This is a genomic window from Janibacter corallicola NBRC 107790 (assembly GCF_001570965.1).
Lineage (GTDB): Bacteria > Actinomycetota > Actinomycetes > Actinomycetales > Dermatophilaceae > Janibacter > Janibacter corallicola.
This window is the reverse complement of record NZ_BCSR01000012.1, coordinates 1-55,826: the sequence shown is the minus strand read 5'-3', so window position 1 is coordinate 55,826 and position 55,826 is coordinate 1. Positions and strand designations below refer to the sequence as shown.

The window sequence follows — 55,826 nt, the reverse complement described above, 5'->3', positions numbered from 1 at the left end:
GCGCAGGGCCGCGAGATGGGAAGCGAGCCACCGCTGCGCTACGTGACCGGCTCGCTGCACGTGGACTACGTCGCGCCCACCCCGATGGGCGTGGAGCTGACGCTGCGCGGGGTCATCGAGGAGGTCACCGAACGCAAGGTCGTCGTCTCCGAGACCGTCGAGGCGAACGGCACGGTCGTCGCGAAGGGCAAGGTCGTCGCGGTGCTCATGCCGGAGGGGATGGGCCGGGGCTGAGCCGGCGGCTCAGCCGATGACGTCCGCGGCCCGCGCCGGCCCGGCGTAGGCGCGGGCGAGCGAGTCGATGGTCTCGTGGGCGTTGAGCCCGCTGGGGTTGGGCACGACCCACAGCCCGGCGCCCTCGAAGGCCTCCGGCTGCTCGCCGACGGCGGCTCCGCGCGCCCCGAAGGCCTTGCGGTAGGCCGTGATCCCGGCGACGGCGACCACCGCCGGAGCCGCGGTGCGCACGGTCTCGCGCAGCCGTTCACCGCCCTCGCGCAGCTCCGCGGCGGTGAGCTCGTCGGCCCGTGCGGTCGCCCGGCGCACGATGTTGGTGATCCCGATCCCGCGCTCGCGAACGTGTTCGCGGTCGGCGTCGCTCATCCCCGCGGAGGGGTCGACGCGCTGCCGGAGGACCCCTGCCTGCAGCAGTGCCGGGTAGAAGCGGTTGCCCGGATGGGCGAAGTGGGTCTGCGTCGCCGCGGTCCACAGGCCGGGGTTGATCCCGACGAAGAGCAGGCGCAGGTCCTGCCCCGGGCAGGGCAGGAGGTCGGGCACCTCCGTGTCGCGGAAGGTCTGCAGCTCGGCACGGGTGAAGCTGCGGCGCGAGGGCATGAGATCGACGCTACACAGGGGCTACCCGGGATGGGACGCCGGCAGCGGCGTGGCCATCCAGTAGGCGTAGGTCCGCAGGCCCTCCGTGGTCCGGATCCGTTCCTCGGTCCGGCGCGCCGCCCCCAGGACGAAGGGGACCGGCCACCGGAAGAGCGGACCGTCGTGGGCGAAGGAGTGGTACTCGCCGAGCTCGCCGCAGGGGTCGGCGCCGGGCGGCAGGCTCGTGACGAAGCCCCGGTCGAGAGGGACGCCGACCGCCTCCGGCCCGAGCAGCGAGGCGTCGACGACGACCGTGGTGGCGCGGATGCCCGAGGCGAGGACGTGCTCGATGCACTCCGTGGAGGTCAGCTCCCCGAGCGGCGTGAGCACCTCGATCCCCAGCGGCCGGGCCTGCTCCCGCCGGTGCTCGAGGACGCCGGAGGCGGCGAGGTCCCCGAAGGCGAAGGCGTCGATGCCCTCCCTTCGCATCTCCGCCGCGGCCGCGGCCATCGCCTCGGTGTAGCCGGTGAGTCCGGGGCCGGGGATCGCCACCGTGTGCAGCGGCAGACCGATGCTCTCGGCCTGCGCCCGCAGCAGGGCCGTCGGGATGTCGTGGACGGTCGAGGCATTCCGGCCGCGCTCGACCGTCGTGACGAGCCGGTCGACGAGCACGTCCTCGTCATCGAGGAGTGCGATGAGCGCGAGGGCGGAGTCCTTGCCGCCGCTCCAGTGGAAGGCGACCCGCTGCACGGCCGGGATCACGCCTCCAGCTTGGCCACGATCCGTTGCACGGTCAGCCAGGTGCGGGTGGTGATGTCCTTGCCGTGGGTGCGCTCCAGCCAGCTCATGAAGTCCGGGGTGCTGCCCGGCTCGCTGTTGTCGATGACGGTCAGCACGGCGCGGGCGTCCCGGTCGTGCCCGACGATGCGCATGCGCGGATCGGAGAGCTCGGGCAGCTGCGGCTCCGGCGTCCCCTCCTTGAGGAAGGTCACCGTCAGGTAGCTGCCGCGGCCGTGGACGAGCCCGGGGAAGGGGTCGCTCGCCAGCAGGGCACGCAGCTCGGCGTGCTCGCGGATGATCGTGCCGCCGCCGATGCCGAGCCGCTCGGTCAGGGCCGACTGGATGCGGCGCTCGAGCGCGGGCACGTCCCCGTCGTCGCTGCGGAAGAGGATGTTGCCGCTGGCCAGCACCGAGGTGACGTGCTCGAGGCCGAGCTCCTCGAAGACCCCGCGGAGGCGGTCGTTCCTCGTGTTCGGGTTGCTCGGCGCGATCCCGCGCAGCAGCGCGGCGTAGCGGTTCATGCCCGTCGACCCTACCCGGGCAGCGCCGGTCGTCGCCTCGGCGCGGCGATGAGCAGGAGGCTCGCCAGGACCACGACGATGCCGGTGGCGGAGGCGACGGAGAGGCGCTCGTCGAGGACGAGGACACCGAGCAGGGTGGCGGTCACCGGTTCGGCGAGGGAGAGGGTGGCGACCGTGCCCGCGGAGAGCCGGGCCAGGCCGTGCTGGAAGAGCACGTAGGACAGGCCGGTGGCGACGACCCCGAGCCAGAGCACCATGAGCAGGCCGGTCGGCTCGGTGAGCCACGTGAGGTCGGCGCCCACCAGCGTCGGCAGCAGCAGGAGCGCGCCGGTGACGAAGAGCCCGGCCATGACCAGGGTGCCGCGCGCGCCACGCAGCAGCAGGGTGCGCGCGGCGACGGTGTAGCCCGCGTAGGACAGTCCGGCGCCGACTGCCGCCGCGATGCCCACGGCGTCGACCGGGGCGTCTGCGCCGGAGCCCGCGACGAGCAGGACGACTCCCGCCACGGCCGCGCTGGTGGCCACGGCCCAGCGGCCGGTCGGTCTCTCCGAGAGGAGCAGGCCGAGCAGGCCGGTCGCCAGCGGGGCGGTCCCGAGCGCGATGACGGTGCCGACCGCCACCCCGGAGCGGGCCACCCCCTCGAAGAAGCACGCCTGGTAGGACGCGACGCAGCCGCCGCCGAGCAGGACGACGACGGGGGCGGGGACGCATGCCGGACGGGCAGACGGTGGGGCGGCGCCGCGCCGGGCAGTCGCCAGGGCGAGCAGGACCAGGGTGATCGCGCCGACCACGATGCGCAGCGTGCCCACCGAGACGGGGTCGGTGCCGGCCGGCCCGAGGGCCTGCGAGGTCCCGGTGGTGCCCCAGAGTGCGGCCGCCGCGACGGCCGCGAGGCCCGCCGAGGCGGCGACGAGGGTGCGGGTCACGGGTCGAGGAGGGCGAGCCCCGGGCCGTGCAGCGACTCGAGCGCGTGCCGTCGGCCGGTGAGCACCATGAGCAGGGCCAGAGCGCTGCCGCGCAGCTCGGGGCCGTCACCGAGGCGCAGGTCGGCGTCCTCGCAGACGAGGGTGACCCGCTCGGCCAGCGAGCGCCCGCCGCCGAGGGAGTCCTTGGTCCGGGCCTGGTAGCGGATCGCGGGGACCACCGCAGCGGTCGGGTAGTCGCGGCTGATGCCGACGGCGCCGCGGATGTCCTCCCCGTGGGCGACCTCCTCGACGAGTCGGCTCTCCAACGGGGCGAGCCACGTCGGGGGGCCGGTCCGCCGGTCGGTGACCGCCCGCAGCCGCTCCAGGGTCTGCGCCGGGGAGTCGCCGCGGCCCGCTGCGACGCCGGCGTCGTTCTGCCGGTCGAAGTCCCCCTTCGCGCGCGCCATCGCCACCACGAGCCCGAAGGGGGTGACCCTCGCGTTGGTCACGAGGTGCCCGGCGACGTCGTGGACGGTCCACCCCTGCGCCAGCGAGGGTGTCTCCCACTGCTCCGCGGGCAGGGTGGCGAGGTCGGCGACGAGTGCGCGGCGCTCGGTGCGGACGAGGTCCCAGACGTCGTCGCTCATCGGTCGCCCGCCAGCTCTGGCCGAGTGCCGTCTTCGTCCACGGCGTCGGGCCCGCGGTAGCCGCCCGGGAGCAGGTCGCCGACGGTGACGCTCCGCGGTCCCTGCCCCGTCGGGACGATGACCCGGCAGCGGGGGTGGTAGTCAGCGAGCACCTGCCGGTCCCGGCCGCACGGCGTGAGCACCCCACGACCACCGCTCCCCACGGCGACGATCGTGACGACCTCCCGGGCGCCCTGGGCGCGTGCGGTCCCGAGCGCGACGAGCTCGGCGCAGGGGCCGCCGGTGAAGTGGTAGAGGTTCACCCCGGTGAAAGTCCGGTGGTCACCGGCCATGACGGCCGCGCCCACCGTGTGCACCCCCCTCGCCGGACTCCGGCGGGTCCGCGTCAGTGGCGGCGTCGATGGTGCGGGTGGCGAGGTCGATCAGGGCGAGATCGTCCTCGCTGGGTGCACGCGCCGAAGGGAAGTCCATGCAGAGCAGTCTGGCGCACGCCGTCAATGCTTCACCGACCCCGGCTCCTCCTCGCTGATCGTCGGCGTCTCGATCTGGATGGTCGAGTGGTGGATCGCCACGTCGAAGTGCTCGGCGACGCACTCCTTGACCTGTGCGAGCACCTCGGCCGCGTGACCGTCGGCGAAGCACTCCTCCTCGACGACGACGTGAGCGGTGAGGGTCGGCAGCCCGGTCGCCACCGTCGAGGCGTGCAGGTCGTGGACCTCCCGGACGTGCTCGACGGAGAGCATGTGCTCGTGGACGGCCGCCAGGTCCAGGCCCTTCGGGGTGAACTCCATGAGCACGCTGGAGGTCTCCCGCAGCAGCTTGATCGCGCGGGGGAGGATGAGAGCCGCGATGAAGAGTCCGGCGATCGCGTCCGCCCGCAGGTACCCGGTGGTGGCCATGACGATCGCGGCGACGATCACCCCGACCGAGCCGAGGGCGTCGTTGAGCACCTCGAGGAAGGCGGCACGCATGTTGAAGTTCGCCGACCTGCCCGAGGCGAGGACCGCGATGGCGGTGAGGTTGGCGACGAGGCCGATGACGCCGAAGACGAGCAGTTCCTGCGCCGGCACCTCGGGTGGGGCGAAGAGGCGGCGGATCCCCTCGACCGCGGTGTAGGCGCCGACGAGGAGCAGGATAGCGGCCTGCCCGAGAGCGGCCATCACCTCGATTCGGCGGAAGCCCCAGGTCCGTCGGGACGAAGGGGGCCGCAGCATGAGCGTGCCGGCGACCAGGGCGACGAGCAGACCGGAGGCGTCGGTGAGGGCGTGGGCGGTGTCGGTCAGCAGCGCGAGGCTGCCGGTGAGCCAGGCGCCGGTCGCCTGGGCGAGCACGATGAGCGCGGTGATGCCGAAGGCGATGGCCAGCTTGCGGCGGAAGTCCCCGGGGCGTCCTGCGTCCTCGGCGCTCGGGGTGTGGTCGTGTCCTGCACCCATGGGTCCATTGTCCCCGATCGCCCCTTTGGGCGGGGGTGGGGCCCGCATGCCGGGCCCGGGCCGCGTGGCGCAAGAACACGATGACGCCTTGTGTGGGCCAGGTCACTGCTTCAATGGTCCGCGCAGCGGCACCGGAGGCCCCGGCGGCGTCCAGCTGCCATGGCACACGGATCGACGCCTACATCGACCGGCGACATGTCGGCGGATGGAACACGAAGGACGTCGGCTACTACAACGACTCCGCCGAGCCGAGATCCCCGAGGAACATGAACGGCACCGGCGTCTCCTGGGGCGGAGCCCTCCGGGCGAGGTGTCCCGCGTCGGCCGGGTCAGGCTGCGCGGGCGAGGTTGGCCAGCGACCTCGTCATGCCTTTGCCGTTCGCCGTGGCCGCCGTACGGCGCAGGACCGCCCCGATCGGGCTCGCCCCGTAGACGAAGCTGTGGGTGACCTCCGTGCTGCCGTCCGGGCGCTCCGCGAACTCCCAGCGCCAGCCGTGTCCCAAGGGGTGGCGCCACTCGACGACCTCGCCGGGCGTCGCGGCGGTGACCGTGCTCCTGAGGCGGTACGGGACGCCGAACAACTTCATCCGCACGGTGAAGTGCTCGCCCGTGGTCAGCGGCGCCTGCCCCGAGACCACCTCGCCGACGGTGCCGCCCCCGTCGACCTCGTGGTGGCGGCGCGGGTCCGCCAGCACCCCGTAGAGCTCGGTCGCCGGGCGTTCGATCACGGCACGACGCACGATCGCGCCGGTCTCGTCATGGCAGGTCACGTCTGGGTCGGTCATGATGCTCCCGGTCGCAAGGGGGTTGGCTCATTTATCGTATGGCCTCGAGAACGACCCACGATTAGCATGGGTGCCATGTACTCAGGCATCGCCTCGATGAGGCTGCGGACCGGCCGCTGACGGCGGCCGAGCCCTTCATCCCTTCGCTCTGTACGCCGTCCCGCGCACTCGCCGGGCGGCCCCCTTTGGCGTGCCCGGCTCCCCACGAGCCGAAGAGAGCACATGTACAGCACCACCCATGCACGCGCTGCCCTGATTCGCGGGAACCCCGCTGGCGGCAGCGCCCACATCCGCGCCCAAGGCGTCTCGGTCACGCTCGGCGGGCACCCCGTCCTCACGGACGTGGACGTCACCGTCTCCGCGACCTCCCGCTTGGCGATCGTCGGTGAGAACGGCCGCGGCAAGACCACCCTCCTGCACGTCCTCGCGGGCCTGCTGGAACCCGACTCCGGCACGGTCGTCCGGTCCGGGTCGATCGCGCTCGCCGAGCAGGCCCTCGACGTCGGTCGTGGCGAGACCGTCGGGTCCCTCGTCGAGCTCGCGATCGCGGACTCGCGTCGGGCCCTGGCCGACCTCGACGCGGAGACCGAGGCGCTGGCGCAGGAGCACCCCGGTGCCGCCGATGCCTACGCCGACGCGCTGGAGCGGGCCTCCGCGCTCGACGCGTGGGACGCCGACCGACGCGTCGACGTGGCTCTCGCGGGGCTGCGCGCGTGCACCGACCGCGACCGCGAGCTGTCGACCCTCTCGGTGGGGCAGCGCTACCGGGTGCGCCTGGCCTGCGTGCTCGGTGCCCGACCCGACCTGATGCTCCTCGACGAGCCCACGAACCACCTCGACGCGGCGGGCCTGGACTTCCTCACCGCGAGGCTGCGCGAGCACCCCGGCGGGTTCGTCGTCGTCACCCACGACCGGGCGCTGCTGCGGGATGTCGCTCGGTCCTTCCTCGACCTCGACCCGAGCGAGGACGGGCGGCCGCGGCTGTACGCCGGCGGCTACGACGGATGGGTCGAGGGGCGCCGGGCGGACCGGGCACGCTGGGAGCAGGACTTCGCCCACCAGCGGACCGAGCACGAGCGGCTCGTGCAGGCGGCCGCGGATGCGCGCTCGCGGCTGCGCACCGGCTGGCGCCCGGACAAGGGGACCGGCAAGCACCAGCGGGCCACCCGTGCCGGTGGGGTCGTCCAGGCCGTCAACCGACGCCAGGAGAAGCTCGAGGTGCACGCCGTCACGGTGCCCGAGCCACCGCTCGAGCTGAGCTGGCCGACGGTGGGAACCCGGTCCGGGAGGCCCGTCGTCACCTGCTCCGACGTGACGGTGGCCGGGCGGCTCCCGCAGGACGTCTCGCTGGAGCTGTCCGGGGGAGACCGGCTGCTGCTCACCGGGCCGAACGGGTCCGGCAAGTCGACCCTGCTGGCCGTCCTCGCCGGGATGCTCGAGCCGACGACCGGCCATCGGGTGCAGCACACCGGGGCCCGGATCGCCGTGCTCTCGCAGGAGGTGCCGGACTGGCCGACGGGGGTGAGCGCGCACGGGCTCTTCGAGCGGCACGTGGGCGCGCGCGAGGCCGCCGGCGTGCGCGGGCGGACCTCGCTGTCGTCGTTGGGTCTGCTCGACCGGCGGGCCCTCGCCGCACCGGTCGAGCGGATGTCCCAGGGGCAGCAGCGACGTCTGCACCTCGCGCTGTGCCTCGCGGACGAGCCGGACCTGCTCGTCCTCGACGAGCCGACCAACCACCTCTCGCCCCGGCTCGTCGACGAGATGACGGAGGCACTGCGGACGACCCACTCGGCGGTCGTCGTGGCCACGCACGACCGGCAACTGCTGCGGGACCTGCGGGAGTGGCCGCGGCTGGAGCTGTCGGTCGGGTGAGCAGCGCCAGACGGACTGCAGGTCGGCCCGGGCAGAACGCCGGGCCCCGTGTGCCGGGTCTCACGCGGTCGACGAGCCGACCTGCAGTCCGTGTGGACCACCGGCCGTACCGTGGGTGCATGGGGTGGACGGTGACGACTCACGACTGGTCGCACGAGGTGGACACCGACCACCTGCTCCGGGCCAGGGAGCTGTCGGAGTCCTTGGGTGATGCCTTGCCGGTGCACCTCGTCCTCGAGGTGGTCGCCTATGCGGACGACGAAGCGGCAGCCACCGGCCGGCGGGGACACGTCACCGTGACGGTGGACGGACCGGACGTGGAGGTCGTCGATGACGGACGCGGTACCGACACGCGACGCGATGAGGCCGGCCGCCCCGTGCGCAAACCCGTCATGGCCACTCGTGACGTCCGGTTCTTCGACGCGGAAGACCCGCCTGTGCTGCCGGACGGGCTCCCGCGCCGGGGGATGAGTACCGTCGCCGCGGTCTCGCCGGTCCTCGTGCACGAGAACCGGCGACGTGAGGGGGCCTGGCGGCAGTCGTACCGGCACGGCTGCCCGGACTCCGAGCTGCGCGAGGTGCCGTGGTCGGGGCACTCGGGTACCTCCGTGACGCTGCGGCTGCCGACATCGGTCTCCCTCGACGTGGAGCGTCTGGAGGTGCTGGTCCGCGAGTTCACCGAGGTGAACGTGGTGGTCGAGGAGGCACTGTCGGGAGGCAACGCGTCTGCCGGAGTCGTCCGGGTCGGTGACACGATGCGCAAGCCCTGGCTGCGGACCACCCCACGTACCGCGGACTTCACCCACGAGCTGCGACGTCGGGGCATCGACGTGCCGGAGCTCCGCGGGCGCGACGATCGCGGACGGCAGGTCCTCGACTTCGTGCCCGGCGACCTCGCCATGGACCGTACGCCCCTCGACACCACGACCGTGCGCCGGGCGGGTACTCTGATCCGCCGGATCCACGACGCGAGCGAGGGTCTGGAGGTGCCTGCCGACTGGGAGGTGCTCATCCCGGCGGACGGGCCGGACCTGGTGTGCCACAACGACCTCGCGCCGTGGAACCTCGTCATCGACGGAGACCGGCTGGTCTTCATCGACTGGGGCGGGGCGGGCCCGAGCACGCGGCTGTGGGACCTTGCCTACGCGGCGCTCGCCTTCGGCCACCTCTTCCCCGGGGCCGACGTCGAGGACTCTGCCGCCCGGCTGTCGGCCTTCGTCGACGGGTACGCGGCGGACGAGGAGCTGCGGGTCTCGCTGCCCGAGGCCATGGGTGATCGGGCCGCCGCGATGCACGAGCTGCTGCGCAGTTCGCACGCCCGTGGTCGGGAGCCGTGGGGCTCCATGTACATCGACGGGCACGGCGAGCACTGGGCGCGAACGACCCGGCTCATCCGTGAGCACGAACAGCGGTGGGCGCTCGCCCTCCGGCGAGGTGCGCGCTGACCGGACGCGGTGTGGCCAGCCAGTAGGTGTAGGTCCGCGACCCACTCGTCGTGCCGATCTCCTCAGAGATCCGCCGCGGCGCGGACAGCGTGAAGTCGACAGGGCTGGCGAAGGGGCCGCCTGCGAACGAGAAGGAGTGGAACTCGCCCTGCTCGTCGCACGGGTCGACGCCCTCGGCGCATATCGAGCGATGCCTCCGTGACGGTCTCGACGTACCCGTCGAGCCCCAGCCCTGGACGGTCAGCGTCTGCAGGGCCGGCCGATGCTCTCCGCCTCCGTCAGGAGGAGCTCGACCGGGATCTCGTGCACCGTGGACGCGCCGGTTGCACGGCGGTCACGAGGCTATCGACCTGCACGGCGTCGTCACGACGCAGCTCGAGCAGAGCGAGTGCGGACCGGTTGCCGCCGCTCCAGTGGAGGGCCACCTTCCGGGGAGTCCCTGTCATGTCCGCCAGTCTCCCGGGTGCCCAACCTGGATCCGCATCTCCCTAGGGAGGTGCGACGAACGGTTCAGGAGGCGAACTTCCCCCAGGGGGCGGCCGGGAACAAACTCCCTTCGTCCATAGTTGAGCCAAGTGAACTCAACTTTTGGGCTTCGGATTTGCGCAGGTCGTGACCGGTCCGTAAGTTGAGTGACAGCAACTCAACCTGCCCGGGGGCAACCACCCCGGCACCCGAATCACGAAGGAGCGCCTCACATGGCACGTGCCGTTGGCATCGACCTCGGAACCACCAACTCTGCCGTCGCCGTCCTCGAGGGTGGCGAGCCCACCATCATCGCGAATGCCGAGGGTGGTCGCACCACCCCGTCCGTCGTCGCCTTCTCCAAGGGCGGCGAGGTGCTCGCCGGTGAGGTCGCCAAGCGGCAGGCCGTCACCAACGCCGACCGCACCATCCGCTCGGTCAAGCGCCACATGGGCACCGACTGGACGTCCGACGACATCGACGGCAAGCAGTACACCGCGCAGGAGATCTCCGCGCGCACCCTGCAGAAGCTCAAGCGCGACGCCGAGGCCTACCTCGGTGAGGACGTCACCGACGCGGTCATCACCGTGCCGGCCTACTTCGACGACCACGAGCGTCAGGCCACCAAGGAGGCCGGCGAGATCGCGGGCATGAACGTCCTGCGCATCGTCAACGAGCCGACCGCCGCCGCCCTGGCCTACGGCCTCGACAAGGGCAAGGAGGACGAGCTCATCCTCGTCTTCGACCTCGGTGGTGGAACCTTCGACGTCTCCCTCCTCGAGGTCGGCAAGGACCCGGAGGACGGCTTCTCCACCATCCAGGTGCGCGCCACCTCCGGTGACAACCAGCTCGGTGGTGACGACTGGGACGAGCGTGTCGTCCAGCACCTGCTCACCCAGGTCAAGAACAACACCGGCGTCGACCTGAGCAACGACCGGATCGCGATGCAGCGTCTGCGGGACGCGGCCGAGCAGGCGAAGAAGGAGCTCTCCTCCGCCACGACGACCTCGATCAACCTGCAGTACCTGTCCATGGGCGAGAACGGCCCGATCCACCTCGACGAGACCCTCTCCCGGGCCAACTTCGAGAAGATGACCAAGGACCTGCTGGACCGCACCAAGCAGCCCTTCGAGAACGTCATCAAGGACGCGGGCGTCTCCCTGGCCGACATCGACCACGTGGTCCTCGTCGGTGGCTCGACCCGCATGCCCGCGGTCAGCGACCTGGTCAAGGAGATGACCAACAAGGACGCGAACAAGGGCGTGAACCCGGACGAGGTCGTCGCCCTCGGTGCCGCCCTGCAGGCCGGTGTCCTCAAGGGTGAGCGCAAGGACGTCCTGCTCATCGACGTCACCCCGCTCTCGCTCGGCATCGAGACCAAGGGCGGCCTCTTCACCAAGCTCATCGAGCGCAACACGGCCATCCCGACGAAGCGTTCGGAGGTCTTCTCCACCGCCGAGGACAACCAGCCCTCGGTGCTGATCCAGGTCTTCCAGGGTGAGCGCGAGATCGCCCAGCAGAACAAGAACCTGGGCACCTTCGAGCTCTCTGGCATCGCGCCCGCACCGCGTGGCGTGCCGCAGATCGAGGTCACCTTCGACATCGACGCCAACGGCATCGTCAACGTCTCCGCCAAGGACCGCGGCACCGGCCAGGAGCAGAAGATCACCATCTCCGGCGGCTCCGCGCTGTCGAAGGAGGAGATCGACCGCATGGTCAAGGACGCCGAGGCCCACGCTGAGGATGACAAGAAGCGTCGCGAGGAGACCGAGGTCCGCAACAACGGCGAGAACCTCGTCTACTCCACCGAGAAGTTTCTCTCCGAGTCCGGCGAGAAGCTGACCGACGAGCAGCGCAAGCCGGTCGACGACGCCCTCGCGGACCTCAAGGAGGCCCTCAAGCCGGAGGCCGAGACCAGCGCCGAGGACCTGAACACGAAGATCGACACCCTCAACGAGGAGTCCCAGAAGATGGGCGCGGCCCTCTACGCCGCACAGGCGGAGCAGGGCGAGGCCGGCGGCGCCGGTGCCGATGAGGCGGCCGGTGACCAGTCCGGGGCCCAGGACGAGGACGTCGTGGACGCCGAGGTCGTCGACGACGAGGAGAACAAGTGACCGACCAGAACCAGCCCGTGGACCCCGAGGTGACGGCCGAGGAGGCCGCTCCCGAGGTCGAGGAGCAGGTCGACGTCGCGCCCACCGGCGAAGGGGAGGCCACCTCCCCTTCGCCGGAGGGCGAGGCAGAGGTCCACCCGGACACCGCCCTCGCCGAGGAGCGCCTCGCGGACCTGCAGCGGTTGCAGGCGGAGTACGTCAACTACAAGCGGCGCGTGGACCGCGACCGTGCGGACATCCAGATCCGCGCCGCCCACGACGTGCTCGAGAGTCTGCTGCCGGTCCTCGACGAGATCGAGCTGGCCCGTCAGCACGGGGACCTGCCCGAGGGCAGCCCCTTCCGGGCGATCGCCGACAAGCTCGAGCAGACCCTCGGCAAGGCGCACGGTCTGGAGCGCGTCGGCTCCAAGGGAGAGGTCTTCGACCCCAACGTCCACGAGGCGCTCATGCACGCCGAGTGGGACGCCGGTGACGAGGACCTGCCCTCGGACGCGACCGCCACGACCGTGGTCACCGTGCTCCAGCCCGGTTACCGGGCCGGCGAGCGGGTGCTGCGGCCCGCGCGCGTCGCGGTCGCCGACCCGCAGTGAGCACCGTGCAACCGACGACGAAGACCTCGGAAAGGAGGGGACATGGCCAGTCAGGACTGGTTGGACAAGGACTTCTACGCCGTCCTCGGCGTCGGCAAGGACGCTGACGAGGCCGAGATCAAGAAGGCCTACCGCAAGCTCGCCAAGCAGTACCACCCGGACCGCAACACCGGCGATGCCGAGGCGGAGCAGAAGTTCAAGGACGTGGGCGAGGCCCACGCCGTCCTCTCCGACCCCGAGCAGCGTCAGGAGTACGACGCGATCCGCTCGATGGCCGGCGGCGGTGCCCGGTTCACCGCCGGCGGCGCGGGCGGCAACGGGGGTTTCGAGGACATCTTCAGCGCCTTCGCCGGCGGAGGGGGTGGCGGTCCGCGCGTGCGCTACAGCACCGGGGGCGGCTCCCCCTTCGGCGGGGGCGGTGGCGAGCCGGACCTGGAGGACATCCTCTCGATGTTCGGTGGCGGTGGTGGCGCCGGCTTCGGTGGCCAGGGAGCGGGCTTCCGCCCGCCGCCCCGCGGCCCGCAGAAGGGCGCGGACCTGACCGCCAAGACCTCGCTGAGCTTCCGCGACGCGGTCGAAGGGAGCACCATCTCCCTCGACGTGAACGGCGAGAAGGTCAACGCCAAGATCCCGGCAGGGGTCAAGGACGGGCAGAAGATCCGCTTGCGCGGCAAAGGCGCCCACGCCGGCGCCGGTGGGCAGCGCGGCGACCTCATCCTCACGGTGGGCGTCGCGAGGCACCCGGTCTTCGAGCGCGACGGCAACAACCTCGTGCTCGACCTGCCGGTGACCTTCCCCGAGGCCACCCTCGGGGCGACCGTCACGGTGCCGACCCTCGACGGGGCCGGCGTCAAGGTCAAGGTCGCACCCGGCACGCCGAGCGGACGCATGCTGCGGCTGAAGGGCCGCGGCGTGAAGACGAAGAAGGCCACGGGCGACCTGCTCGCACGGGTCCAGGTGGTCGTGCCGACCGACCTCGGCGACGCCGAGCGGGAGGCGATCGAGGTCCTGCGCGATGCGCGCGAGGAGGACCCGCGGGCCGACCTCGCAGCCAGGGCCCGCGACTGAGCCGACGAAGGAAGTGAGTTCGATGGCCCGGATCTCCGGGTTCAGCGGGGACGACAGGACGCCGGTCTTCGTCATCTCCGTGGCTGCCGAGCTCGCCGGCATGCACGCGCAGACGCTGCGCCAGTACGACCGGATCGGACTGGTCACCCCGTCACGCACCCGCGGTGGCGGCCGGCGGTACAGCGCCGCCGACGTCACCCGGTTGCGGGAGGTGCAGCGTCTCTCCCAGGAGGAGGGCGTCTCGCTCGGGGCGATCCAGCGGATCTTCGAGCTCGAGCACCAGGTCGCTGCGCTGCGCGCCCGGGTCGGCGAGCTGCGCGCGGAGCTGGATCGCGCCCACGACGAGCTCGGGCAGGGGCGGCGGTTCTTCGCCGTCGGCTCGGAGGGTGACGTCGTCGCCCTTCGCCACGGTGAGCGTCCGCGCGGCCGGTCCGCCGGCCAGGCCCTCGTGGTCTGGGACCCGGCGCGGCGTCGGCGCTGAGCCCCCTTCGGACACTACGGCCCTGATCCATGTGGTGACTCATGATCCACCACATGGATCAGGGCCGTCGTCATCGCCTGCTGCGCCGCCAGCCGCTTCATCCCGTCCGCGGGGTGGATGGGCACCGGCCACTTCGGACGGGTGGTGTCCCCTTCGTTGCGCCCGGTGATCCGGCGCCGCAGCAGCGGAACCACCTCATCCCGCGCGAAGCCGACCTCCGTGCGCAGGGCCCGACGCCAGTCGACCGGTTCGACCGGCACGAGGTCACGCAGCTTGAGGGTGTGCGGCACCCCGATCCGCTCGGCGATCGTCGCGGCCATCCGCTTGTGCCCCGGGCGGGACATGTGGATCCGGTCCGGCGCCCACAGCATCTGCTCGTGGAACTCCGGCATCCGCGCGTGGTCGACGAGAGTCGCGTCGTACGTCGCCGCCAGGTCGCGGATCACGTCGTTGAAGTCGCCCACGCGCCGAACCAACGGCTGGACCAGACGACTGGTCCGCGGCTCGAAGGTCGTCACGAGGATCACCCGGGCACCCGTCGCGGTCAGCCGGGCCAGTGCCGCCTCGTAGCGCCGCGCGATCGAGTCGACGTCGGCGCGCAGCGAGAGCAGGTCATTGCCCCCGGCGTTGAAGGAGATGTGGCTGGGCCCCATCGCGATGGCCGGCTCGAGCTGCTCGGCCACCACCTGGTCGAGGAACTTGCTGCGGATCGCGAGGTTGGCATACCGCCACGACGGGTCCGCCCGCCCCAGCTGTCGCGCCAGGCGGTCCGCCCAGCCGCGGACCCCGTTGGGGTAGTGCAGGTGCGGATCACCCACGCCCTCGGTGAAGGAGTCGCCGATCGCGACGAGGAGCCCGCTCATGTCGATCCCCATGCCACCTGCCGGGGGCCACATGATCAAGGCCTGTCGGCAGGGGTTCACCGAGGGTTCAGCCACGCGGTGGCATGGTGGGGACATGCCTCTTCCCCGGGACGCCGCCTCCGTCTTCGACCGCAAGAACACCCCGCTGATGCGGCTGCTCGACCGCGCCGACCCGCAGGCGCTCACCGCCGCGAGCCCCTGCCCGGGGTGGTCCGGCGTCGACGTCGTGGAACACCTCATCGAGAGCCAGCGCGACTTCCTCCTGCTGGCGGGGGCGGACATGCCCGATCCGGCGCCGACCGTCGAGCAGCTCGGCGCCGCGATGGCCTGGCGCACCCATGCCGAGGCCGTCGCCCGGCAGCTGGCCGACGACGGCTTCGCCGAGCATCCCCACCGGCGTGGCGAGGACGGACCCAGCGTCGGCCGGGTCTTCGAGGCCACCTTCGGGCTGGACCTGCTGATCCACCGCTGGGACATCGCCCGCACGCTCGGTGGGGAGACCACCTTCTCCGACCGGGAGCTGGACCAGATCGAGGAGGCGCTCACCGCCTCCGGCGAGCACCTCCGGGCGAAGGGGATGCTCGCGCCACCCGTCGCCGTGGCAGCCGACGCCTCCCGGCAGGACCGACTCGTCGCCCTCACCGGCAGGAGGCCGTGACGCGGGACGCCGGGGTGGGCGGCGTCGGCGTGTCGCCCCGGAGGCGAGCCCCCTGCCCGTTCGTGGGAATCGACCCTCGCCGGATGCAACCTTTCACCGGTTTGGGGCGTTCACATCCATGTGTGCCACCATCTACCGGCCGGAGCACCGTCGGTACCCGGCACCTGTCGCCCCCGACCCGAAGAGGTAGCTGACCAGTGACATCCGAGAGCAACGCCCGTGTGCCCGGGCGTTCCGTGGGTCAGCGGGGGGCCCGCTCGCGTGAGCACGGCAGGCGCGTCCGACGCTTCTACGTCCTCACCGCGGCCAGCACGCTCGTGCCAGGTCTGGGGCTGATCCCCTCCCGCCGCCGGACCGGGTGGACGATGGTCACCCTCTTCGTCCTGGCGCTGCTCTTCGTCTGCGGTTTCGCCCTGAGTCGTGGCCTGGCCTCGTCGGTCATCCGGGTCGGGGTCAGTGGCGCGGTGCTGCTCGTCGCGACCTTCGTCATCGTCGTCGGTGCCGCGGCGTGGATCTGGGGGATCATCACCACCGCGCGCGACAACTACCCCGAGGGCATGAGCACCGGCCCCAAGATCGCGATGATCGTCTTCACGACGATCGCTGCCCTGCTCGTCTTCGCGCCCGCGACGCAGGCGGTGCGCTACGCCAACATCCAGCGCTCGGTGCTCAACACGGTCTTCGACAGCATCCGCCCCGACGGTGCGGTCGGCCCCGGCGAAGGCGACGACCCGTGGGCGGACACGGACCGGGTCAACGTCATGCTCATCGGCTCCGACGCCGGACCCAACCGGACCGGGGTGCGCCCCGATGCGGTGATCGTCGCCAGCGTCGACACCCAGACCGGCGAGACCGTCCTCTTCGGCATCCCGCGCAACCTGGAGGACATTCCCTTCTCCGCGAAGAACCCGCTCTCGGAGAAGTACCCCGACGGGTACAACTGCGGCAACGACTGCCTCATGGAGTACGTCTGGATGCTCGGGGAGGAGAACGCCGACCTCTTCGAGACCGACGATCCCGGCCTGGCCGTCACCAAGGACGCCGCCTCCCAGATCCTCGGGCTGGACATCGACTACACCACGGTCGTGGACCTCGACGGCTTCCAGGAGCTCGTCGACGCCATGGGTGGGGTCACGATCAACGTCAAGGACCGGGTCTGCATCGGCTGCGAGCTCGTCAACGGCACCGTCGTGGGCACCACCGGCTACATCGAGCCCGGGAAGCAGCACCTCGACGGCTTCGAGGCGCTCTGGTACTCCCGCTCCCGCGCGGAGTCCAAGGACGGCGACTTCTCCCGGATGCGTCGGCAGCGCTGCATGGTCGGTGCCCTCCTGGACCAGGTCGACCCCAAGACGATGGTGCTGCGCTACCCGGCACTGGCCAAGACCCTCGAGGACAACGTCCGGGTCGACATCCCCCGGCAGGACCTCGACGAGTGGGCCGATCTCGTGCTGCGCATCCAGGACGCGGACGACATCAAGTCCCTCCCGCTGACCAACCAGAACATCGACGTCACCGACCCGGACTACGCGAAGATCCACGCGATGGTCGACAAGGCGGTCAACCCGCCGGAGCCGAGCGACCAGCCGGAGCCCAGCTCCTCGAGCTCGAGCTCCAGCGAGCCGGAGCCGGACGAGCCCTCGCCGAGCGAGAGCACGAACAAGGACAAGCTCAGCGACATCGACGCCACCTGCTGAGGACTCGTCGGTGGGTCCTCGGCCGGGACCCCGTCAGGGCCGGGCGGTGACCAGGTGCTGCAGGCGCGGCCGGTGGCCGGGCGCCGCACCGAGCCGCAGATCGGTCTCGAGCACCTCGTGCAGGGGGCGGGTGCGCACCTCGCGGTAACCCGCGGCGCGCACCACGTCCTCGGTGGCGGCGATGCTCTCGGCGGTGGCCAGCGGGAGGTCCCCCAGCAGCCCCTCGTAGGAGTCGATGAACTCCTCCGGGGACCCGGCCAGGCCCTCCTCGAACCACGTGGCGTCCACGAGGGCGAGCACCCCGCGGGGCCGGAGCAGCCGGCGCCACCGGCGCAGCGCCGCGACCGGGTCGCGCAGCGTCCACATGAGGTACCGGGAGGTGACCGCGTCGAAGCCGCCCTCGGCCAGGTCCGGCGCGACGGCGTCGCCGTGGACGAAGGTGGGGACCGCCCCCTTCGCGCTCCGGGCCCGCTCCTTCGCGACTCGGAGCATCTCGGTGGAGGCGTCCAGACCGGTGACCCGGTGGCCGAGCCCCGCCATGACGAAGGCGGCGTGGCCGCTGCCGGTGCCGAGGTCCAGGACGTCGGCGGGCGGCTCCGGCAGCACCTCGGCCCAGATCCCGCCCCACAGGCGTTGGTCGACCTGTTCCCGGTCGCTGCGCTGCTGGTGGGCGTGGTAGGTCCGCGCCCGGAGGTCCCAGTAGTGATCGATCTGCTCCTGCACCGGCCCGGTCATGCGGCTCCCTCCAGCGGGGTGAAGAGCAGGTGGAGGCCGTCCTCGGCGTCCACCCGGCGCACCCCGATCCCGTAGACCCGGGTCAGCAGCTCCGGGTCGAGCACCTCGGCGACCGGGCCGCTGCCGGCGACTCGTCCCTCCTCGAGGAGGACGACGTCGTCGCAGTAGCGGGCGGCGAGATTGAGGTCGTGCAGGACGACGACGGTGGTCCGACCCACCGAGCGCAGCAGGCCCAGGACCTCGTGCTGGTAGCGGATGTCGAGATGGTTGGTCGGCTCGTCGAGCAGTAGGTGGTCCGCGTCCTGGGCGATGGCGCGGGCGATGAGCACGCGCTGCTTCTCGCCTCCGGAGAGTGCGGCGAAGTCTCGCCGGGCCAGGTGCCGGGCACCCACTCGGTCCATCGCGCGGGTCGCGGCGGCGACGTCCTCGGAGCTGGTGCGCTGGAAGCCGGACAGGCGCGCGGTGCGCCCGAGCAGGACCATCTCGGCGGCGGTCATCGTGCTCTCGCCACCGGCCTCCTGGACCACGACGGCGACCCGGCGGGAGAGCCCGCCGCGGTCGATCTCCTCCAGCGGCCGGCCGTCAATGCGCACCTCGCCGGACGCGGGGGAGAGGCCGCCGTGGAGCAGCCGCAGCAGGGTCGTCTTGCCGCTGCCGTTGGGCCCGATGAGGCCGAGCACCCGCCCCGGCCTGCTCGTGACGTCGACACCGTGGATGATCGGGGTGGCCCCGTAGGCGAAGCGCAGCCCGCTGGCCTCGATCACGTCTGGTCCTTCTCGGCCGCGCGCACGTTCTCGATGAGCTGCTCCAGCCCGTCGACGACGAGTGGGCTCGCCGGCTCGGCGAAGTTGAACAGCTCGGTGTGCACCTGCCCGGTGCGCACCGCGGTCAGCTTGTCGGCCCCGGGGAGGGAGGTCAGTGCCTGCTCGACCTTCTTCGGGTCGCCGTCGGAGTGCAGCAGGACGATGACGTCCGGGTCCTTCTCGAGAAGCTTCTCGAGGGTGACCTCGAAGACGCGCTGGTCCTGCCCCCCGAAGACGTTCTCCATCCCGGCCGCCTCGAGGAGCGGATCCGGCATCGACTTGTTGCCGTAGGCATAGGTCGTGCCGCCGCCGACGGTGGGGTAGAGGACGGCGCCGGTGCGTTCCCCCTTCGTCGTGGAGCTCGTGACCTTCTCCACCCGCTTCTTCAGACCCGCGATCGCGTCCGCTGCCTCCTCCTCGCGGTTGAAGACCTTCCCGTACATCTCGACCTCGTCGTAGATCTGCTGGAAGCCCGGCTCCGGGAGGTTCTGCGTGCACAGCCCGGAGGCCTCGAGGCTCGGGATGCCGACCTCCTCCAGCGAGGCCCGGTTGAGGTTGTCGGTGTGCCCGAGGACGAGGTCCGGCTCGCGCTCGATGACCGCCTCCTTGGAGATCTGCAGGTGGCCGGAGGCGTCGGTGCGGTCGGTGAGGGAGTCGATCTCCTCGACCTGCCGGGCGACGTCACCGGAGAAGTACCCCTCCGGGTAGGCGCCGGCCTTGACGCCCACGTGGTCCAGGACCCCGACGGAGGTGAGGAAGGGCACGACCGCGGACTTGAGCATCGCCACGTTCGTCGGCTCGGACTCGATCGTGACCTGCTGGCCGCAGTTCTCCACCGTGACGGGGTAGTGCCCCTCGTCCGGTCGGGTCTCGGCGTCCTCGGCGCTGCCGGAGCCGCCGCAGGCGGCCAGCAGGGCGGTGACGAGGGTGAGGGTGGCGACGCGGACGCGTCGGGTGGTCACGAGTGACAAGGCTGCTCCGTGATCGGGGGTGGACCGGGCGGGTGGTTCAGGTGGACGAGACGTGCATGCGGCGGATGAGGACGAGGAGGAAGGGGGCGCCGACGAGCGAGGTGAGGATCCCGAGCGGGATCTCCTGGGGCGCGAGCACCGTGCGGGCCACGATGTCGGCCCACACGAGGAAGATCGCGCCCATGAGCGCGGCGACCGGGACGACCTGCCGGTGCCCGGACCCGACGGCGCGGCGGGCGAGGTGGGGGATAACCAGCCCGACGAAGCCGATGCTGCCGGAGGCGGAGACGACGACCCCGACGCACAGCGCGACGAGCAGCAGCAGGTGAACCCGGAAGCGGTCCGGGGCGATGCCCAGGGTCTGGGCGGTCTCGTCGCCGATGGCCAGGGCGTCCATCCGGCGGGCGTTCCGCAGGAGGGCGAGGACGGTCAGCACGACGACGATCCCGACGATGAGCAGCGGGGCGCCCCAGGAGGCCAGCGCGAGCGAGCCGAGCAGCCAGAAGAGGACCGACCGTGAGCCCTCGGCGGAGTCGGAGGCGAAGATGAGGAAGCTGGTCACCGCGTAGAGCGCGTAGCCGACGGCCACCCCCGCGAGTAGCAGGCGAAGGGAGGTGACCCTCCCCCCGGAGCGGGCCACGACGAGGACGAGCAGCGAGGCGGCGAGGGCGCCCGCGAAGGCGCTCGCGGGCAGGGCGTGCGCACCGGCACCGGCTCCGGCACCGAAGAGGATCGCCGCCGCCGCGCCGCTGGAGGCGCCGGAGTTCACGCCGAGCAGGTACGGGTCGGCCAGGACGTTGCGGACCATGGCCTGCAGCGCGGTGCCGCACACCGCCAGCCCGGCGCCGACGCCGACCGCGAGGAGCGCCCGGGGCAGGCGCACGTCCCAGATGATCGCGTCGCGGGCCACGGACCAGGTCTGCTCCGAGAGGCCCGCGAGGTGGTGGGCGATGATCCGAGCGGTCTCCGTGGGCGGGACGGTCACCGCGCCGCTGCCGACGGAGACGATCACGGACACGACGAGCAGGGCCAGCAGGCCGAGCGTCCAGGCGCTCGCCCGGCGGCGACGGGCACCCAGCCCGAGGTCGTCGTGTACCTCGTCCGCCCGGGTGGGCGTGGTGAGGGCGGTCATGGTCCTCCGCGGGCGGGGTGTCGTTCTTGCACAGTGTTCGCAGCAACGGTAACAACGCATCGACGCCGGGGTGGCGCGGGGAGGGGCGGCGGCGCCGGACTCAGGGTTGAGCGGAATAGACTCAACTTTGCTGCGGTTGGACCTGACGAAGACCGACCACACAGCCCTTGACCCCGAAGGAGATCCATGGAGTTCCAGCCGACCACCAAGGTCGCGGAGGCGATCGCCCTGGCCCAGCGCTCCGCACAGAGCGAAGGCCACGCCGAGGTCACCGCGGACCACCTCGTCAGCGCGCTCGTGCAGCTCGACACCGCGCAGTGCGACACCCTGCTCCAGGCCGCCGGTACGGGAGCCGCGCACGTCCTCGGGCAGGCCGACGCCGCCCTTCGTGCCCTCCCGCGCACCAGCGGCTCCACCCAGCCTCCGGGCATCGGCCGGGAGCTCGGCGCCGTCCTGCAGCAGGCCGACACCCTGATGCGGGCGAAGGGGGACACCCACCTCGCCCTGGACCTGCTCCTGCTCGCGCTCGCTGAGACCGGCCACCTGGCCGCGGTGGAGAAGCGCGGGGCGGCCGACATGGAGGCGAAGATCGACGAGCTGCGGGCCGGGCGGAAGGTGACCTCCGAGACGCCCGCCGACGGCGGCGAGTCGCTCGAGGAGTACGGCACCGACCTGACGGCGATGGCCCGGGACGGCCAGCTCGACCCGGTCATCGGCCGCGACGCCGAGATCCGACGCGTCGTGCAGGTCCTCTCCCGCCGCACGAAGAACAACCCCGTGCTCATCGGTGACCCCGGTGTCGGCAAGACCGCCGTCGTCGAGGGCCTCGCGGCGCGCATCGTCGACGGCGACGTGCCGGAGTCCCTGCGGGACAAGCGCCTCGTGAGCCTCGACCTGTCCGCGATGGTCGCGGGGGCGAAGTACCGCGGTGAGTTCGAGGAGCGCTTCAAGGCCGTCCTCGAGGAGATCAAGGCCTCCGAGGGGCAGGTCATCACCTTCATCGACGAGCTGCACACCGTCGTCGGTGCCGGCTCGACCGGTGACGGCGCGATGGACGCGGGCAACATGCTCAAGCCGATGCTCGCCCGTGGGGAGCTGCGCCTCGTCGGCGCGACGACCCTGGACGAGTTCCGCGAGCACATCGAGAAGGACCCGGCGCTGGAGCGGCGCTTCCAGCAGGTCTTCGTCGGTGAGCCGAGCGTCGAGGACTCGATCGCGATCCTGCGCGGGCTCAAGGAGCGCTACGAGGCCCACCACAAGGTGGAGATCGAGGACAGCGCGCTCGTCGCGGCCGCCTCGCTCTCGGACCGGTACATCACCGGGCGCAAGCTGCCCGACAAGGCGATCGACCTCGTCGACGAGGCCGCCTCGCGGTTGCGGATGGAGATCGACTCCAGCCCGGTCGAGATCGACGAGCTGCGCCGTGCCGTGGACCGGCTGAAGATGGAGGAGCTGCACCTCGCCAACGAGACCGACGAGGCCTCCAAGGAGCGGCTGGCGCGGCTGCGCGCCGACCTCGCCGACAAGTCCGAGGAGCTCGCCGGCCTCACCGCGCGGTGGGAGGCCGAGAAGACCGGCCTGAACGCCGTCGGTGACCTCAAGGCCCGGCTGGACGACCTGCGCACGCAGGCCGACCGGCTGCAGCGCGAGGGCGACTACGAGGGCGCCTCGCGCCTGCTCTACGGGGAGATCCCGGCCGCCGAGGCCGAGCTCGACGAGGCGCAGGCGCACGAGGACCAGCTCGAGGCGAGCGATGTCTCGCCCATGGTCAAGGACCGGGTGGGCAGTGACGACATCGCCGAGGTCATCGCCTCCTGGACCGGCATCCCCGCCGGTCGGCTGCTGCAGGGCGAGACCGAGAAGCTGCTGAGCATGGAGTCGATCATCGGCTCCCGCCTCATCGGCCAGACCGAGGCCGTGCGGGCCGTCTCCGACGCGGTGCGCCGCTCGCGGGCCGGGATCGCCGACCCGGACCGGCCGACCGGCAGCTTCCTCTTCCTCGGCCCGACCGGTGTCGGCAAGACCGAGTTGGCCAAGTCGCTCGCGGACTTCCTCTTCGACGACGAGCGGGCGATGGTCCGCATCGACATGTCGGAGTACTCCGAGCGGCACTCGGTCGCGCGGCTCATCGGGGCCCCGCCCGGCTACGTCGGCTACGAGGAGGGCGGTCAGTTGACCGAGGCGGTCCGCCGTCGGCCCTACTCGGTCGTGCTGCTCGACGAGGTGGAGAAGGCCCACCCCGAGACCTTCGACATCCTGCTGCAGGTGCTCGACGACGGGCGGCTGACCGACGGCCAGGGCCGCACGGTCGACTTCCGCAACGTCATCCTCGTGATGACGAGCAACCTCGGTAGCCAGTTCCTCACCGACCCGACGCTCGAGGGGGAGGCCCGCCGCGAGTCCGTCATGGGCGTGGTGCGCCAGTCCTTCAAGCCGGAGTTCCTCAACCGGCTGGACGAGATCGTCGTCTTCGACGCCCTCAGCCGGGACGAGCTCGGCCACATCGTCGAGCTGCAGGTGCGCGAGCTGGCCACCCGGCTGGCCGACCGCCGCATCGAGCTCGAGGTCACCGAGGCCGCACGGGCCTGGCTCGCCGAGAAGGGCTACGACCCCGCCTACGGCGCCCGGCCGCTGCGCCGCCTGGTGCAGAGGGAGATCGGGGACCGGCTGGCCACCGCCCTGCTCGCCGGCGACGTGCGCGACGGCACCGCCGTCACCGTGGACGTCGCCGGGGAGGGCCTCTCCCTGACGTGACCGCTCGCGTGCACAAAGGGGCGTCCTGGTGCATCTCGCGTCGTTCGACCGTGGGTATCGGGCAGATCCACTACCTCTTGTGCTCGCGAGGAGGGACCCGGCCACCGCTACCGTCGAGGGGTGCGTGAACGCGTCCTCGTCGTCGGTGGCGGCATCGCCGGGCTCGCCCTCGCTGCCGCGCTGGACCCGCGCCGGGTCGAGGTCACCCTCGTCGAGGAGCGGCCCGAGCGGGCGGGGGCGGGCACCGTCCTCACGCTGTGGCGCCCGGCCCTCGCGGCGGTGGGCCGCATCGGCCTCGGCGAGCAGCTCGCGGCGGCCGGCAGGGCCAGTGACCACGGCACCCTGCGGGACTCCCGCGGCGAGGTTCTCACGAGCCGACGGGTGCCGCGGCTGACCTTCGTCCCGCGGCCCGCCCTCGTCGCGGCCCTCGAGGGGGCGCTGCCCGAGGGCGTCACCCGGATGACCACCGGCGTGACCGACCCTCGCGCCCTCGCCGCGGAGCTCGGCGCCGACCTCGTCGTCGGCGCCGACGGGGTCCGCTCCACCTGCCGACGGGATGCCTTCCCCGGCACCGACCCCGTGGCCACCGACCAAGTCGTACTCCGTGGTCACCTGGCGCAGGAGGCCACCGATCCAACCGAGTGGTGGGGCCCGGGCGGGGTCTTCGGGGCGACCCCGGGGCCGAGGGGGAGTGCGTGGTTCTGCTCCGTGCACGACCCGGGGCCCCGCACCCCGACCGTCGACCACGCCGACGTGCTGGCCCTGGCGACGCGCCACTTCGCCGACTGGGACCCCCGGCTGGGTGAGGTCCTGCGGATCGCCGGCGAGGGCGCGGACGCCCAGCGGATCCTGCTCACCCCCGCCATGCGCCGGATCACTGCCGACGGGCTCGTGCTCATCGGCGACGCGGCCCACGGCATGGCTCCCAATCTCGGCCGCGGCGCCAACGAGGCCATCCATGACGCGCTCGTCCTGGCGGGCGCCGTCCACCGCCACGGGGCGAAGGGGGCGCCCGCCCCCTTCGCCCGCCGGCGCCACCTGCGCACCCAGGCCCTGCGGGCCACGGCCACCGTCGCGATGCGCACCGCCACCAGCCGCCGGCTCCCACCGGTGCGCGACCCGTTGCTGCGCCTGCTCCCGGGAGACGTGGATCACCACGCGATCCGGGGTGGCAGCGGTTAGGTTGACCCCATGCGACGTCGTTCCTTCCTCACGGCCGTTCCGCTGGCCGTCATCGGCACCGTCGGCTGCTCCGCCTTCGAGGAGGCCACCCCGCCGAAGGAGGCGCTCGCCACGGCGCGCAAGCGCTTCACGAGCGGCAAGTCGGTGGTCTTCGACCTCGAGCAGAGCGCGATCCCCAAGGGGCGCAACGGTGTCTCCGCCGCCCAGGGGTCCGGCATCATCGACGCGAAGACCCCGAAGTTCAAGGGCCAGGTCACCGGTGTCATCAAGGGCAACTCGGCCGGCGTGAAGATCATCGCCATCGACAAGGACACGTGGATGTCCTTCTTCACCAAGGACTACAACCCCGTGGACATGGCCGACCTCGGCTCGCCGAACCCCGCGGAGTTCTTCCGCGCCGGCTCCGGCGTCGACCAGGTCCTCGAGAAGACGACCGGCGCCGAGGAGGGCGAGCGGGTGCGCTCCGGCGACACCGTCCTGCAGGAGTACACCGGCACGGTGCCGGCCACGGAGATCCAGCGGCTCTTCCTGCTCGGCAAGGGCGCCGACGACTTCGACGTCACCTACGGCATCGAGCCGGACAGCGGTGAGCTGCGCACCGTGGAGATCACCGGCAACTTCTACGAGGAGAAGCAGACCACCTTCACCCTGAAGATCTCCGACTACGGCAAGTCCGTCGAGATCGACCGACCCACGTGAGCACCGTCCCGGTGCCCGGTGCCCGCCCCCGCGTCCTGCTCGCGGTGGCCTCCACCGCGGTCGCGCTCGCCGCCGCGGACACCTATGTCGTCGTCCTCGCGCTGACCGACATGATGAACGGGGTCGGCCTCGGGCTGGACAACCTGCAGCGCGCGGCGCCGATCATCTCCGGCTTCCTCCTCGGCTACGTCGCGGTGCTGCCGCTCATCGGCCGTCTCGCCGACGTCGTCTCCCGCTCCCGGATCCTGCTCGGGTGCCTCCTCGTCTTCGTCGTCGGCTCCGGCGTCACCGCGCTCGCCGTCGACCTCGACGTCCTCGTCGCCGGTCGCGTCGTCCAGGGCGTCGGCGGCGGAGGGTTGGTCCCCGCCACGCTGGCCCTGGTCGCCGACCTCTGGCCCCCCGGGCGAAGGGGGCTCCCGCTCGGCCTGGTCGGCGCCGTCCAGGAGCTCGGCTCCGTGCTCGGCCCGCTGCTGGGCGCTGCGGTCCTGCTCGTCGCGGACTGGCGGGCGATCTTCTGGCTCAACGCCGTCCTCGGCGTCGTCATGGCCGTGTGCGTCGCGGCCGTCGCCGGCGACGTCGGTCGGCCGCCCGCGCTGCTCACGGCGGTCGGTGCGCTCACCGTCGGGTTGCTGTGGCTGACGCTGGCCGCGCCACCGGCCCTCGCCACGGACGTCTACCTCGGGATCCCCTTCGTCCCCTTCGGTGACGGGGACTCGCGGCTGCTGACGCCGATCGGACTGGTCACCGCGCTGCTCGCCCTCGGGCTCGTCGTGGCGTCCCACCGTCGCTGGTGGCCGCCGCTGCGCCGCAGCGACCTTCCCGGCGCGCTGCTGCTCGGCACGGCGCTCGGGTGCGTCATCCTCACCTTCTCCAGCGCCGACCCGGAGACCGAGGTCGTCGGCCCGCTCGGGTACGCCCTGCTGCCGGTCGCGGTGGTCGCCGCGCTCGGCTACCTGTGGCGCCACCAACGCGCGGAGCAGCCGCTCATCCCGCGCGGCACCGTCCGGGGGCGGACCGGCTGGGCGCTGCTCGTCTCCTTCCTCGTCGGCGTCGCGCTCGTCGCCGTCGTCGTCGACGTGCCGCTCTTCTCCCGCCTGACCACCGACGGGAGCCAGACCGAGGCCGCGATGGAGCTGGTGAAGTTCCTCGTCGCGGTCCCCGTCGGCGCGGTCGTCGGTGGCTGGATCCTGCGGTGGGTCGGGGACGGCCTCTCCTCCGGGGTCGGGCTGCTCATCGGCGGGGTCGGCCTGGTCCTCATGTCCGGCTGGGAGCGCGGGTCGCTGGAGCAGGCCTCGGCGACCGTGCTGCTCGCGCTCGTCGGCTTCGGGCTCGGGATGGCGCTGGCCCCGGTCAACGACGCAGCCCTGGCCGACTCGCCGCAGGACGTGCACGGCAGCGCGAGCAGCCTCGTCGTCGTCGGGCGGATGGTCGGCATGGTCGTCGGGCTCGCGCTGCTGACCGGCGTCGGCCTGCACCGCTACTACGAGGCCGTCGAGGCGCTCCCGGAGGCCCAGCAGACCTCCGGCCGGGCGCTGCTCGACGCCGCGCTGCTGCAGGTGCACACCGTCTTCATCGGTGCCGCGATCGCCGCCTTCGTCGGCGCGGTGATCTCCTTCGCCCTGCTGGGGATCCGGCGCCGGGAGGGCTCAGGCTCGCTGGCCCGCGGGTTCGGCGTCGAGGAGTAGCCCGAGCCGGTCGACCACCGCGTCGGTGGCCTCGTAGGTGAGCATGTGCCCGACCCCCGGCAACGACCAGAAGGTCGACCCGGGGATGGCCGCGGCGGTGCGCCGGCCCGCGGAGACGGGGGTGAGCCGGTCCCGGGTTCCGGTGGTCAGCACCGTCGGGATCGTGGCGAAGGGGGAGAGCGACTCCCGCAGGTCCATGCGCCCGAGCGCGCCGAACCAGTCGGCAACGACATTCGCGCGGGTGCGGCGGGTCATCCGGCTCACCGCGCGGACCGCGGCGGTGTCGGGGTGGTCCCCGAAGAGGTTGTGGGCGGTCAGGGCGGGCACGGTCGGCAGCCCCTTCGCCGTGGCGGGCAGGTGGGCGAGCAGGCCGATGACGAACCGCTCGCCGGGGAGGCCGCGCCGGTGCCCCAGGTGGGCGGCGGTACCGAAGAGCCCGACACCGCGCACCCGGCGGGCCAGCAGGTCCGGGGCGAGGGCGCCGAGGGACATGACGGTCATCCCTCCCATGGAGTGGCCGGCGAGGACGAGCTCCCCGTCCGGGACGCGGTCGGCGAGGACCGCCTCGAGGGTCCGGCCCAGGTGGGTGATCTCGGCCCGCCGGGAGTCCGCGGACGTGGACAGGCCGTGACCGGGCTGGTCGTAGGTGAGGACCCGCACATCGGGCCGCCGGTGCTGCAGCTCGGTGACGACCGGGTCCCACGTCTCGTGGGTGAGGCACCAGCCGTGGGCGAGCACCACGGTCGGGGTGCCGGGGGCCGGCTCCGGCGCGGGGTGGTCGAAGACGGCGACGCGGGCGCCACCGGGGACCTCGACGGTGACGCGCGGCGGAGACCCGAGGGTCTCGGGTGCCGCGGTCGGCGAGGTCACGCGGCGCCCCCCTTCGAGGCTCGGGCCGGGGGGTCCTCGCTCATCGGGGCATCTCCGTCCAGGTCGACGATGACCGGCGCGTGGTCGCTGGCGCCCTTGCCCTTGCGCTCCTCGCGGTCGATCTCGGCGCCCGTGACCCGCTCGGCGAAGGGTGCGGAGCCGAGGACGAAGTCGATGCGCATGCCACGCTTCTTGGGGAAGGCGAGGCGCTGGTAGTCCCAGTAGGTGTAGGTGCCCGGCCCGGGAGCGTGGGGGCGCACGACGTCGGTGAAACCGTCCTCGAGGAAGGCGTTGAAGGCCGCCCGCTCCGGAGCGGAGATGTGGGTCTTGTCCTCGTAGTACTCGACCGACCAGACGTCCTCGTCCTGCGGGGCGACGTTCCAGTCCCCGCAGAGGGCGAGGGGGGTGCCGTCGGCGGCCCACTCGTTGGCGCGCCCGCGCAGCTGCTCGAGCCAGGTGAGCTTGTAGTCCATGTGGGGGTCCTCGAGCGCGCGCCCGTTCGGGATGTAGAGGGACCAGACGCGGACGCCCCCGCAGGTGGCGCCGATCGAGCGCGCCTCCGGCGCGACAGGGTCACCCCAGCCCGGGTCGCCGTCGAAGCCGATCTGGACGTCCTCCAAGCCGACCCGGGAGACGATCGCGACACCGTTCCACTGGTTGAGGCCGTGGTGGGCCACCTCGTAGCCGAGCTCGGTGAAGCGGTCGTGGGGGAACTGGTCCTCCTTGGCCTTCGTCTCCTGGATCGCCAGCACGTCGACGTCGCTGCGCTGCAGCCACGCCGCCACGCGGTCGATGCGGGAGCGGATGGAGTTCACGTTCCAGGTCGCGAGTCGCACGGTCGCCACACTAACCGGCGGGCCTCGGGGTGGCCGCCGTGGTCCGGAGGTCGTAGCGTCGAGGGCATGCGACCGCTCATCGAGATCCCCGCCGCCGACGGCACCGCCGAGGCCGTCGTCGCCCGACCCGACGACGCGCCCCATCCCGGCGTGCTGTTGTGCATGGACGCGATCGGGCTGCGGCCCCGGATCGAGGAGATGGCCGACCGGATCGCCTCCTGGGGATACGTCGTGCTGGCGCCGAACACCTTCTACCGCTCCGGGAGCGCCGAGCAGACCCGCCCCTCCCCGGACGCCGACCTGAGCGACCCGGACCAGCGGGCCTCCTACGGCAAGGTCACGCGCCCGCTGCTCGCCGAGCTGACGGGTGAGCGAATGGAGGCCGACGCGCCCCACTACGTGCAGGCCCTGCGGGGCCTCGAGGGCGTGGCGGACGGGCCCATCGGGGTGACCGGTTACTGCATGGGCGCGAAGCTCGCCACGCGGGTCGCCGGCCTCGAGCCGGGCGTCGCGGCCTGCGGTGGCTTCCACGGCGCGCAGATCGCCACCGACCAGCCGGACAGCCCGCACCTGCGGCTCGCCGGATCCACGGCGGCCTTCGTCTACGGCCACGCCGACCACGACACGACCAACCCGCCCGAGGACGTGGCGCGCCTCGACGCGGCGCTGGATGAGTACGGGCTGTCGGCGCGGACGGCGGTCTACCCGGACGCCCCGCACGGTTACACGATGAGCGACACCTCGAGCTACCAGGAGGCCGGCGCCGAGCGGCACTTCCGGGAGCTGCGGGAGCTGTTCGACGCGCAGCTGGGCTCATGAGCGCGCTCGTCACCGGCGCCACCGCCGGCATCGGCAGGGAGTTCGCCATCCAGCTCGCGACCCGGGGAGAGGACTTGGTCCTCGTCGCCCGGGACGAGACCCGCCTCGATACGCTCGCAGCCGAGCTGGGCGAAGCCCACGGCGTGACCGTGCAGGTGCTGCCGGCGGACCTGTCCGACCGCGATGCGCTGGAACGCGTCGCGGAGCGGCTGCGCGACCCCGCGCACCCGGTGGACCTCTTGATCAACAACGCCGGTTACGGACTGGGCGCCCCCTTCCCGGAGGCCGACCTCGTGGACGAGGAGCAGCTGCTCGACGTGCTCGTGCGGGCAGTCCTCGTCCTCAGCCACGCGGCCGCCGGAGCGATGACCGACCGGGGGAGCGGGCGGATCATCAACGTCTCCTCGGTCGCGAGCCTGCTGGCCAGCGGCACCTACGCCGCGGCGAAGTCCTGGGTCACGACCTTCACCGAGTCCCTCTCCGGGCAGCTCGCGGGCACGGGCGTCACGGCCACACTGCTGCTGCCCGGGTACGTCCGCACCGAGTTCCACGAGCGCGCGGGCATCGACAAGAAGCGCACCGGCCCCTTCTGGCTGGCCGCCGACGCGCTCGTGCGGGAGGCGCTCGACGACGCCGACTCGGGCAAGGCCACCTCGGTGCCCAGCCCGCAGTACAAGGCGGTCGTGGGCCTCCTGCGCCACGTCCCACGCACTCTGGTGCGCAATCCCCGGGTCAGCGCACTGCACCGGCGGAAGTGAACCGCCCACGAACCGGCGAGGGAGATCGATGGGGCGGGCCTGGGGCCGTGGGAGACTGCGGGGCGTGACTGACATCGCTGCCGACCGCGCCCGCCTGCTGCAGATCATCAAGGACAAGGCCATCGTCCACGGACGGGTCACCCTCTCCTCCGGCAAGGAGGCCGACTACTACGTCGACCTGCGCCGCGTCACCCTCGACGGCGAGGCCTCCCCGCTCGTCGGTCGGGTGATGCTCGACCTCGCCTCGGACCTGGACTTCGACGCCGTCGGCGGGCTGACCCTGGGCGCCGACCCGGTCGCCACGGCGATGCTGCACGCCGGCGCGGCGAAGGGGGAGCGCCTGGACGCCTTCGTCGTGCGCAAGGCGGGCAAGGCGCACGGGCTGCAGCAGCGGATCGAGGGGCCCTCGATCGCGGGTCGCCGGGTGCTCGTCGTCGAGGACACCTCGACGACCGGCGCCTCCCCGCTCGAGGCCGCCACCGCCGCCCGCGAGGCGGGTGCCGAGGTCGTCGCGGTCGCCACGATCGCCGACCGCGCGACCGGCGCCGCGGACAAGTTCGCCGAGGCCGGGTTCGAGTACCGGCACGCCTTCGGGCTGGCCGACCTGGGCCTGACCTGACCTCAGACGTCGCGCTTGGTGCGCTTGCGCAGGGCGCTCCACGCGGAGGTGCCGACGACGACCAGCAGGAGCGCGTAGATCCCCCGGGTGATCCAGCCCGTGACCAGGGTGGTCGGGTCGCCGACCGATGCCAGCAGTGCGTCCCGCAGCGACGTCTCCGCCAGCGGCCCGAGGACCATGCCGATCATCAGCGGCGCCAACGGGTAGTCGTAGCGGCGCATCACGAAGCCCAGGATCCCGATGACCAGCAGCAGGACCAGGTCGAAGACGGACGCCGCGGTGGCGTAGATGCCGAGGCCGCAGAAGAGGGTGATCCCGCCGTAGAGGTACGGGCTGGGGATCAGCAGGAGCTTCGACCAGAGCTGGGCGAAGGGCAGGTTGATGGCCAGCAGGACCACCATGGCGATGAAGAAGCTGGCCAGCAGCGACCACACGAGGTCCGCGCTCTGCTCGAAGAGGAGGGGCCCGGGCTGCAGCCCGTACTGCTGCAGGGCAGCGAGCATGATCGCCGCGGTCGCCGAGATCGGCAGACCCAGGGCCAGGAGGGCGCCCATCGCCATGCCCGTCGTGGCGTTGCCGGCTGCCTCCGGTGCAGCGAGGCCGCGGATGGCGCCCGTGCCGAACGTCGGGCGCTTGCGCCGCCGGTCGAGGCGACGCTCGACGTCGTAGGAGATGAAGGTCGGGATCTCGGCCCCGCCGGCGGGAACGACCCCGAAGGGCAGCCCGATGAGCGTGCCGCGGCCCCACGCGGGTGCGGCCTCGAGGAACTCCCCACGGCTGAGGAATCCCCGTCCGGCCTTGCGGACCTTGAGGTCGTCCCTGTCACGTCGCACGCGGGAGGCGATGTAGAGCACCTCGCCCAGGGCGAGGATCGCGACGGTGACCGTCACCAGGGAGATCCCCTCGAAGAGCTGCGGCATCCCGAGGGTGAATCGCTCGACACCGGAGACGGAGTCGACGCCGATGACGGTGATGCCGACCCCCAGGACCAGCGAGGCCAGGCCCTTGAGGACGCTGTCCGAGACCACGGAGGAGGTGGCGATGAAGGCGAACATCGCCAGGGCGAAGAACTCCTCGGGGCCGAACATCGCGGAGAACTCCACCAGGCTCGGCGAGACGAAGACGACGAGCACCGAGGAGACCATGCCGCCGATGAACGCTCCGATCGCCGCAGTGGCCAGGGCCTGCGGGGCGCGGCCGGAATTGGCCATCCTGTGTCCCTCGAAGGTCGAGGCGATGGCCGACGCCTGTCCGGGTGTGTTCAGGAGGATGGCCATCGTGGAGTCGCCGAAGAGGCCACCGAAGTAGACGCCGGCGAAGAGGATGAAGGCTCCCGTCGGGTCCAGGGCGAAGGTCATCGGCAGCAGCAGGGCCACCGCCATCGACGAGCCCAGGCCCGGCAGCACGCCGACGGCGGTCCCGAGCAGGCAGCCGATGACCACCCACATGAGGTTTGCCGGCGTCAGGGCTCCGGCGAAGCCCTGCATCAGCAGCTCGAGGGTGTCCACTAGAAGCCACCTCCCAGGATGCCGGACGGCAGGTTCAGGCCCAGCGCCGTGCCGAAGACGAGGTAGATGATCGAGCTCAGGAAGAGCGCGACGAGGACGTCGAAGAGGGGGCGGCGGGAGCCGAAGCCGCGGGCGGTGCACCAGAAGACCAGGGCGCCGGCGAGGATCCACCCGAGATGGGGCAGGAGCAGCGCGAAGGCGAGGAACCCGCCGGCCACCCACGCGAGGGCGCCGAAGTCGGAATAGGTGCGGTGGACCCCGGGAGTCGGGTCGTCGACCGGCTCGGGGTGACGGAGCACCCCTGCCGCCAGGAGGACGGCCAGGACCAGCCCGGTGCCGCCGACGATCAGGGGGACGAAACGGGGTCCGGGGAACTCTGCCTCACCCGGTTCCAGCAGCGCGCTCCCGATGAGCAGGAAGAGGCTGAAGGCGCCGATGATCGCCGGCATCACCAAGGCGGAGCGGCCGTGCCAGAACCCGCCCTTCGTGGGGGACTCGGGCCCGGCGGGGCCCCCGGGTCGGTCGTCCCTCGTGTCGGTCGACGTCATACGCCCATCTCCTCGATCAGGGAACCGATCTTGTCGATCTCCGCCCGGATGAACTCGTCGAACGCCTGGCCCGAGAGCGGGACCTCGACCCAGTAGTTGCGTTCCACGGCGTCCTTCCACTCGGCGGTCGCGGTGGTCTCCTCCATGAGCCGGACGAGCTCGGCCACGTCCTCCTTGCTCGCGCCGGGCGGTGCGAACTGGGCGCGCCAGTTCGTCAGGGTCACGTCGTACCCCTGCTCCGGCATGGTCGGGATGTCGACCCCCTTCAGCCGCTTCTTCGAGGCGACGCCCAGCCCTCGGAGCCGCCCGGACTGGACTTGCGGGTAGATGTCGGGGAAGCCCCCCGAGGAGGCCTGGGCGGTGCCGTTGAGCATCGCCTGGATGGCCTCGCCGCCGCCCGAGGACGGGATGTAGGTGATGTCTGCCGGATCGATCCCGGCCGCGAGGGCGAGCTCGGTGATGACCATCTGGTCGGAGGACCCCCCGCCGGTCCAGGCGATCTTCTTGGGGTCCTTGCGCCACGCCCGGACCAGGGAGTCCAGGTCCTTGTGGGGCGAGTCGGCCGGGACGTTGACCAGGAAGAGCTCCTCGACGACCCGGGCGACGGGGGTCAGGTCGGTGATCCGGGAGGGCGTGCCGAACTGCGCGGTCGCCGCGATCTGCCCGGTGCCACCGACCATGAGGTAGCTGGGAGTGGTGCGCTTCTTCATGCTGCCGACCGCGATGGTGCCGCCGGCGCCGGGGATGTTGAGGACCTGCACGTTGCCGACCAGACGGTTGGCACGCATCGCCTCCTGCATCTCCCGTTGGAAGGTGTCCCAGCCGCCACCGGCCGCGGCGGGGGCGATGAGGGTCAGGTTCGACCGGACGCTCGTCCCCTGGTCGGCGGCGCGGACCGACTCGTACCCGGCCGCCCCGATGACGGGGACGGCGAGGGCGCCGAAGCCGATGCCCAGTGCGCGTCGTCGGGACGGGTGGGCAGCTGGTGGCGCATCGTCGACGCCGCCGTCGTCGGGTGAGATGAGGTGACTCCTTGGTCCGTTGCGCGTCGCGGCAGGGGGCTGCCAGATGTGCTCTGCGTCACTGCGAGTGTAATCATCCGAGGGCGCCACGGTGGTGCGGCGGCTTCCGCCCGCCGCGATCCCGCGCCGGGGTTGCGTCGGGCAGGGAGGGAATCATAAGTTAGGCAAGCCTTAACTCCTCGACGGAAGGTCCCCTGTGTCCCCGAACCGCCGCGCGGTGATCGCCACCGCGCCCGCGCTCCTGCTCGCCCTCACCGCCTGCTCCACCGGATCGACGGAGGGCTCGGACACCAAGGCCTCGGGCGGCGCCGGCGAGGCCGAGCCCGGCGCCTTCCCCGTGACGGTCGAGCACGCCCACGGCAAGACGAAGATCACCGAGGCCCCGAAGCGGGTCGCGACCGTCGGCTGGAGCGACCAGGACGTCGTCGCCGCCCTCGGTGTCGTGCCGGTCGGCGCCACGAAGATCACCTGGGGCGGCAACAAGCGGGGCTCGACACCGTGGTTCGACAAGGCCGTGGCGAAGATCGACCCCGACGCGGAGATCACCCGCTACGACGACGCGGACGGCATCCCCGTCGCCGAGATCGCCAAGCTCTCGCCCGACCTGGTCCTCGGGGTCAACTCCGGCATGACGAAGGAGGAGTACGACAAGCTGACGAAGATCGCCCCCACCGTCGCCTACCCCGACCTGGCCTGGGCGACCCCGTGGGAGGACAGCATCACGATCATCGGCAAGGCGCTCGGCAAGCCGGACGAGGCGAAGGACCTCCTCGAGAAGACCAACGACGTCATCGACGAGGGGATCGCCGAGTACCCCGAGATCAAGGGCAAGACCGTCGCCTGGGCCTCGATCGTCCCCACCGACCTGTCCAAGATCGACATCTACACCACGAACGACCTGCGTCCGCAGCTGCTGCGACGCTTCGGCATGAAGGACGGCCCGCTCGTGGCCAAGCACTCCGAGGGCGAGAAGTTCTTCTTCTCCATCTCCGCCGAGAAGGCCCGTGACATCAAGGCCGACGTGCTCATCTTCTACGCCGACGGCCAGGAGCAGATCGAGAAGATCACCAAGGACCCGCTCCTCGGCGAGATCCCCGCGATCAAGAAGGGCCACTACGTCGCCTCCGCCGACCGGCAGGTCTCCACGACGCTCTCCTCGCCGTCGCCGCTGTCGATGGAGGTCGCCGTCACGAAGTTCGTCCCCGAGATCGCCAAGGCAGTCAAGGGCAAGAGCGACGGATGACGGGCGCCGCGCGCACCACCGCGATCGCCGCCGGGGGGCTGCTCCTCCTGGTGGCGGCGGTGGTGGTGTCGGTGCTCGTCGGGGCCGAGTCGGTCCCCTTCGCCCAGGCGGTCTCGGCGGTGCGCGGCGGGAGCAACGACGCCGCCGGGATCATCGGCGCCCGGGTCGACCGCACCCTCATCGCGGTCGTCGTCGGGGCCTGCGTCGCCCTCGCCGGGACGGTCCTGCAGGGCCTGACCCGCAACCCGATCGCCGAGCCGGGGATCCTCGGGCTCAACTCCGGTGCAGCGCTGCTCGTCGTCATCGGCATCCGCATCGGGCTGCTCGACGGGGTCCTGGACTACTTGTGGACCGCGTTGGTCGGGGTGATCATCGCCGGGGCCCTCGTGCACGCGGTCAGCCTGACCGTCCCCCTTCGCCACCAGCCGATGACCACCGCGCTCGCCGGCGCCGCGATCATGGCCGCCTGCTCGAGCATCATGGTCGGTCTGCTCGTGACCGACGACGCCGCGCTGGACCTCTTCCGCTACTGGCAGGTGGGATCGGTCGCCGGCAAGGACGCGGGGATCCTCTGGCCGGTGCTGCCCTTCGTGCTCATCGGGCTGCTCCTCACCCTCACCTCCGCGCGCACCCTCAACGCGATGGCCCTCGGCGACGACATCGCCCGGGCGCTCGGCCAGCGCGTCGTCCTCGCCCGCGGCGCCGCCCTCCTCGGCGCCCTGCTGCTGACCGCCGCCGCCTGCGCGGTCGCCGGACCGATCGCCTTCGTGGGACTCGCCGTGCCGCACGTGGTGCGCCTCTTCGGCGGGCCGGACCACGGCCGGCTGCTCCTGGGTGCCCTCCTGCTCGGACCCGCCCTCGTCGTCGCCGCGGACACCCTCGGCCGGGTGGTCGCCCCGCCGGGCGAGATCCAGGTCGGCGTCATGACCGCCGTCGTCGGCGCTCCCGTGCTGATCCTGCTGGCGCGAAGGGCGGTACGCCGGTGACCACCCTCCGTACCCCGAGCACCGCCCCGGCGGCCGGATCGCCGTCCGGCACCGGCCCGGCCGACCTCGTCCGCCGGGTCCGCCGCGGCCGCGCCCGGTGGGCGCTGCGCCGCACGCTCGTCCTCCTCGTGCTCGTGCTCGCGGCCTTCGTGGTCCGGGTGACCTTGGGGGACTTCACGATCACCATCCCGGACGCGGTGCGGATCATCGGCGGCGCCGACGTGCCGGGGGCGACCTTCATCCTCATGGAGTCCAAGCTGCCGCGCGCGGTGGGCGCCCTGCTCGCCGGCGCGGCGCTCGCGGTCGCCGGGGCGATCATGCAGGACCTCATGCGCAACCCGCTGGCCAGCCCCGACATCCTCGGGGTGAGCGGCGGTGCCTCCACCGCCGCGGTCTTCTCCCTCGTCGTCCTCGGGCTGGACGGGACCGGCGTGACCGTCGCGGCCTTCCTCGGTGCCACCGCCGTCGCGGCCTTCCTCGTCGGGATGAGCGGCGGCGCCGGGCGGGGCAACACCCAGGCCCTGGTCATCGTCGGTGTCGGCTGCGCGGCCCTGCTCGTGGCGCTCACCCACTGGGTGCTGCTGCGGGCCGACGTCTACCGGCTCTCGGAGGCGATGGTCTGGCTGACCGGCTCGGTCTCCTCCGTCACCTGGCCGCAGCTGGGCCGGCTGGCCGTGCTCGTCGCCATCCTCATCCCGGCGATGCTGCTCCTGCACCGGCAGCTGCGGGTGGTGCTCCTCGGGGACGACCTCGCCGCCGGTCTCGGGGTCGCCGCCGGACGCCACCGCGCGCTGGCCATGTTCGGGGTGGTGCTCCTCGTCGCCGGCACCTGCGCGGTCTGCGGGCCGATCGCCTTCGTGGCGCTGCTCTCCGGGCCGATCGGACGCCGGTTGCACCGCGGGCGGACCCGTCTGGTCGACATCGCGCTCATCGGCGCGCTGATGGTCCTCGTCGCCGACCACGTCGCCGCCTACCTCGTGCCCGGCGGCTCGAATCTGCCCGTCGGCGTCGTCACCGGCCTCGCCGGCGCCCCCTTCCTCATCTGGCTCATCGTCACCCGAACCCGCGTGGAGACCGCATGACCGCCCTGCACACCACCCCAGAGACCCCGACGACGCCGGTGTCGGCCCCCACCGGCGAAGGGAGCCCCCCTCGCCTCCGCGCCGAGGGCCTGGCCCTCGGGTACCGGGACCGCACGGTCGTCGAGGGCCTCGACCTGAGCGTGCCCGACGGTGCCGTCACGGCGATCGTCGGGCCGAACGGCTGCGGCAAGTCGACGTTGCTGCGCGGGATGGCGCGCCTGCTGCCGGCCAAGGCCGGCAGCGTCCTGCTGGACGGGCGCTCCCTGGCCGGCATCCCGACGAAGTCCGTCGCCCGGCAGATCGGTCTGCTGCCCCAGGCCCCGATGACCCCCGAGGGACTCACCGTCGCGGAGCTGATCTCCCACGGGCGCCACCCGCACCAGGGGCTGCTGCGCCGGATGAGTCGTGAGGACGACGCGGTCGTCGCCGAGGTCATGGAGCTGACGAACACGACGACGCTGGCCGAGCGGGTCGTCGAGGAGCTGAGCGGCGGGCAGCGCCAGCGGGTGTGGATCGCCCTCGCGCTGGCCCAGCAGCCGGAGATCCTACTGCTCGACGAGCCGACCTCCTTCCTCGACATCGCCCACCAGATCGAGGTCCTCGACCTCGTGCGCACCCTCAACGGCGGCCGCGGCACGACCGTGGTCATGGTGCTGCACGACCTCGCGATGGCCGCCCGCTACAGCGACCACCTCGTGGCCATGCGCGACGGTGCCCTCGTCGCACAGGGCACCCCCGGCGAGGTGGTCACCGAGTCGCTCGTCGAGGAGGTCTTCGACGTGCGCTGCCGCATCCTCCAGGACCCGGACACTGGGACCCCGGTCGTCCTGCCCCGAGCCAACCAGGAGCACCCATGAAGATCGCCGAGCTGGCCGACCGCGCCCTGTACGGGGCGGCCCGTGTGTGGAACCGCCGTTCGATGGCGGCCGTCGCCGAACGCGACGGGCACGTGCAGTTCGAGGCCACCGTGGCCGCCGTGACGGACCTGAACCCCTCGATGCGCCGGATCACCCTCGCCGCACCGGAGTTCGGGCAGTACGCCCTCGCCGGGCCGGACGAGTACTTCGGACTGCTCATGCCGGGCGCCGACGGACGGCTGCACCTGCCCGACGCCGAGCGGATCAACGTGCGAGCGGCGGTGGCCGAGATGGCCGAGGAGGAGCAGCCCGGGCTGCGCTGGTACACCGTGCGGGAGCTGCGCCGCGCCACGAGCGAGCTCGACGTCGACATCGTCACCCACGGCGACGCCGGGCCGGGGTCGGCGTGGGCGGTGCGCGCGAAGGTCGGGGACCCCGTCGGGTTCCGTTCCGGCGGAGCGCTGTACACGGCCTTCGACCCGGCGCGCCAGCTCTTCGTCGCCGACGAGACCGCGGTGCCCGCGCTGCTCGCGATCCTGCAGGAGCGCTCCCGTCGCAGGCTGCCCGGCCTCGGCGACGCGGTGCAGGTCCACGTCGAGGTGCCCGCAGCAGAGATGCTGGAGGGGCTCGACCTCCCGGCCGAGGTCACCGTCCACCTGCGTGGCGACGAGGACCCGGGCACCGCGGTGCTCGCCGCGCTCACCGCGGACCCCTCGCTCACCGAGGGCTTCGACTACGCGTGGGCCTGCGGGGAGGCCGGCCTGGCCACGTCCGTGCGCCGCCACCTCGTCTCGGTCGGGATGGAGAAGCGCGACATCACCTTCTCCGGCTACTGGAAGCTCGGCGCCGCCCGCGGCTGACCCGGTGGGCGCGAAGGGGGCCGGTGGCCGGCGGAGGGGGCGCCCCCTTCGCCGGCCACCACCGCCGGATAGCGTGCAGGCATGGAGCCGCACCTCGTCGCGCTGGACGTCGACGGAACCATCCTCACCCACGACGGCCGGGTGCGACCGGCGACCCGGGAGGCGGTCCGCGCCGTCGCCGAGGCCGGTCACCACGTCGTCATCGCCACCGGACGCTCGGTCGTGGCGACCGCACCCGTGCTGGAGATGCTCGAGCTCACCCACGGCTGGGCGGTCTGCTCCAACGGGGCGGTCACGGTCACGCTCGACCCGCAGGAGCCCCACGGCTACCGGGTGAGCGAGACGGTGACCTTCGACCCGCGGCCCGCGATGACCCTCATCAAGAAGCACGCACCGGACATCCTCGTCGCGGTGGAGGAGGTCGGCTCCGGCTTCAAGGTCGAGCGTCCCTACCCCGAGGGCGTCCTCTGGGGCGAGCAGCGGGTCGTGCCGTGGGAGGAGCTCGTGGGGGAGCCGACCACCCGCGTGACATTCCACGACCCCGAGGGGGACAGCCAGGACTTCGTCGACCTCGTCGAGGCGGTCGGGCTGCACGGCGTCGGCTACGCCGTCGGGTACACCGCCTGGCTGGACCTCGCTCCCGAGGGCGTCTCGAAGGGCGCCACTCTCGAGCTCGTCCGGCGACGACTGGGCATCGAGCCGCACCTGACCTTCGCCGCCGGGGACCAGCGCAACGACCTGGAGATGCTGCGCTGGGCCGCGCGCGGGGTCGCCATGGGCGGCGCGCCCGAGGAGGTCGTCGCCGCCGCCGACGAGACCACCGGCGGCGTCGAGGAGGACGGGCTCGCCGACGCCCTGCGTCCGCTCCTCGACAGCGCGTGAGGGCTGCTCGGCCTGCGCGGAACACCCCGCCGGCTGAGACCGCTTGCCCGGACGAGGGGAGAGCCCTACCCTCGGCGGGTCCGACCGGTCGGTGACAGCGTCCGGTACCCACGGCCCGAAGGTGATGACCCGCCCGATGCGGCACCAGATCTCCCGCGACTGACCAGCGCGACCGACCGCGGCCCACGCACCGCGCGTCCCGTCGGCGCGCCCGCCGCGACGGCAGGAGATCTTCCGTGTCAGCACCCACCCCGGGGGCGGACGCCCTCGTCACCCTCACCCACCTCACCCTCGACTGGCCCGACGGCACCCGTGTCCTCGATGACGTCAGCGGGTCCTTCGGCCGCGGCCGCGCCGGCCTCGTCGGTCGCAACGGTTCCGGCAAGACGACGCTGCTGCGTCTGATGACCGGTGATCTCACCCCGACCTCGGGCACCGTGGACGTCGCGGGCACCGTCGCGACGCTGCCGCAGCAGCTCGGCCGGGACACCGGCCGCACGGTCGCCGAGGCGCTCGGCATCGCGCCGGTCCTGCGGGCCATCGCCGCGATCGAGGCCGGGTCGCTCGACCAGGCGGACTTCGACCTGGCCGAGGGCCGCTGGTCGATCGGGGCGGAGGCCCTCTCCACTCTTGCGACGCTCGGCCTGACCGGCGACGCCGATCTGTTCGAGCGGACCCTGGGCACTCTCTCCGGGGGCGAGGTCGTCACCGTCGGGCTGGCGGCGCTGCAGCTGCAGCGCGCCGACGTCGCGCTCCTCGACGAGCCGACCAACAACCTCGACCGCGAGGCCCGTGCCCGCCTCGTCACCGCGATCGACGCCTGGCCGACCGGTCGCTCGCTCGTCGTCGTCAGCCACGACACCGAGCTGCTCGAGCACGTCGACCGGATCGTCGAGGTCCACGGGAGCGAGCTGCGCACCTTCGAGGGGCCGTGGTCGGTGTACCTCGAGGCGGTCACGGTCGAGCAGCAGGCGGCGGCCGATGCCGTCCGCTCCGCCGAGCAGCAGCTGCGCCGCGAGAAGCGTGACCGCATCGAGGCCGAGCTGGGGCTCGCTGGGCGCGCCCGCGCCGCCAACCGGGCTGCGGCCCGCGGCGACCTGCCCAGGATCGTCGCGGGCAAGCGCGCGATGTCCGCGGAGCGCTCCGCTGCCAAGCACCGCGACGTCCACGACGACCGTCTCGGGAAGGCCCGGGAGGCACTCGCCGATGCCGAGTCCCGCGTGCGGGAGGACCGGTCCGTGCGGATCACGCTGCCCGGCACCCGGGTCCCCGCCGGCCGAACCGTCCTCGAGCTGCAGACGAAGGGGGAGGACCTCCCCTTCGTCGTCCGCGGGCCGGAGCGCATCGCGCTCACCGGTCCCAACGGCGCGGGCAAGACGACCCTCCTGCGGGAGGTGGTCGGGCAGCCCGTCGCGGTGCCGCCGGCCGCGCGGCTGCTCCGCCGAGTGGAGGAGGTCGGGTACCTGCCGCAGCGGATCGACCTCGACGACGACCTGACGATCCTCGAGACCGTCCGGGCCGCGGCGCCCACCGCGTCACCGCAGCAGGTGCGGGCGTCGTTGGCGCGCTTCCTCTTCCGCGGGACCCTCGCCGACCAGCGGGTCGCCGGGCTGTCGGGGGGCGAGCGCTTCCGCGTGGCCCTGGCCGCCGTGCTCCTCGCGGACCCCGCCCCGCAGCTCGTCGTCCTCGACGAGCCCACCAAGAGCCTCGACGTGGACAGCGTCGACCAGCTCGTCGACGCGCTCGCCGCCTACGAGGGGGCGCTGCTCGTCGTCAGCCACGACGAGGGCTTCCTCGCCCGGGTCGGGATCACCCGTCGCTGGCAGGTTCGGGCCGGGCGTCTGGGCGAGGTCGCGCCGGGAAGCACGCCAGGCCGATGACCGCGGTGAGCGTGCCGAGGGCCAGGCCGGCCGCCACGTCGCTGGCGTGGTGCACGCCGAGCAGCACCCGGTCGGCCGCGGTGAGCGCGGCGCCGAGGAGGGCGAGCAACGTTGCACACCAACGGATCCAGACGGTGCGTACGGCCCGCACGAGGGAGATGACGAGGACCGCTCCGAGGGCGATGTTCGTCGCGTGACCGCTGGGGTAGGACCAGGAGTCGAGCGTCACGAGGGCCTCGTCGGGCCGAGGCCGTTCGACGATCTCCTTGCACAGCGCACCGAGCACTCCGCCGGCGATGCCGATCGAGAAGGTGACGAGTGCGGTGCGCAGCGTGATCCGGTGCCGTGCCGCGAGCAGGAGCCCGAGGGCCAGGACGAGCGGATGGACGACCCACGGGCCGCTGAGCACCGCCCACCAGTGGGCCGGGTCGACCAGCCCCGGGTGGCCGGTGAGCACACCGGTGCCGCGGCCGACGCCCCCTTCGTCCAGCGAGCGGACCCACGCGGAGGGGATGATGACCCGTTCACCGAGCACGGCGACGAGGCCGGTGAGCGCCAGCAGGGCTGATCCGGCGCCGAGGACGCGAAGCGCGGAGACGGCGCGGTCGATGAGCACCCACCGATTGTGGGGCATGCTTGACCTGCCATGTCCGATCTCGTCATCACGTCGCCGTCCAACCAACGCCTCAAGGACCTGATCTCGCTGCGCCGCCGCCGCGCCCGGGAGAGCACCGGCAGCACGCTCCTCGAGGGCCTGGAGGAGACCGGCCTCGCCCTCGACGCGGGCGTCGTGCCCCGGGTGATCCTCCACTGCCCGGAGCTCATGCTCGACCGTGCCGCCGGGGCCGCACTCGTCGAGCGTGCCCGTGGGGTCGGCGCCGAGGTCGTCGAGCTCGGCCGTACCGCCTTCGAGAAGGTCGCCTACCGGCAGGGACCCGACGGCATCCTCAGCAGGGTGGCCGCCCCCGGCCGGAGGCTCGTCGACATCGAGCTGCCGCAGGACGCCCTGGTCCTGCTCTGCGAGGGGGTGGAGAAGCCCGGCAACCTCGGCGCGATGCTGCGCACCGCCGACGCCGCCGGTATCTCCTTCGTCATCGCCGCCGACCCGGTCACCGACTGGGGCAACCCGAACGTCATCCGCTCCAGCAAGGGCACCGTCTTCTCCGTGCCCGTCGCGGCCGCCTCGGTCGACGAGGCCTGGCGGTGGCTCGCCGAGCAGCAGGTGCCGGTCGTTGCGACGACACCGGACACCGATGTCGCGCACACCGACGTCGACCTCACCGGGTCGGTGGCGATCGCGGTCGGCTCCGAGAAGTACGGCCTGACCGGCAGCGCGCTCGCCCGCTCCGCCCATCGGGTGCGGATCCCCATGTCCGGCAAGGCGAACTCGCTCAACGTGGCGACCTCGGCGGCGATCGTCGTCTACGAGGCGGTCCGCCAGCGGCGGGCCGGCTGACCGTACCCGATTACTCCGGGGGCTGCGCGCTGTGTCACGATGCCTGCATGCGCGTTGACCATGTCTCCTTTGCAGCGGACCAGAGCGGGCTCCAGTCCACCGCCGAGCGTCTCGGCGAGGCTCTCGGCGTCACCCCCGTGGACGGGGGTCTCCACCCACGTTTCGGCACGCGCAACATGATCCTGCCGCTCGCCCACGAGCGGTACGTCGAGATCGTCGAGGTGCTGGACCACCCGAGCGCCGACAAGGCCCCCTTCGGCCAGGTCGTGCGGGCCCGCTCCGAGGCCGGCGGCGGCTGGATGGGCTGGGTCCTCCGGGTCGACGAGGACCTCGAGGGGGTCGAGAAGCGCCTCGACCGCCAGGCCGTCCCCGGCAACCGTCGCCTCGCCGACGGCCGGGAGTTCCTCTGGAAGCAGATCGGTATCAAGGGCACCCTCGCGGACCCGCAGCTGCCCTTCTTCGTCAAGTGGGGCGAGGGCTCGCCGCACCCGTCCCAGGAGGCCGAGACGGACGTGACGATCGCCTCGATCCAGATCGCCGGCGACCCCGAGCGGGTGCGCGACTGGTTGGGCGGGCACACCGCGGAGGAGACCTCCTCGGTCATCTCCTTCGACTTCGTGGCCCCCAACGGCACCCCCGGCCTGATGTCGGTCACGTTCAACACCCCGAACGGGCCCGTCACCCTCTGACCCGGTCGTGGTCACGGCGCAGCCATGAGCAGCTGGTCCACGCGCTTCGAGGACTTCCTCGCCCTCGACGAGGACTGGGTGCGACCCGGCGCGGCCGTCACCCGCGGTGACGTCCTGCTCACCGTCGTCACGGTCCTGCTCTCCCTCTTCGTCCTCGCGCTGATGCGCTCCATCGGGAGCCTCGCGGAGGTGGAGGACCCCGTCTGGCAGCAGTGGCTGCTGACCGCCGCGCCCGGGCTGCTGCTCCTGGTCCGGCGCCGCTGGCCGCTCGTCACGGCCTCGCTCGGCAGCCTCATGTACTGGGCGATCGGGACCTGGTCCCCGATGATGTCGAGCCTGCTCTCGACCCAGGTCGTCTACCTCATGCTGATCTTCGCCGGGGTGGCGTGGGCGCGGAACCGGCGAGCGCTCGTCGCCGTCTACGCGCTGATCCTCGCGGCGATGTTCTTCTGGCTCGTCTGGGGCCTGGGGGTCGGCAACGTCGTCAGCGACATGGTCACCGACACCGACCCTGACGCGCTGATCCCCTCCTCCGTCGCCGCCCCGCTCATGGTCGGCGTCATCAACATCCTCTACTTCGGTGGTGGCGTCATCGGGGGGCAGGTCGCCTGGCTCGGAGCACGGCAGCGAGCCCGACTCGAGGAGCAGGCAGCGACCATCACCGAGCAGTCCGACCGCCTGCGGGAGCAGGCCGTGGTCCAGGAGCGGCTGCGTATCGCCCGGGACCTGCACGACGTCGTCGCCCACCACGTCTCCGGTCTCGGGGTGCAGGCCTCGGCGGCCCGCCGGGTGATGGAGCGCGACCCCGAGGCGGCGAAGGGGGCCCTCTCCCGGATCGAGGAGGGCAGCCGCGAGGCGGTCAGCCAGATGCGCGGCCTGCTCGGGACCCTGCGCATGGGCGCCACCGGCGGTGAGGACCACGGCCCGCAGCCCGGGCTGGAGGAGGTCGCCTCCCTCACCGGCGGCCGGCCCGGTCTGGAGGTCCTGCACGAGGTGGTCGAGGCCTCGCCGGGTGCCCTCGGGGCCGTCCCGGACGCCGCCGGGCACTCCCTCTACCGCACCGCCCAGGAGGCGCTGACCAATGTCGCCCGCCACTCCACCGCCCGTACCGCCCGGGTCATCGTGCGGGTCGACGCCGCGAGCGCCGAGGTGGAGGTGACCGACGACGGCCGTCCCCGGCAGGGCACCTCCGGGACGGGCATGGGCCAGCTGGGCATCCGGGAGCGGGTCGCCAGCCACGACGGCACCGTCGAGATCGGGCCACGGCCGATGGGCGGGTACCGGGTGCGGGCGAGGATCCCCCTTCGTGCGGAGGCGAGCGGATGAGCGAGGTGCTGCGGGTGCTGCTCGTCGACGACCAGCCGATCATCCGCTCAGGGTTCGCGATGATGCTCTCGGTCGAGGACGACATCGAGGTCGTCGGTGAGGCGGGCAACGGGCAGGAGGCGCTCGAGCTGGTGCGCGCCGCGGCGCCCGACGTCATCGTCATGGACGTCCAGATGCCGGTGCTGGACGGGATCGCCGCGACCCGCGAGATCGTCGCGCAGGACCTCGGGCGGGTGCTCATCCTGACCACCTTCGACCGGGACGACTACCTCTTCGCCGCGCTGGAGGCGGGGGCGAGCGGCTTCCTGTTGAAGAACGCCCAGGCCGAGCAGCTCGTCGAGGCACTGCGCGCCGTCGGGGACGGCAATGCGCTGCTCGCCCCGGAGGTCACGAAGCGGGTGATCCAGCAGATGAGCGCCCCGGCACAGCAGGCCGACACGGCCGGCGGCGGCCGGCACGAGGAGCTCCTCGCCCAGCTGACCGACCGCGAGCGGGACGTGCTGCGGCTCATCGGTGCCGGACGCTCCAACCGGGAGATCGCTGCGGAGCTCTTCATCGGGGCGGCGACGGTGAAGACCCACGTCTCGAGCATCTTCGCCAAGCTCGCGGTGCGCGATCGGGTCGGGGCCGTGATCATCGCCCACGAGGCCGGGATCGTCGCGTCCGACTGAACCTGTCCCGCCCCCGTGCGGGGACGGGAGGGCGGGGGTCTCCCCCCGCGGGGGGAGACCCCCTTCGCCGGAAGACCATCCCCGGGGCGGATCCGCGCAGGAGCGCCGGTCCCTAGATTCGTCCCCATGGACACCGCACCGCAGAGCATCACCGTGGGGGGGCTGACCCGGCGCTTCGGCGAGGTCGTGGCCGTCGACGGCGTGGACTTCACCGTGCCGGCCGGGCAGATGACCGGCTTCGTCGGGGGCAACGGCGCCGGGAAGACGACGACCATGCGCATGATCATGGGCGTCCTCGGCATCACCGAGGGGCGGGTGCTCTGGGGGGAGCGCCCCATCACCACCGCCGACCAGCGCGCCATCGGCTACATGCCGGAGGAGCGCGGGCTCTACCCCAAGCAGAAGATCGCCGAGCAGCTGATCTACCTGGGCCAGCTCAAGGGGATGAGCCGCAGCCACTCCCGCGAGGCCGTCATGGAGCTGCTCGAGCGGCTCGGTCTCCACGAGCGCACCGGCGATCCCGTCGAGAAGCTCTCGCTCGGCAACCAGCAGCGGGTGCAGATCGCCGCCGCGCTGATGACCGACCCGGCAGCGCTCATCCTCGACGAGCCGTTCTCCGGGCTGGACCCGGACGCGGTCGACTCGATGGCCGACCTGCTGCGCGAGCAGACCGCCCGTGGGGTGCCGGTCCTCTTCTCGAGCCACCAGCTGGACCTCGTGGACCGGCTCTGTGACCGCCTCGTCATCCTCGCCGGTGGTCGGGTGCGGGCGCAGGGGACCCCCGCCGAGCTGCGGGGCGGGTCACCACGTCGCCACCGGCTGGTCGCCACTCGCGATGCCGGCTGGGTCCGGGAGGTCGCCGGTCTGGACGTCGTCGACGTCGACGGGCCGGTCGCGGTCCTCGACCTCGCGGCGGCGTCCGAGCCGGAGCGCCTCGAGACCCTCGAGCGGCTCCTCGGTGAGGGGCTGCGCCGCGGTGGCGTCACCGAGCTCTCGCCGGTCGTCCCGGCGCTGTCCGAGGTCTACCGGGAGGTCACGGCATGAACACCAAGAACGCCTGGGCGACCGTCGCCCAGCGGGAGATCTCGATCCGGCTGCGGGACAAGACCTTCATCGGCTCGACGCTGCTGTCCCTCGTCATCCTCGTCGGGGTCTTCGGCTTCCAGACCTGGCAGTCGAACAAGGACACGACCTTCGACGTCGCCGTGACCAGCCAGTCCCAGCAGATGGGTGAGGTGCTGCACACCGCGGGGACGAAGGGGGGCCACGTGGGCGTCGATGTCGTGGACGTCGCCGACGACGACGCCGCCGAGGCGGCCCTGGACGACGGAGAGGCCGACGCGTGGCTGCACCCGACGGACGGCGGGTGGCAGCTCACCGGCAAGGACGGCGTCGACGACCAGCTCAAGGGCTTCGCGGAGGAGAAGATCAGCCAGGCGGTGATGGCCGACAATGCGCAGCAGGCCGGCACGAGCATCGACGCGCTGCAGCAGGGCGCGACCGTCACCACCGCGAGCCTCAACGGGGACGCGGACGAGGAGACTGCCGGTCAGGTCGTCGGCTTCATCATGGCGATCCTCTTCTACATGTCGGCGATCATGTTCGGCAGCTACCTGGCGATGAGCGTCACCGAGGAGAAGCAGTCGCGGATCGTGGAGATCATCGCGACGTCCATCCCCCTTCGCCAGCTGCTCATCGGCAAGCTCGTCGGGATGGTCGTGCTCGCCGTGGGACAGATGATGCTCTACGCGCTCATCGGGATCATCGGGGTGAGCTTCACCGACATGGGTGACATGCTGCCCGGCCTCACCTCGAGCCTGGTCTGGTTCGTCCTCTACTTCCTCGCCGGCTTCACGATGATCGCCGCGATGTTCGCGGTCTCCGGGGCACTGGCCTCGCGGCAGGAGGACATCCAGACCACCTCGATGCCGGTGACGATGCTGATCATGGTGGTCTTCTTCGCCGCGCTGCTCGCTAAAGGCACCGTCGCGGAGGTGCTGGCGTGGATCCCGCCCTTCTCGGCGATCATCCAGCCGATGCGTCTGGCCGCCGGTGACGGGACGTGGTGGGAGGCGCTGCTGGGCCTGGGCGTCCTCGTCGCGGTGACCGCGGTGGTCATCGTCCTCGCCGAGCGCATCTACCGCCGGGCGCTGCTGCAGACCTCCGGCAAGCTGCGGCTCAAGGAGGCGTGGAAGGCCGAGGTGTGAACCGGCCATCCGGGAGGTACTCGGCCGGGCGCTCGCAGGGGGAGCGCCCGGCCGAGTGCGTGCCCGCGGGGCCGGGCCGGGACTCAGGGGGCGAGGGCGGCGATGACCTCGGGCGGGATCCGGTCCAGCTCCTCGTCGGTGACGTCGTGGGAGGCGATGTACTCGACCTGGGCGCGCTCGACCTTCTCGGCGAAGTTGCGCGCCCAGCGGCCGTTGCCCCGGCCGGAAGCGGCGTCGTAGGCACTCGCGGCCACCTCGAGGAGGTGATCCTCGTCGAAGACCCAGCTCGCGGAGAGCCTGGCCGCCACGATGCGGGCGACCTCCTCGGAGGAGTAGTCCGGGAACTCGACCCACCCCGGGATGCGTGAGGGCAGTCCGGGATTGGCCTTCAGGAAGTGGCGCATCTCCTCGGAGTAGCCGGCGAAGATGGCCACGAACTTGTCCCGGTCGTTCTCCAGCCGGGGCAAGAGCGTCTCGACCGCCTTGTACCCGAAGTCGTTGCGGCGATCCTGCGGGGTCAGGGTGTAGGCCTCGTCGACGAAGAGCACCCCGCCGAGGGCGGCGTCGATGGCTCTCGTCGTGTTCGCCTCGGTGTGGCCGATGTACTGGCCGATGAGGTCGACGGCGCCCACCTCGCTGACCGTCGGGGTGGCGAGGATCCCGAGGTTGTGGAAGAGCTCGGCGACGATCCGCGCGACCGTGGTCTTGCCCGTACCGGGGTTGCCGGCGAAGACCATGTGGTACGTCGGTCGGGAGGTGCCCTTGTCCAGCTGCATGCGCCGCTGGTCGACTGCCACCTGGTTGACGAGGCGGCGCACCCACTCCTTGACCGGTGCCAGGCCCACCATGGCGTCGAGCTCGTCGAGGAGCTCCCGGACCCGTGCGTCCTTGTCCCGGCTGCTGCCCCCGGTCAGGGTGTGCAGGTCCTCGGCGGTGACGTGGGAGATGTCGGTCTCCGCGGGGGAGGAGAGGACCCGCTCGGCGAGCACGGCGACGAGGTCCTGGTTGAAGTTGCGGACCCAGCGGCCGTTGCTGCGGTCGGTGGCCCGCGTGTACTCGCGGGCGACGGTCGCGCGGTACAGGTCCTCGTCGACGGTGTGCTGCCCGTCGAGCAGCGCCCGGTAACCGATCTCGGCGATCTCCTCCGGGGTGTAGTCCTCGAAGTCGAAGCGGTTGGTCACGCGGGAGCGCAGGCCGGGGTTCATGCCGATGAAGTCCTGCATCTGCTCGCCGTATCCGGCGAAGAGCACCACGATCTCGTCGCGGTGGTTCTCCATGAAGGTGAGGATCGTGTCGACGGCCTCCTGGGCGAACTCGTTGGCCTGCGGCTTGTAGAGCGTGTACGCCTCGTCGACGAAGAGCACCCCGCCGAGGGCGGACTCGAGGGCCGCGGTGGTCAGCTTCGCGGAGCTGCCGATCGTGTCGCCGACGAGGTCGGCGCGGCCGGTCACCTCGACGAAGGTGTCGCTGGGGATGGCGCCGGCCCGGTGGAGGGCTCGGCCCAGCAGCCTGGCCACGGTGGTCTTGCCGGTCCCGGGGTTCCCGAGGAAGAGGCTGTGCAGGACCATCGGGCTGCCGGCCTTGCCCTGCTCCTCGCGCAGCTGGTTGTAGCGGACCATCCGGGTGAACTTGCGGACCTGCTGCTTGACCGTCGTCAGTCCGGTCAGCGCCTCGATCTGGGCGAGCGGATCCTCGTCCGTGGCGTCCTCGCCGGGGTCGTCGACCCCGCCGGGGGTGTCCTCGCGCGGGTCCTCGAGGGGGTGGTCCTCCGGGACGTCCCCTTCGCCGGGGACCGTCGCCCCGGTACCCGCGGTGGGCCGGGCCTGCACCTGCGCATCGAGGTCGGTGATGGTGATCGCGGCCCTCTCGTCCACTCGGACCCGTGCTCCGCCGGCCACCAGGACCTGACCGTTCCCGTCCTCCGGCACGGTGAGGCGCTCGATGCTCAGGGTGCTGTCCTCGGCGTAGGCCTCGAAGGCGGGGAAGTCCGTGGCGAGGCTCTCGAGGGAGATCGTGGCCGACTGCTCGGCGACGACCTGCCGCATGGAGCGGGTGTTGCCCTCGACGACGTGGCTGCCCCGCGACGTGATGGTCGCCCCCGACGCGCAGAGCCAGTGGGATCCGCAGTCCCGGAGTGAAACCGATCCGCGTTCCACGGCGGTGACCCAGCCGAGGTCCGAGGAGGTGGCGTCCAGCCGGGCGCGATCGGTGACATGGGTGACCCCGGCGCCGGAGTCGGCGGGCACCTCGACGGTGCAGCCGTGCATCGTCGTGGTCCCCGACCCCAGGTAGACGGCCGGGTAGGCCTCGCTCGCCGAGGTGATCCGGACGTCGGTGAGCTCGAGCGTCGAGTCGACCTTGTTCACCACCCCGTTGTGCTCGCGGGGGTCGACGGTGAGGTCGCTGACGGATGCGTCGTGACCGTCGAGGAGGAACAGCGAGCCGTGCAGTACGGTCCGGTCCGCCCCGGCACCGACGACGTGGCAGGCGATGCCGAGGGCCCCGTTCTCGCAGTCCTGCAGGAAGTACTCGCCCTCCTCCAGACGGAGGGTGTCGCCGGCGCCGAGGTGCGGGGCGACGGCGGTCAGGTAGTCGTGGGCGTCGCTCACGTGCCACGTCACGACCTTCGGCGGTGGCGGGGCGTCGGGGTCGTAGGTCGTGACGGCATCGTCCTCGGACTCGACCACGGAGCTGCCGCGGACCGCGACGCGGATCCCGCCGTCGTCGCCGTGCACCGAGTCGATCTGCAGGAAGCTGTCCTCGCAGAGCGCGCTCACGGGCGGGTCGGTCAGGTGGAGGGCGGAGATGGTGCCCACCGACTCCCCGGAGAGGGCCATGGCGTGGTGCCCCTCGGGTGGCCGGACCGTCAGCGTGTTGTAGGCCTCGATCCGGGCACCCTGGGCGCCCTCGAGTGTCGTGGTGCTGACGTCGGCGAGCACCGCGCGCCCACCGATGAGCTGGATGCCGTCGACCCGTGAGTCGGTGGCGTGCAGGTAGCCGCTCTGGGTGAGGGCCACGCCGAGGGACCCCTCCGGGGCGCTCATGGTGGTCCGGGAGAGGACGAGGGTGCCGCCGTCGCCGTAGACCGTGGGGTACTTGCGGGCCGGGTCCCCGCCGACCGATGCACCGGTCAGGTCGAGGTAGGCGTCCTCCGAGCGGAGGTAGACGGCATTGCTGAAGTGGGGTGCCCGCAGCGTGATCCCCGTGATCCGGGTGTGGCCCCAGACATCCAGCCGCGCCTCGAGCACGATCTGGTCCGGCTCGCCGACACCGACGAGGTGGATGCCGTTGAGCATGATGGCCTCGGCCCGGTAGGTGCCCTCGTGGATGTGCAGCTCGTCGCCGACTCGTGCCTGGCGGAGCGCGTCCTCCAGCCCCCGGTTCGACAGCAGTGTCCTGCCCACGTGGATCTTGCCCACGAGGCCCCCTTCCCCTCAGGTGCACGTTCCTCGGCAGGATACGTCCGGCCCGGGCGCACCGGGAGGTGGGCATCCGCCGGTGGGAGGACTCAGAGGTCGGCGAGGGTCTTTCGGAGGCGAAGGGAGTTGCCCACCACGACCACGGAGGCCAGGGCCATCGCGACGCCGGCGAGGAGCGGGCCGATGAGGCCGGCGAGCACCAGGACCAGGGCCAGGGCGTGGTACACGGCGAGTGCGAGGAGGTTCTGACGCATCACCGCGACGGTCTCGTGCAGGACCCGCATCGCCCGGGGGGCGGAGACGAGGTCGCCGTGCACGAGGGTGACGTCGGAGAGCTCGCGCCCGAGCTTCGTGTCCGCGCCCAGGGCCATGGCGAGCTCGCCCTCGCGGGCGCCGGCGGTGTCGTGCAGCCCGTCGCCGAGGACTGCGACGACGTGGCCTTCGCCCCGCAGCCGGGCGATCTCGGAGGCCTTGTCCTTGTGGCGCACGTCGCTGAGGACGTGCGCCGGGTCGATGCCCACGCGCTCGGCGACGGTCTTCGCGTGGTGGGCGTTGTCGCCGGAGAGCAGCCATACCTGCAGCCCCCGGGCCCGCAGCGCGCGGATGGCGTCACCAGAGGTCTCGCGGACCTCGTCGGAGACGGTGAGCGCGCCCCGGGCCTTGCCCTCCCAGCCGACGAAGACGGTGGTGCCGGCCCGCTCCAGCGTGGCCAGCTCGGCCGGGACGTCATCGAAGAGCTCGGCGCGCCCGACGGTCACGCGCATGTCCTTGATCTTCGCGGAGATGCCCTGCCCGGGCAGCGCCCTGGTCCCGGTGGTCCTGGGGACCTTGATGTGCTGCGCCTCGGCGCGGGCGATGATGGCCCGCGCGATCGGGTGCTCGCTGCCGGACTCGACGGCGGCGGCAGCGGTGAGCACGGCGGCGGGGTGCAGCCCCGGAGCGGCGGCCAGGTCCGTCACCTGGGCGACGCCGGTGGTGATCGTGCCGGTCTTGTCCAGGACGAAGGTGTCGATGTCGGCTGCGGTCTCGGGCATCTGGGGCCCGGTGACGAGCACGCCACGCTCCACCCCGCGGCTGGTGCCGACGAGCAGCGCGAGCGAGGCAGCGATGGCCAGCGCGGCGGGGCTGGCGACGACGAGCACCGCGATCGCGACGCCCAGGGCCGTACCGACCGAGCCGCTGCCGATCCACCACCCGACGAAGGCGAGCACCGCGAGCACCGCGACGGCGGGCACGAGGATCGCCGTGTACCGGTCGATGCGCTCCTGCAGCTTCGTGGACCCGGTGCGGGAGCGCTCCACGATCCGACGGATCGCGGCGAAGGTGGTGTCCTCACCGACGGCGCGTGCCTCGACGACGAGGCGGCCGGTGGTGTTCAGGGTGCCGGCGTGCACGCGGTGGCCGGTCCGCACGCTCTCCGGCTCGTCCTTGCCGGTGATGAGGGAGGTGTCGACCGCGCTCGCACCGTCGATGACGACGCCGTCGAGGGCGACCTTCTCCCCGGGCCGGACGATGAAGTGGTCCCCCACCTGCAGCTCCTCCACGGGCAGCCGCACCTCGGTGGTCGCGCGGGTCCGGGAGTCGATCCGCTGCACGGCGACGTCGGGCGCACCCAGGTCGAGCAGGGCGTCGGTCGCGGCGCGACCCTCGTCCCGGCCCCGTGCCTCCAGCCAGCGGCTGCCGATGAGCAGGGCGGTGATGGCCGCAGCCGCCCCGAAGTAGTACCGACCCCCGGCGCCCGCACCGGTCGCCGCGACCCCGAGGGACCACAGCCAGGCCAGCACGATGCCCAGACAGGTGAGCACCTCCGCGGTCGGGGTGCCCTGCCGGGCGCGGATGACGGCCTCGCGCAGGAAGGGCAGGCCGGGCCAGCCGATCGCCGCCGTGGCCGCGACGAGCTGGATCCACGGGTTCGCGGCGCCGCCCCAGTCGCCCTGGTCGATGGCGACCGTCACGACGGCGAGCACGAGCGCCACCAGACCGCGACGGGCGAGGTCGCCCCGCTGGGTGGGGGTCGGCTCAGGGGTCCGCAGTCGTTCGACGAGCGGTGTCCCGGTGGTCATCGCTGCCGGCGTCGACGACTGCTCGGTCGAGGCGACCTCGTCCGAGGCCCCATCGCCCGACGGGCTGGGCGAGGACTTTCGGGAGAGCAAGGACGTGGAGATGGCCATGCTTCATTCTGGCCCCGGGAGCCACGCCCCTCGGGGAGGTGGCAGGGTGTTTCGGCCTCAGGAGCGCACGAGACGCGCGATCGCGGCACTGGCCTCGGTGACCTTCTCCGCAGCGGCCTCGTCGGACTCGCGGGCGGCGTCGACGACGCAGTGGCCGACGTGGTCCTCGAGCAGGCCGAGGCTGACCCCCTGCAGCGCCTTGGTCGCCGCCGAGACCTGGGTGAGGATGTCGATGCAGTACGTGTCATCCTCGACCATCCGCGATATGCCCCGGATCTGGCCCTCGACGCGCTTGAGCCGCGCGAGGTACTGCTCCTTGCTTCCGCTGTATCCCGCCATGTCTCCTCCTCGGGTCTCCGTGTCCTGTGCAACAGGATACCCGCGCGGGGTATTTCAGGTCACGTGATGACCCGGAAGAGCGGGCTGTCCGGGTCCACCCGCTCGATGGCGAGGGGGGAGGCGTCCATCCGGGCCAGCAACGGCAGCAGGTCCTCGGGGTCGCCGAGCTCCAGGCCGACGATGGCAGTGCCGGTGTCCCGGTTGTTGCGCTTGATGTAGTCGAAGTACGTGATGTCGTCCTCCGGCCCGAGCACCTCGTCGAGGAAGCGGCGCAGCGCCCCCGGCTCCTGGGGGAAGTCGACGAGGAAGTAGTGCTTGCGCCCTTCGTGGATCAGGGCCCGTTCGACGATCTCGCCGTACCGGGAGACGTCGTTGTTGCCGCCGGAGACGACGGCGACGACCGTGGAGTCCGGCTCGAGGGCCAGGTCCGCCAGGGCGGTGCTCGCCAGGGCGCCCGCGGGCTCGGCGATGATCCCGTCGGTCTGGTACATCTGCAGCATCTCGATGCACACCGCCCCTTCGGGCACCGTGATCAGCTCGGTGCCGGTGGCATCCACCGCGGCGTGGGTCAGGTCACCGACGCGGCGCACCGCGACACCGTCGACGAAGGGGGAGACCTCGTCCAGGTCGATGGGCCGGCCGGCGGCCAACGCCGCCGCCATCGAGGCGGCCCCCTCGGGCTCGGCCCCCACGAGGCGGGTGCTCGAGGAGCGCGCGGCCAGCCACGTGGCCATGCCTCCGAGCAGGCCGCCCCCACCGACGGGGACGGTCACGACGTCCGGGGTCCGCCCGAGCTGGTCGACGATCTCACGGGCCACCGTGCCCTGCCCGGCCATGGTGTCCACGGCGTCGAAGGCCGGTACGACCACGGCGCCGCTGCGGGCGGCGTCGGCCTTGGCGGCTCGGGAGGCGTCGTCGTAGACCTCACCGACGACGACCATCTCGACGTGGCCGCCGCCGAGCGCTGCCACCCGGTCCCGCTTCTGGCGAGGAGTGTTGCGCGGCAGGTAGATCCGGGCGTCGACGCCGAGCCGCTGGCAGGCGAATGCCACCCCCTGCGCGTGGTTCCCCGCGGAGGCGGCGACGACCCCCTTCGCCCGCTGGTCGGGGGTGAGGCCGGCGATGAGGGTGAAGGCGCCGCGCACCTTGTAGGACCGGACCGGCTGCAGGTCCTCCCGCTTGAGCCAGACCTGCGCGCCGGTGGCGGCGGAGAGACGCTCGCTGCGGTGCAGCGGGGTGGGGTCCAGGATGTCGACGAGCCGCGCGGCGGCAGCGTCCACGGCGTCCGCGGTCAGGGGAGAAGTCACGGGCACCACGGTAGTCCCCACCCCATCGCGTCCCAGCGGCAGAGGCCGTGCACACGAGGTCGTGGAAGTGCCTGAAACCGGCGCCGCGACGACGCGGGATGCACCAGGACGACCTTTCGTGCACGCTTCGTCAGGAGCGGAGGGCCGCGTCCACCACCGCCGCCGCGTCCGCCTGCACCTGCGCGAGGTGCTCCGGCCCGCGGAAGGACTCGGCGTAGATCTTGTACTTGTCCTCGGTGCCGGAGGGGCGGGCGGCGAACCACGCCGACTCGGTGGCCACCTTCAGCCCGCCGATGGCCGCGCCGTTGCCGGGGGCCTCGGTCAGCCGGGCGGTCACCGGCTCGCCCGCCACGGTGTCCGCGGTGACCGCGTCCGG

53 protein-coding genes and 1 pseudogene (1 of these 54 running past the window's edge) are annotated in these 55,826 nt (G+C 72.2%); 29 read left to right on the top strand and 25 right to left on the bottom strand.

Translation table 11 applies throughout. The annotated features are described in order from the left end of the window. Positions 1-234, top strand: the final stretch of a protein-coding gene (locus JCO01S_RS06950) for a PaaI family thioesterase (protein ID WP_068252835.1). It extends 234 nt beyond the left edge of the window; 234 of the gene's 468 nt are visible here — the last part of the coding sequence; its start codon lies beyond the left edge, outside the window; it ends in the stop codon at positions 232-234. Positions 235-243: 9 nt separating this feature from the next. On the opposite strand, the gene JCO01S_RS06945 is transcribed toward JCO01S_RS06950, so the two are convergent. From JCO01S_RS06945 to JCO01S_RS06910, 9 genes are all read right to left on the bottom strand, one after another. Then, positions 244-831 carry a mismatch-specific DNA-glycosylase gene (locus JCO01S_RS06945; protein WP_068252831.1) on the bottom strand — a complete coding sequence of 196 codons (588 nt, stop codon included), beginning with the start codon at positions 829-831 and terminating at the stop codon, positions 244-246. 21 nt (positions 832-852) lie between these two features. After that, positions 853-1,572: a Dph6-related ATP pyrophosphatase gene (locus JCO01S_RS06940; RefSeq protein WP_068252828.1), complete on the bottom strand. Its 720-nt coding sequence runs from the start codon at positions 1,570-1,572 to the stop codon at positions 853-855. Next, positions 1,569-2,111: a DUF1697 domain-containing protein gene (locus JCO01S_RS06935; protein WP_068252827.1), complete on the bottom strand. Its 543-nt coding sequence runs from the start codon at positions 2,109-2,111 to the stop codon at positions 1,569-1,571. The genes JCO01S_RS06940 and JCO01S_RS06935 overlap by 4 nt, the downstream gene beginning before the upstream one ends. Positions 2,112-2,122: 11 nt before the next feature. Beyond that, positions 2,123-3,037, bottom strand: coding sequence for a DMT family transporter (locus JCO01S_RS06930; RefSeq protein ID WP_068252825.1), 915 nt, complete (start codon positions 3,035-3,037; stop codon positions 2,123-2,125). Then, positions 3,034-3,663, bottom strand: coding sequence for a maleylpyruvate isomerase family mycothiol-dependent enzyme (locus JCO01S_RS06925; protein WP_068252822.1), 630 nt, complete (start codon positions 3,661-3,663; stop codon positions 3,034-3,036). Before JCO01S_RS06925 ends, JCO01S_RS06930 begins: the two co-directional genes overlap by 4 nt. After that, positions 3,660-4,010 (bottom strand): cytidine deaminase family protein, encoded by a 351-nt coding sequence (locus JCO01S_RS06920; protein ID WP_174521067.1) that lies wholly within the window; start codon positions 4,008-4,010, stop codon positions 3,660-3,662. Before JCO01S_RS06920 ends, JCO01S_RS06925 begins: the two co-directional genes overlap by 4 nt. Further along, a complete protein-coding gene (locus JCO01S_RS15665; RefSeq protein ID WP_157074510.1) occupies positions 3,985-4,134 on the bottom strand; it encodes a hypothetical protein in 150 nt (49 codons plus the stop codon). The genes JCO01S_RS06920 and JCO01S_RS15665 overlap by 26 nt, the downstream gene beginning before the upstream one ends. A gap of 23 nt (positions 4,135-4,157) precedes the next feature. After that, complete coding sequence (locus JCO01S_RS06915; protein WP_068252816.1) at positions 4,158-5,096, bottom strand: cation diffusion facilitator family transporter; 939 nt, start codon at positions 5,094-5,096, stop codon at positions 4,158-4,160. 329 nt (positions 5,097-5,425) lie between these two features. After that, the gene (locus JCO01S_RS06910; protein WP_084342710.1) at positions 5,426-5,881 is read right to left on the bottom strand and encodes an SRPBCC family protein; all 456 of its coding nucleotides are present in this window, start codon (positions 5,879-5,881) and stop codon (positions 5,426-5,428) included. 222 nt (positions 5,882-6,103) lie between these two features. Between JCO01S_RS06910 and JCO01S_RS06905 the strand changes: the two genes are divergently transcribed. The 6 genes from JCO01S_RS06905 (at position 6,104) to JCO01S_RS06880 (ending at position 13,916) form a co-directional block, all read left to right on the top strand. Continuing rightward, the gene (locus tag JCO01S_RS06905) at positions 6,104-7,753 is read left to right on the top strand and encodes an ABC-F family ATP-binding cassette domain-containing protein (protein ID WP_084342709.1); all 1,650 of its coding nucleotides are present in this window, start codon (positions 6,104-6,106) and stop codon (positions 7,751-7,753) included. Positions 7,754-7,872: 119 nt separating this feature from the next. After that, positions 7,873-9,198, top strand: a complete 1,326-nt coding sequence (locus tag JCO01S_RS16420; protein WP_369407283.1) for a phosphotransferase — start codon at positions 7,873-7,875, stop codon at positions 9,196-9,198. A gap of 698 nt (positions 9,199-9,896) precedes the next feature. Next, positions 9,897-11,777: a molecular chaperone DnaK gene (gene dnaK / locus JCO01S_RS06895; protein ID WP_068252813.1), complete on the top strand. Its 1,881-nt coding sequence runs from the start codon at positions 9,897-9,899 to the stop codon at positions 11,775-11,777. Beyond that, entirely contained in the window at positions 11,774-12,367 is a 594-nt protein-coding gene (locus tag JCO01S_RS06890) for a nucleotide exchange factor GrpE (RefSeq protein WP_068252810.1), read from the top strand. Before dnaK ends, JCO01S_RS06890 begins: the two co-directional genes overlap by 4 nt. Positions 12,368-12,409: 42 nt before the next feature. Then, entirely contained in the window at positions 12,410-13,435 is a 1,026-nt protein-coding gene (locus JCO01S_RS06885; RefSeq protein ID WP_068252807.1) for a DnaJ C-terminal domain-containing protein, read from the top strand. A gap of 22 nt (positions 13,436-13,457) precedes the next feature. Further along, positions 13,458-13,916, top strand: coding sequence for a heat shock protein transcriptional repressor HspR (locus JCO01S_RS06880; protein ID WP_068252804.1), 459 nt, complete (start codon positions 13,458-13,460; stop codon positions 13,914-13,916). Between the two features lie 14 nt (positions 13,917-13,930). Here the strand turns inward: JCO01S_RS06880 and JCO01S_RS06875 are convergent, their stop codons facing one another. Beyond that, positions 13,931-14,779: an SGNH/GDSL hydrolase family protein gene (locus JCO01S_RS06875; protein WP_245634353.1), complete on the bottom strand. Its 849-nt coding sequence runs from the start codon at positions 14,777-14,779 to the stop codon at positions 13,931-13,933. A gap of 94 nt (positions 14,780-14,873) precedes the next feature. On the opposite strand from JCO01S_RS06875, the gene JCO01S_RS06870 reads away from it, so the two are divergent. Both JCO01S_RS06870 and JCO01S_RS06865 read left to right on the top strand, forming a co-directional pair. Beyond that, entirely contained in the window at positions 14,874-15,437 is a 564-nt protein-coding gene (locus JCO01S_RS06870; RefSeq protein ID WP_068252798.1) for a maleylpyruvate isomerase family mycothiol-dependent enzyme, read from the top strand. Between the two features lie 197 nt (positions 15,438-15,634). Next, positions 15,635-17,134 (top strand): LCP family glycopolymer transferase, encoded by a 1,500-nt coding sequence (locus JCO01S_RS06865; RefSeq protein ID WP_157074509.1) that lies wholly within the window; start codon positions 15,635-15,637, stop codon positions 17,132-17,134. 33 nt (positions 17,135-17,167) lie between these two features. On the opposite strand, the gene JCO01S_RS06860 is transcribed toward JCO01S_RS06865, so the two are convergent. Genes JCO01S_RS06860 through JCO01S_RS06845 form a run of 4 tightly spaced genes read right to left on the bottom strand, consistent with a single transcriptional unit; the run spans position 17,168 to position 20,775 of the window. After that, positions 17,168-17,869, bottom strand: a complete 702-nt coding sequence (locus tag JCO01S_RS06860; protein ID WP_068252792.1) for a class I SAM-dependent methyltransferase — start codon at positions 17,867-17,869, stop codon at positions 17,168-17,170. Beyond that, positions 17,866-18,633, bottom strand: a complete 768-nt coding sequence (locus JCO01S_RS06855) for an ABC transporter ATP-binding protein (RefSeq protein WP_068252789.1) — start codon at positions 18,631-18,633, stop codon at positions 17,866-17,868. Before JCO01S_RS06855 ends, JCO01S_RS06860 begins: the two co-directional genes overlap by 4 nt. Continuing rightward, complete coding sequence (locus tag JCO01S_RS06850) at positions 18,630-19,634, bottom strand: ABC transporter substrate-binding protein (RefSeq protein WP_068252785.1); 1,005 nt, start codon at positions 19,632-19,634, stop codon at positions 18,630-18,632. Before JCO01S_RS06850 ends, JCO01S_RS06855 begins: the two co-directional genes overlap by 4 nt. 46 nt (positions 19,635-19,680) lie before the next feature. Then, positions 19,681-20,775, bottom strand: a complete 1,095-nt coding sequence (locus JCO01S_RS06845; RefSeq protein ID WP_068252782.1) for a FecCD family ABC transporter permease — start codon at positions 20,773-20,775, stop codon at positions 19,681-19,683. A gap of 186 nt (positions 20,776-20,961) precedes the next feature. Here JCO01S_RS06845 and clpB point away from each other — a divergent pair, with 186 nt between their 5' ends. From clpB to JCO01S_RS06825, 4 genes are all read left to right on the top strand, one after another. Continuing rightward, positions 20,962-23,529, top strand: coding sequence for an ATP-dependent chaperone ClpB (gene clpB, locus JCO01S_RS06840; protein ID WP_068252778.1), 2,568 nt, complete (start codon positions 20,962-20,964; stop codon positions 23,527-23,529). Between the two features lie 120 nt (positions 23,530-23,649). After that, on the top strand, positions 23,650-24,711 hold the full coding sequence (locus JCO01S_RS06835) for an FAD-dependent oxidoreductase (protein ID WP_068252775.1): 1,062 nt from the start codon (positions 23,650-23,652) through the stop codon (positions 24,709-24,711). 9 nt (positions 24,712-24,720) lie between these two features. Continuing rightward, positions 24,721-25,410, top strand: a complete 690-nt coding sequence (locus JCO01S_RS06830; RefSeq protein ID WP_068252766.1) for an LppX_LprAFG lipoprotein — start codon at positions 24,721-24,723, stop codon at positions 25,408-25,410. Beyond that, positions 25,407-27,095: an MFS transporter gene (locus JCO01S_RS06825; protein ID WP_245634352.1), complete on the top strand. Its 1,689-nt coding sequence runs from the start codon at positions 25,407-25,409 to the stop codon at positions 27,093-27,095. The genes JCO01S_RS06830 and JCO01S_RS06825 overlap by 4 nt, the downstream gene beginning before the upstream one ends. Here JCO01S_RS06825 and JCO01S_RS06820 read toward each other — a convergent pair. After that, positions 27,057-27,965 carry an alpha/beta fold hydrolase gene (locus tag JCO01S_RS06820; RefSeq protein WP_068252763.1) on the bottom strand — a complete coding sequence of 303 codons (909 nt, stop codon included), beginning with the start codon at positions 27,963-27,965 and terminating at the stop codon, positions 27,057-27,059. The genes JCO01S_RS06825 and JCO01S_RS06820 overlap by 39 nt on opposite strands. Further along, positions 27,962-28,801: an exodeoxyribonuclease III gene (locus JCO01S_RS06815; protein WP_068252868.1), complete on the bottom strand. Its 840-nt coding sequence runs from the start codon at positions 28,799-28,801 to the stop codon at positions 27,962-27,964. The genes JCO01S_RS06820 and JCO01S_RS06815 overlap by 4 nt, the downstream gene beginning before the upstream one ends. A gap of 66 nt (positions 28,802-28,867) precedes the next feature. On the opposite strand from JCO01S_RS06815, the gene JCO01S_RS06810 reads away from it, so the two are divergent. The 3 genes from JCO01S_RS06810 to pyrE are packed head-to-tail and all read left to right on the top strand — an operon-like array spanning position 28,868 to position 30,997. Continuing rightward, the gene (locus tag JCO01S_RS06810) at positions 28,868-29,620 is read left to right on the top strand and encodes a dienelactone hydrolase family protein (protein ID WP_068252760.1); all 753 of its coding nucleotides are present in this window, start codon (positions 28,868-28,870) and stop codon (positions 29,618-29,620) included. After that, positions 29,617-30,378, top strand: a complete 762-nt coding sequence (locus JCO01S_RS06805) for an SDR family NAD(P)-dependent oxidoreductase (RefSeq protein WP_068252757.1) — start codon at positions 29,617-29,619, stop codon at positions 30,376-30,378. The genes JCO01S_RS06810 and JCO01S_RS06805 overlap by 4 nt, the downstream gene beginning before the upstream one ends. A gap of 28 nt (positions 30,379-30,406) precedes the next feature. After that, the gene (gene pyrE, locus JCO01S_RS06800; RefSeq protein WP_439645691.1) at positions 30,407-30,997 is read left to right on the top strand and encodes an orotate phosphoribosyltransferase; all 591 of its coding nucleotides are present in this window, start codon (positions 30,407-30,409) and stop codon (positions 30,995-30,997) included. Between the two features lie 2 nt (positions 30,998-30,999). Here pyrE and JCO01S_RS06795 read toward each other — a convergent pair whose 3' ends face one another. Genes JCO01S_RS06795 through JCO01S_RS06785 form a run of 3 tightly spaced genes read right to left on the bottom strand, consistent with a single transcriptional unit; the run spans position 31,000 to position 34,075 of the window. Next, entirely contained in the window at positions 31,000-32,505 is a 1,506-nt protein-coding gene (locus tag JCO01S_RS06795) for a tripartite tricarboxylate transporter permease (RefSeq protein ID WP_068252753.1), read from the bottom strand. Then, positions 32,505-33,053, bottom strand: coding sequence for a tripartite tricarboxylate transporter TctB family protein (locus JCO01S_RS06790; protein WP_068252750.1), 549 nt, complete (start codon positions 33,051-33,053; stop codon positions 32,505-32,507). The genes JCO01S_RS06795 and JCO01S_RS06790 overlap by 1 nt, the downstream gene beginning before the upstream one ends. Further along, complete coding sequence (locus tag JCO01S_RS06785; RefSeq protein WP_068252866.1) at positions 33,050-34,075, bottom strand: Bug family tripartite tricarboxylate transporter substrate binding protein; 1,026 nt, start codon at positions 34,073-34,075, stop codon at positions 33,050-33,052. The genes JCO01S_RS06790 and JCO01S_RS06785 overlap by 4 nt, the downstream gene beginning before the upstream one ends. A 196-nt stretch (positions 34,076-34,271) precedes the next feature. Between JCO01S_RS06785 and JCO01S_RS06780 the strand changes: the two genes are divergently transcribed. The 7 genes from JCO01S_RS06780 to JCO01S_RS06750 all read left to right on the top strand — a co-directional run bounded on the left by JCO01S_RS06780 (position 34,272) and on the right by JCO01S_RS06750 (position 41,865). After that, a complete protein-coding gene (locus JCO01S_RS06780) occupies positions 34,272-35,318 on the top strand; it encodes an iron-siderophore ABC transporter substrate-binding protein (protein ID WP_068252747.1) in 1,047 nt (348 codons plus the stop codon). Next, positions 35,315-36,304, top strand: coding sequence for a FecCD family ABC transporter permease (locus JCO01S_RS06775; RefSeq protein ID WP_068252743.1), 990 nt, complete (start codon positions 35,315-35,317; stop codon positions 36,302-36,304). Before JCO01S_RS06780 ends, JCO01S_RS06775 begins: the two co-directional genes overlap by 4 nt. Continuing rightward, a complete protein-coding gene (locus tag JCO01S_RS06770; protein ID WP_068252740.1) occupies positions 36,301-37,386 on the top strand; it encodes a FecCD family ABC transporter permease in 1,086 nt (361 codons plus the stop codon). The genes JCO01S_RS06775 and JCO01S_RS06770 overlap by 4 nt, the downstream gene beginning before the upstream one ends. Next, positions 37,383-38,243 (top strand): ABC transporter ATP-binding protein, encoded by an 861-nt coding sequence (locus tag JCO01S_RS06765; protein WP_084342706.1) that lies wholly within the window; start codon positions 37,383-37,385, stop codon positions 38,241-38,243. The genes JCO01S_RS06770 and JCO01S_RS06765 overlap by 4 nt, the downstream gene beginning before the upstream one ends. Continuing rightward, positions 38,240-39,103 carry a siderophore-interacting protein gene (locus JCO01S_RS06760; protein WP_068252735.1) on the top strand — a complete coding sequence of 288 codons (864 nt, stop codon included), beginning with the start codon at positions 38,240-38,242 and terminating at the stop codon, positions 39,101-39,103. The genes JCO01S_RS06765 and JCO01S_RS06760 overlap by 4 nt, the downstream gene beginning before the upstream one ends. Positions 39,104-39,184: 81 nt before the next feature. Then, positions 39,185-39,985: an HAD family hydrolase gene (locus tag JCO01S_RS06755; protein ID WP_068252733.1), complete on the top strand. Its 801-nt coding sequence runs from the start codon at positions 39,185-39,187 to the stop codon at positions 39,983-39,985. A 236-nt stretch (positions 39,986-40,221) separates the two neighbouring features. Beyond that, complete coding sequence (locus JCO01S_RS06750; RefSeq protein WP_068252730.1) at positions 40,222-41,865, top strand: ABC-F family ATP-binding cassette domain-containing protein; 1,644 nt, start codon at positions 40,222-40,224, stop codon at positions 41,863-41,865. Here the strand turns inward: JCO01S_RS06750 and JCO01S_RS06745 are convergent. Then, the gene (locus tag JCO01S_RS06745; RefSeq protein ID WP_068252727.1) at positions 41,795-42,499 is read right to left on the bottom strand and encodes a phosphatase PAP2 family protein; all 705 of its coding nucleotides are present in this window, start codon (positions 42,497-42,499) and stop codon (positions 41,795-41,797) included. The two genes, JCO01S_RS06750 and JCO01S_RS06745, sit on opposite strands and share 71 nt — an antisense overlap. A 12-nt stretch (positions 42,500-42,511) precedes the next feature. Between JCO01S_RS06745 and JCO01S_RS06740 the strand changes: the two genes are divergently transcribed. The 6 genes from JCO01S_RS06740 to JCO01S_RS06715 all read left to right on the top strand — a co-directional run bounded on the left by JCO01S_RS06740 (position 42,512) and on the right by JCO01S_RS06715 (position 48,214). Next, positions 42,512-43,321: a TrmH family RNA methyltransferase gene (locus JCO01S_RS06740; RefSeq protein WP_068252724.1), complete on the top strand. Its 810-nt coding sequence runs from the start codon at positions 42,512-42,514 to the stop codon at positions 43,319-43,321. Between the two features lie 47 nt (positions 43,322-43,368). Continuing rightward, positions 43,369-44,010 carry a VOC family protein gene (locus JCO01S_RS06735; protein WP_068252721.1) on the top strand — a complete coding sequence of 214 codons (642 nt, stop codon included), beginning with the start codon at positions 43,369-43,371 and terminating at the stop codon, positions 44,008-44,010. A gap of 24 nt (positions 44,011-44,034) precedes the next feature. Beyond that, positions 44,035-45,336, top strand: a complete 1,302-nt coding sequence (locus JCO01S_RS06730) for a sensor histidine kinase (protein WP_068252718.1) — start codon at positions 44,035-44,037, stop codon at positions 45,334-45,336. After that, positions 45,333-46,007, top strand: coding sequence for a response regulator (locus tag JCO01S_RS06725; RefSeq protein WP_068252716.1), 675 nt, complete (start codon positions 45,333-45,335; stop codon positions 46,005-46,007). The genes JCO01S_RS06730 and JCO01S_RS06725 overlap by 4 nt, the downstream gene beginning before the upstream one ends. Before the next feature lie 126 nt (positions 46,008-46,133). Next, positions 46,134-47,051 carry an ABC transporter ATP-binding protein gene (locus JCO01S_RS06720; protein ID WP_068252713.1) on the top strand — a complete coding sequence of 306 codons (918 nt, stop codon included), beginning with the start codon at positions 46,134-46,136 and terminating at the stop codon, positions 47,049-47,051. Then, positions 47,048-48,214: an ABC transporter permease gene (locus JCO01S_RS06715; protein ID WP_068252710.1), complete on the top strand. Its 1,167-nt coding sequence runs from the start codon at positions 47,048-47,050 to the stop codon at positions 48,212-48,214. The genes JCO01S_RS06720 and JCO01S_RS06715 overlap by 4 nt, the downstream gene beginning before the upstream one ends. An 83-nt stretch (positions 48,215-48,297) precedes the next feature. Here JCO01S_RS06715 and JCO01S_RS06710 read toward each other — a convergent pair whose 3' ends face one another. From JCO01S_RS06710 to JCO01S_RS06690, 5 genes and pseudogenes are all read right to left on the bottom strand, one after another. Next, positions 48,298-51,633, bottom strand: coding sequence for an AAA family ATPase (locus JCO01S_RS06710; protein WP_068252707.1), 3,336 nt, complete (start codon positions 51,631-51,633; stop codon positions 48,298-48,300). An 89-nt stretch (positions 51,634-51,722) separates the two neighbouring features. Then, positions 51,723-53,804: a heavy metal translocating P-type ATPase gene (locus JCO01S_RS06705; RefSeq protein ID WP_068252705.1), complete on the bottom strand. Its 2,082-nt coding sequence runs from the start codon at positions 53,802-53,804 to the stop codon at positions 51,723-51,725. A 57-nt stretch (positions 53,805-53,861) separates the two neighbouring features. After that, a complete protein-coding gene (locus tag JCO01S_RS06700) occupies positions 53,862-54,143 on the bottom strand; it encodes a metal-sensitive transcriptional regulator (protein WP_068252702.1) in 282 nt (93 codons plus the stop codon). 59 nt (positions 54,144-54,202) lie between these two features. Then, positions 54,203-55,450, bottom strand: coding sequence for a threonine ammonia-lyase IlvA (ilvA, locus tag JCO01S_RS06695; RefSeq protein WP_084342705.1), 1,248 nt, complete (start codon positions 55,448-55,450; stop codon positions 54,203-54,205). 130 nt (positions 55,451-55,580) lie between these two features. Beyond that, positions 55,581-55,826 (bottom strand): annotated as a pseudogene (locus JCO01S_RS06690) (phosphoglucomutase, alpha-D-glucose phosphate-specific); the annotation flags it as partial.

Excerpts from the sequence above, each read along its gene's own strand:
- JCO01S_RS06925 (WP_068252822.1), bottom strand. The coding sequence starts at position 3,663 with ATGAGCGACGACGTCTGGGACCTCGTCCGCACCGAGCGCCGCGCACTC.
- dnaK (WP_068252813.1), top strand. The coding sequence starts at position 9,897 with ATGGCACGTGCCGTTGGCATCGACCTCGGAACCACCAACTCTGCCGTC.
- JCO01S_RS16420 (WP_369407283.1), top strand. The coding sequence starts at position 7,873 with ATGGGGTGGACGGTGACGACTCACGACTGGTCGCACGAGGTGGACACC.
- JCO01S_RS06775 (WP_068252743.1), top strand. The coding sequence starts at position 35,315 with ATGACGGGCGCCGCGCGCACCACCGCGATCGCCGCCGGGGGGCTGCTC.
- JCO01S_RS06885 (WP_068252807.1), top strand. The coding sequence starts at position 12,410 with ATGGCCAGTCAGGACTGGTTGGACAAGGACTTCTACGCCGTCCTCGGC.
- JCO01S_RS06790 (WP_068252750.1), bottom strand. The coding sequence starts at position 33,053 with ATGACGTCGACCGACACGAGGGACGACCGACCCGGGGGCCCCGCCGGG.
- JCO01S_RS06935 (WP_068252827.1), bottom strand. The coding sequence starts at position 2,111 with ATGAACCGCTACGCCGCGCTGCTGCGCGGGATCGCGCCGAGCAACCCG.
- JCO01S_RS06870 (WP_068252798.1), top strand. The coding sequence starts at position 14,874 with ATGCCTCTTCCCCGGGACGCCGCCTCCGTCTTCGACCGCAAGAACACC.
- JCO01S_RS06910 (WP_084342710.1), bottom strand. The coding sequence starts at position 5,881 with ATGACCGACCCAGACGTGACCTGCCATGACGAGACCGGCGCGATCGTG.
- JCO01S_RS06905 (WP_084342709.1), top strand. The coding sequence starts at position 6,104 with ATGTACAGCACCACCCATGCACGCGCTGCCCTGATTCGCGGGAACCCC.
- JCO01S_RS06735 (WP_068252721.1), top strand. The coding sequence starts at position 43,369 with ATGCGCGTTGACCATGTCTCCTTTGCAGCGGACCAGAGCGGGCTCCAG.
- JCO01S_RS06755 (WP_068252733.1), top strand. The coding sequence starts at position 39,185 with ATGGAGCCGCACCTCGTCGCGCTGGACGTCGACGGAACCATCCTCACC.
- JCO01S_RS06875 (WP_245634353.1), bottom strand. The coding sequence starts at position 14,779 with ATGAGCGGGCTCCTCGTCGCGATCGGCGACTCCTTCACCGAGGGCGTG.
- clpB (WP_068252778.1), top strand. The coding sequence starts at position 20,962 with ATGGAGTTCCAGCCGACCACCAAGGTCGCGGAGGCGATCGCCCTGGCC.
- JCO01S_RS06845 (WP_068252782.1), bottom strand. The coding sequence starts at position 20,775 with ATGACCGCCCTCACCACGCCCACCCGGGCGGACGAGGTACACGACGAC.
- JCO01S_RS06830 (WP_068252766.1), top strand. The coding sequence starts at position 24,721 with ATGCGACGTCGTTCCTTCCTCACGGCCGTTCCGCTGGCCGTCATCGGC.
- JCO01S_RS06715 (WP_068252710.1), top strand. The coding sequence starts at position 47,048 with ATGAACACCAAGAACGCCTGGGCGACCGTCGCCCAGCGGGAGATCTCG.
- JCO01S_RS06700 (WP_068252702.1), bottom strand. The coding sequence starts at position 54,143 with ATGGCGGGATACAGCGGAAGCAAGGAGCAGTACCTCGCGCGGCTCAAG.
- JCO01S_RS06860 (WP_068252792.1), bottom strand. The coding sequence starts at position 17,869 with ATGACCGGGCCGGTGCAGGAGCAGATCGATCACTACTGGGACCTCCGG.
- JCO01S_RS06740 (WP_068252724.1), top strand. The coding sequence starts at position 42,512 with ATGTCCGATCTCGTCATCACGTCGCCGTCCAACCAACGCCTCAAGGAC.
- JCO01S_RS06915 (WP_068252816.1), bottom strand. The coding sequence starts at position 5,096 with ATGGGTGCAGGACACGACCACACCCCGAGCGCCGAGGACGCAGGACGC.
- JCO01S_RS06880 (WP_068252804.1), top strand. The coding sequence starts at position 13,458 with ATGGCCCGGATCTCCGGGTTCAGCGGGGACGACAGGACGCCGGTCTTC.
- JCO01S_RS06705 (WP_068252705.1), bottom strand. The coding sequence starts at position 53,804 with ATGGCCATCTCCACGTCCTTGCTCTCCCGAAAGTCCTCGCCCAGCCCG.
- JCO01S_RS06810 (WP_068252760.1), top strand. The coding sequence starts at position 28,868 with ATGCGACCGCTCATCGAGATCCCCGCCGCCGACGGCACCGCCGAGGCC.
- JCO01S_RS15665 (WP_157074510.1), bottom strand. The coding sequence starts at position 4,134 with ATGGACTTCCCTTCGGCGCGTGCACCCAGCGAGGACGATCTCGCCCTG.
- JCO01S_RS06760 (WP_068252735.1), top strand. The coding sequence starts at position 38,240 with ATGAAGATCGCCGAGCTGGCCGACCGCGCCCTGTACGGGGCGGCCCGT.
- pyrE (WP_439645691.1), top strand. The coding sequence starts at position 30,407 with ATGGGGCGGGCCTGGGGCCGTGGGAGACTGCGGGGCGTGACTGACATC.
- JCO01S_RS06720 (WP_068252713.1), top strand. The coding sequence starts at position 46,134 with ATGGACACCGCACCGCAGAGCATCACCGTGGGGGGGCTGACCCGGCGC.
- JCO01S_RS06805 (WP_068252757.1), top strand. The coding sequence starts at position 29,617 with ATGAGCGCGCTCGTCACCGGCGCCACCGCCGGCATCGGCAGGGAGTTC.
- JCO01S_RS06945 (WP_068252831.1), bottom strand. The coding sequence starts at position 831 with ATGCCCTCGCGCCGCAGCTTCACCCGTGCCGAGCTGCAGACCTTCCGC.
- JCO01S_RS06730 (WP_068252718.1), top strand. The coding sequence starts at position 44,035 with ATGAGCAGCTGGTCCACGCGCTTCGAGGACTTCCTCGCCCTCGACGAG.
- JCO01S_RS06765 (WP_084342706.1), top strand. The coding sequence starts at position 37,383 with ATGACCGCCCTGCACACCACCCCAGAGACCCCGACGACGCCGGTGTCG.
- JCO01S_RS06725 (WP_068252716.1), top strand. The coding sequence starts at position 45,333 with ATGAGCGAGGTGCTGCGGGTGCTGCTCGTCGACGACCAGCCGATCATC.
- JCO01S_RS06745 (WP_068252727.1), bottom strand. The coding sequence starts at position 42,499 with ATGCCCCACAATCGGTGGGTGCTCATCGACCGCGCCGTCTCCGCGCTT.